Below are 56,764 nucleotides of genomic sequence, written 5' to 3'. Positions count from 1 at the left end.
CGCGTCCACGAAGTCGTCGGGCGCGCCGGTGAGGTACTCCGCCGACCAGTAGTTCCGCATCCCGGGCGGATCGTCGATCATGCACTGGACATCGGCGTACGGCATCGCCCCGACGATCTCCGTCACGTGCGGCAGCGCCAGCAGCGGCTCGGCCGTCTTGCGCAGATCCGCCTCGCCGCCCGCGTACGTCAGCAGGGCGCCGCACAGGAGTGTGCCGACCAGGTGCGGCGGTACGAACTCCTCGGGCGGGCCGGTGATGTAGAGCACGCCGCCGGACGCCTCGTCCGGTCCTGCCGCGATGACGTCGCGGAAGGTGCGCGTGACCTCGGGGCCGAACTCCGGGAGATACAGCAGCAGGGCGATCGAGAACTCGGGCAGTTCGTGCAGCTTCAGCGTCAGCGCGGTGGCGATGCCGAAGTTGCCGCCACCGCCGTGCAGGGCCCAGAACAGGTCCGGGTGGTCGTCGGCGCTCGCGTAGACGCGCTCGCCGTCCGCGGTGACCAGTTCCACACCGAGCAGATTGTCGACGGCGAGTCCGCACCACCGGTCGAGCCAGCCGCTGCCGCCGCCCAGGACGAAGCCGCCGACACCGGTGGTCGAGGCCCGGCCGCCGGTCGTGGCGAGGCCGTGCGGCTGGCAGGCGCGGTCCAGGTCGCTCATCGTGGCGCCGCCCGCGACGCGCACCGCCTCGGCCGCGGGATCGATGGTGACCGCCCGCATGTGGCGGAGGTCGACGACCAACCCGCCGTCGTTGAGCGCCATGCCCGCCACGCTGTGACCACCGCCGCGCACCGCGACCGGCAGGTCCAGCTCACGGGAGAGGCGGACGGCCCGTACGACGTCGTCCTCGTTCACGCACTGAGCGATCACCGCGGGCCGGCGGTCGATCATCGCGTTGAAGACGGTCCGGGCCTCGTCGTAGCCCGGATCGTCCGGGGCGAACACGTCGCCGGCCAGATCCTCGCGCAGCGCGGAGAGTGCCGCGCCCGCCTTCGACGGGGATGCCATGAGGCGCCCCCTTTCGTGCAGGGGCTGATGGATCCCAGCCTAGGCGGGCCCGGCGCTCAGGTCCTGTTCAGCCGCCGTACGCCCCCGACGCCGTCAGTCGCAGGGCGGTGTCGATGAGCGGGACGTGGCTGAAGGCCTGGGGGAAGTTGCCCACCTGGCGCTTCTGGCGCGGGTCCCACTCCTCGGCGAGCAGACCGAGGTCGTTGCGGAGCGAGAGGAGCTTTTCGAAGAGCTTCCTCGCCTCGTCCACGCGGCCGATCATCGCGAGGTCGTCCGCCATCCAGAACGAGCAGGCCAGGAAGGCCCCTTCGTCGCCGGGGAGGCCGTCGACGTTCTCGTCGCCGCTCGAGGTCGGGTAGCGCAGGATGAAGCCGTCCGGCGTGGACAGCTCGCGCTGGATCGCCTCGATGGTGCCGATCACGCGCTTGTCGTCCGGGGGCAGGAAGCCCATCTGCGGGATGAGGAGCAGGCTCGCGTCCAGCTCCTTCGAGCCATAGGACTGGGTGAAGGTGTTGCGCTCCTTGTCGTAGCCCTTCTCGCACACGTCCCGGTGGATGTCGTCGCGCAGTTCGCGCCACTTCTCCAGCGGGCCGTCCGCGTCACCGGACTCGATGAGCTTGATGGTGCGGTCCACGGCGACCCAGGCCATCACCTTGGAGTGCACGAAGTGCCGGCGCGGGCCGCGCACCTCCCAGATGCCCTCGTCCGGCTCGTCCCAGTGCTGCTCCAGGTAGCGGATCAGCTTGAGCTGGAGCAGGGAGGCGTAGTCGTTGCGGGCCAGGCCCGTCATGTGACCGAGGTGCAGGGCCTCGGTGACCTCGCCGTACACGTCGAGCTGGAGCTGGTGTGCGGCGCCGTTGCCGACCCGGACCGGGGCGGAGTTCTCGTAGCCGGGCAGCCAGTCGAGCTCGGCCTCGCCCAACTCCCGTTCGCCCGCGATGCCGTACATGATCTGCAGGTTCTCGGGGTCGCCGGCCACTGCCCTGAGGAGCCACTCGCGCCAGGCGCGGGCCTCCTCGCGGTAGCCGGTGCGCAGCAGCGAGGACAGGGTGATGGCCGCGTCGCGCAGCCAGGTGTAGCGGTAGTCCCAGTTGCGGACGCCGCCGACATCCTCGGGCAGAGAGGTCGTCGGCGCGGCCACGATGCCGCCGGTGGGGGCGTAGGTCAGCGCCTTGAGGGTGATCAGCGAGCGGATGACGGCCTCGCGGTAGGGGCCGTGGTACGTACAGTGCTCGACCCACTCACGCCAGAAGTCCTCGGTGGCCTCCAGCGACTGCTCCGGCTCCGGCAGTGGGGGCGGCTGCTTGTGCGAGGGCTCCCAGGAGATGGTGAACGCGATCCGGTCACCCGGGGCGACCGTGAAGTCCGAGTACGTCGTCAGGGACTTGCCGTAGGTCTCGCAGTCGGTGTCGAACCACACCGAGTCCGGGCCCGCCACGGCGACCGTGCGCCCCTCGTGCTTGTGGACCCACGGGACGACACGGCCGTAGGAGAACCGCATGCGCAGGGCCGAGCGCATCGGGACGCGGCCCGAGACGCCTTCCACGATCCGGATGAGCTGTGGGGCGCCGTCACGCGGGGGCATGAAATCGGTCACTCTGACCGTGCCGCGGGGGGTGTCCCACTCGGATTCGAGGATGAGGGAGTCTCCGCGGTAGCTGCGCCGGGCCGCCGTGGGGGGCGCGGCGTCGGCCGCGTGGGCGGGGCCGAGCCGCCAGAATCCGTGTTCCTCGGTGCCCAGCAGGCCGGCGAAGATGGCATGCGAGTCGAAGCGGGGCAGGCACAGCCAGTCCACCGTGCCGTCCCGGCAGACCAGGGCTGCGGTCTGCATGTCTCCGATGAGTGCGTAGTCTTCGATGCGCCCGGCCACGTGCAACTCCAGTCGAACGGCCACGTCACCCCCTCAGGGAAAAAGGGGGCTGTCGCTTGGTGCGGTCAAGGGGGTCGTTGTAATGCGTCGTTGAGCGGTGAAGCAAAACAGTCCTGCTGCTGTGAGGCAAAACGACAACTGTTGCTCAACGAACTGACGAGCTCTCGTTGTTCCGGGTCTTACGGGTGGGGGTGGTCCCGTGTTTCCGGCCGGGCTCGGCAGCGAGTGTCCGAGCAGGATACGACGCACGTAGATGATCTGTGTGCCGCTCCGGGCAACGCGGGTGGGCCGAACGGGTGAGCAACGGGTGAGAAACGGGTGTCCTCGTGTGCGTCCGTGTCGGCGTGTGTGCGGAGCGTGGCCGGAAGCCATCTCCCCGAGGCGCTGATACCCTGGTAGCCCGTGGACCGGTGGGCGTCTGACCCCCGAACCGCACCTCAAGATCGCGACCACGGGAGCCCCCTCTTGGCCATGACCGCTGCTTTTCGAAACAGCACAGCCACGACGACCAAGCACATCTTCGTCACTGGGGGTGTCGCCTCCTCGCTCGGCAAGGGTCTGACGGCCTCCAGCCTCGGCATGCTGCTCAAGGCGCGGGGCCTGCGCGTCGTGATGCAGAAGCTCGACCCGTACCTCAACGTCGACCCGGGCACGATGAACCCCTTCCAGCACGGTGAGGTGTTCGTCACCAACGACGGCGCCGAGACCGACCTGGACATCGGCCACTACGAGCGTTTCCTCGACCGTGACCTCGACGGTTCCGCCAACGTCACCACCGGCCAGGTGTACAACACGGTGATCGCCAAGGAGCGGCGCGGCGAGTATCTCGGTGACACGGTGCAGGTCATCCCGCACATCACCAACGAGATCAAGCATCGCATCCGCCGCATGGCGACGGACGAGGTCGACGTCGTGATCACGGAGGTCGGCGGCACGGTCGGCGACATCGAGTCGCTGCCGTTCCTGGAGACCGTCCGCCAGGTCAGGCACGAGGTCGGCCGTGACAACGTCTTCGTCGTCCACATTTCCCTCCTGCCGTACATCGGCCCGTCGGGGGAGCTGAAGACGAAGCCGACCCAGCACTCGGTTGCGGCCCTGCGGAACATCGGTATCCAGCCGGACGCCATCGTGCTGCGTTCCGACCGTGAGGTGCCGACCGCCATCAAGCGCAAGATCTCGCTGATGTGCGACGTCGACGAGGCCGCCGTGGTCGCCTGCCCGGACGCCCGTTCGATCTACGACATCCCGAAGACCGTGCACAGTGAGGGCCTGGACGCCTACGTCGTCCGCAAGCTGGACCTGCCGTTCCGGGACGTGGACTGGACGACCTGGGACGACCTGCTCGACCGCGTCCACAACCCCGACCACGAGATCACCCTCGCCCTGGTCGGCAAGTACATCGACCTGCCCGACGCCTACCTCTCGGTCACCGAGGCCCTGCGCGCCGGCGGCTTCGCCAACAAGGCCCGCGTGAAGATCAAGTGGGTCACCTCCGACGACTGCAAGACGCCGGCCGGCGCCGCGGCGCAGCTCGGTGACGTCGACGGCATCTGCATCCCGGGCGGCTTCGGCGACCGCGGTGTGCTCGGCAAGGTCGGCGCGATCCAGTACGCCCGCGAGCACCGGATCCCGCTGCTGGGTCTCTGCCTGGGCCTGCAGTGCATCGTGATCGAGGCCGCGCGCAACCTCGCCGACATCCCGGACGCCAACTCCACCGAGTTCGACTCGGCGACCGGCCACCCGGTCATCTCCACCATGGCCGAGCAGCTCGACATCGTCGCCGGTGAGGGCGACATGGGCGGCACCATGCGGCTCGGCATGTACCCGGCCAAGCTCGCCGAGGGCTCCATCGTCCGTGAGGTGTACGACGGCAAGGAGTACGTCGAGGAGCGGCACCGTCACCGTTACGAGGTGAACAACGCCTACCGGGCCGAGCTCGAGAAGAAGGCGGGCATCCTGTTCTCCGGCACCTCGCCGGACGGCAAGCTCGTCGAGTACGTCGAGTACCCGCGCGACGTCCACCCGTATCTGGTCGCCACGCAGGCCCACCCCGAGCTGCGCTCGCGTCCGACCAGGCCGCACCCGCTGTTCGCCGGCCTGGTGAAGGCCGCGGTCGAGCGGCAGAGTTCCAAGTAGCACGACAGTTGTACGGTGGCCGGGGCACACGCATTCAAAGGCGAGTGCCCCGGCTTCTTTTGCGCACGTGGGGAAGGACAGGGAATGACGATCAAGGATGCCCCGGAGGAGTGGGAGATCCGGGCGACGGAGACCCCCTTCGTGGGCAACAAGACCTCCGTCCGCACGGACGAGGTGGTCATGCCCGACGGGTCGGTGGTCCGCCGCGACTACCAGGTCCACCCGGGTTCCGTGGCCGTCCTCGCCCTCGACGACGAGGACCGGGTCCTGCTCATCCGGCAGTACCGGCATCCCGTACGGCAGAAGCTGTGGGAGATCCCCGCGGGGCTGCTGGACGTGCCCGGTGAGAATCCGCTGCACGCGGCCCAGCGGGAGCTGTACGAGGAGGCGCACGTCAAGGCGGAGGACTGGCGGGTGCTGACGGATGTCTACACCTCGCCCGGGGGGTGTGACGAGGCGATCCGGATCTTCCTGGCCCGAGGGCTTTCCGAGGCCGAGGAGGAGCGGTTCGCGGTCGAGGACGAGGAGATCGACCTGGAGTATGCGCGCGTGCCGGTGTCCGAGCTGGTGCGGGGGGCGCTTGCCGGAGAGCTCCACAACGCCTGCCTGGTGGTGGGGGTGCTTTCGCTCGTCGCCGCGCGGGCCTCCGGCGGGGTGGACGGGTTGCGGGGGGCTGAGGCGGAGTGGGCTGCGCGGCCGTTCGAGGCGTGACGGTTGTTTCGGGTCGCGCCGTTGTCGTAGCGGTCCGTCGCGGGGTGCGGGGTTCGTTGTGGCTGGTCGCGCAGTTCCCCGCGCCCCCGAGCGGTACTGCCGAACCCGACGATCTTATGAACCGTTGATCCGATTAGGGGACTCTCAGTCCTCCACCGCCGCGCTCTGCCAGGACCGTTGCACAGGGTGAACTAGGCTCTGGAAAGCCCGAACCGGGGTCACCGGCGGGCTTTGCGCGTGCGGTGGGACGGGAGTGTGGCCCGTGACGGATCAGGCGGTGGACGCAGGCGGTGTACGGCTGTCGGGCGAGGGCCGATTCCTGGGGCGGACGCGGGAGTTGAAGGAGCTGCTCGCCGACATCGAGCGGGCGGGACTCGACACGCTGTCCGGCAAGAAGGCACCCCGCGCGCGGGTGCTGCTCATCGCAGGGCGCCCCGGATCCGGCCGTACCGCACTCGCCGAGGAACTCGTCCGGGCGGTAGCTGACCGTTACGACGACGGATTGCTGCGCGCCCGGCTGAGCGAGCCCGACGGCACCCCCGTGCCGGTCGGGAACTCCGCCCGTGAACTGCTCACCGCGCTCGACGTGGCGGCGCCCGCCGGGGCCGCCGAGGACGACCTCACAGCGGTGCTGCGCGAGGCCCTCGCCGACCGCCGCTCGCTGCTCCTGCTCGACGACGCGGTGGCCGCGGAACAGGTGGACGCCCTGCTTCCGGATGCTCCGCAATGCCTGGTCGTGGCCGTTTCAGGAGGTCCGCTGACCGGGATCGCGGACGTCCGTCCGTGCACCCTCGGCGGCCTCGACACCAAAGCCGCACTGGAGTTGCTGTCCCGGCACACCGGGTCGGTCCGCATCACCGTCGACCCGCGCGCCGCCGAGGGTTTGGTCGAGGAGTGCCAGGGCCACCCCGCCGCGCTGATGCTGGCGGGAGGCTGGCTCGCCGCCCGCCCCAAGGCGGCCGTCGCCGATCTGGCCAAGCATCTGCACACGGAGAGTGACGAAGGGAGTCCCCTCAGCCGGGTCTTCAAGCTCGTCTACACGTCCCTGCCCGCCCCGGCCGCCCGGATACTGCGACTGCTCTCCCTGGCCCCGGCCGGCCTCGTCGATCCGCACACCGCCTCCGCGCTCGCCGGCTGCTCGGTGAGCGGCGCCCGCTCCACCCTCGACGACTTCGTCGCCCTCGGTCTGCTGCACGCCGTGGAGTCACCGCTGCCGCAGTACGAGGTCCCCGGCTGCCTGTATCCCCTGCTCAAGGCCCTCGCGGACACCCAGGACCGCCCGGCCGAGCTGCAACTGGCCCGGGCTCGCATGCTGGAACGGACCGTACGGCTGCTCCAGTCCTCCCGCGCGATCACCGAGACCGACAGCGCCGACGCCCGTGAGAAGCTCCAGGGCATGCCGCCCTCGGTGCGTTTCCCCAACCCCAGGGCGGCCGAGGACTGGTTGCGCGCCCGCAGGCCGGCGCTGCTCGCCGCGGCCCGCCACGCGGTCGCCGACGGGGAGCTGGACACCCTGGCCCGGCGCCTGATGTCGCAGTTCGTGCGCGCGATGGTGGCCCATTTCGGCATGAAGGCCGCCGCCCCCGACCTCTACGACATCCACGGCCTCGTCCTCGACGTGGCCGAGCGGCGTGCTCTGCCGCGCGAGAGGGCCGCCGCCCTGCTGAACCTCGCCGACCTGGACGCCCAGACCGGCCGGACCCGGGAGGCACTGACGCGCTACCGGGCGGCCCTGGACGCCGGACGGGAAGCGAACGACCCGTACGCGACCGGCCGCGCGATGGAATCCGTAGGCGGCGCGCACCTGGAGCTCGGGGACTACGACCGGGCCGCCGACTGGTTCGGCCGGGCGCTGGCCCAACGGCTGGCCCGGGACGAGCGCGCGGAGGCCGCCCGGCTGTACGGCCGTATCGCCGCCGCGCACACCTACGCGGGCCGCTACGGCGAGGCGGTCAGGAACTGGCGGGCCGCGCTCGCCGGACACCGGAAGAACGGCGATGTGGCCGCGCACGCACGGGCGTTGAGCGAACTCGCCCGCGTCCAGGAGTACGCCGGACACCCCGAGGAGTGCCTGCGCACCTGCCAGGAGGCCGTGGAGTGGGCGCGGCGCGCCGAGGACGTCCGACTGCAGGCCGCGCTCCAGCTGCGGCTCGCCGACACGCTGGACCGTCTCGGTGATCCCGCCGCCGCCCAGCTGCACCGCGGCGCCGCCGAGCGGCTGCTGGACGAGGAGGTTTCCGAGGAGGAACCCGGGTCTCAGCAGGTCGACGAGCCGAAACAAGACGCTGACGCCTGCGAAATCCGTAGTACATCCGCAGAGGATTGATGCAATGAAAGGCTAGACAGCGGGAACACCTTCATTAGACTGGCTCTGCCGCACCTTCTCCTGCGGTGTCTCCTGGTGTGCTCACGCATGCCCGGGTATGTGTTGTATTGCCCCACACACTCTGAGCCAAGGACCGTGATCCACGTGAAGGTCGGCATCCCCCGCGAGGTCAAGAACAACGAGTTCCGGGTGGCCATCACCCCCGCCGGTGTGCACGAGCTGGTGCGCCACGGCCACCAGGTCGTCATCGAGTGGGGCGCCGGCGTCGGCTCCTCCATCCCGGACGGGGAGTACGTCGCCGAGGGCGCCCAGATCCTGGACACCGCCGACGAGGTGTGGGCGAGCGCCGACCTGCTGCTGAAGGTCAAGGAGCCCGTCGCCGAGGAGTACCACCGCCTCCGCAAGGACCAGACGCTCTTCACCTACCTGCACCTGGCCGCCTCCAAGGAGTGCACCGACGCGCTGATCGAGTCCGGCACCACGGCCATCGCCTACGAGACCGTCGAGCTGCCCTCGCGTGCGCTCCCGCTGCTCGCCCCGATGTCCGAGGTCGCGGGCCGGCTCGCCCCGCAGGTCGGTGCCTACCACCTCATGCGCTCGGTCGGCGGCCGCGGTGTCCTGCCCGGCGGCGTCCCCGGCACCCAGCCCGCGCGGGCCGTCGTCATCGGCGGCGGGGTCTCCGGCTGGAACGCCACGCAGATCGCCGTCGGCATGGGCTTCCACGTCACGCTGCTCGACCGGGACATCAACAAGCTCCGCGAGGCCGACAAGGTGTTCGGCACCAAGGTCCGGGCGATCATGTCCAACGCCTTCGAGCTGGAGAAGGCCGTCCTGGACGCCGACCTCGTCATCGGCGCCGTCCTCATCCCGGGCGCCAAGGCCCCGAAGCTGGTCACCAACGAGCTCGTCGCGCGGATGAAGCCCGGAAGTGTCCTTGTCGACATCGCGATCGACCAGGGCGGCTGCTTCGAGGACTCGCGTCCGACCACCCACGCCGAGCCGACCTTCCAGGTCCACGACTCGGTCTTCTACTGCGTCGCCAACATGCCCGGCGCGGTGCCCAACACCTCCACCTACGCGCTCACCAACGCGACGCTGCCCTACATCGTCGAACTCGCCGACCGGGGCTGGGTGGAGGCCCTGCGCCGCGACCCGGCGTTGGCCAAGGGGCTCAACACCCATGACGGCAAGGTCGCTTACCGAGAGGTCGCGGAGGCGCACGGCCTGGAGCACGTGGAGCTCGAGACGCTGCTCGGCTGAAGCCGTGACCTGCTCGGATGGCTAAGTCACCTTTTCGTAAAGGCGATACGTCAACAAGGCGCGTCAACGAGGCACATGCGGCCGGACCTTGCCCCACAAGGTCCGGCCGCATGTGTGTATGGTCACTTTGCGACTCTCGGTCAACTCGCGTCGAACGTAACCCTTGAACCGATTCGTACACCGGCGAAACCTGCCGTGCGACGGCCGTACGCCCTTGACAGCGGGATGTTTCATTGCCGACACATCCTGCCGGGTCCGGCGGATTGTGTTGCTGTGAACACCCGACACGCCATAGAGTCGCCAACCGTCGGCATGGTGCCACGCTGACCTTGTCTAGAAGTTTCCTGGTCTCCAAGGAGGTAAGACGACTTGTGAATGAGTCGACATTTTCTCCCGGGGGTGGTCAACCAGGAATGCCTGCCGGGGCCCAGAGCCCCGCGGGGTTCGAGGCTGTCGGCTCCGTCGCGGTGCGCACCTTCGCAGCCCGTCAGAGTCCGCAGACCCTGCGGACAGCACACCAGAGCATGGATGGCCATCACGTGAACGCCATGGCCGGCGACGGAAGTGGCGCGCCCCACAACCACTTCGCCGACTACGACGAACTGCCCGAGGGGCACTTCTACGACCCCGACGCCGAGTACGAGCCCGATCCGGAGTACGCGGCCACGCTCGCGCCCGATGCGGCCCGCCAGCGCCGTGAGCGCGTCGGCCCGACCGGCCGCCCGCTGCCGTACTTCCCGATCCCGGGCCCGCTGACCGACCACGGCCCCGCGAAGATCATCGCGATGTGCAACCAGAAGGGCGGCGTGGGCAAGACGACGTCGACCATCAACCTGGGTGCCGCGCTCGCGGAGTACGGCCGGCGCGTGCTGCTCGTGGACTTCGACCCGCAGGGCGCGCTGTCGGTGGGTCTCGGTGTCAACCCGATGGAGCTCGACCTCACGGTCTACAACCTGCTCATGGAGCGGGGCATGGCGGCCGACGAGGTCCTGCTGAAGACCGCGGTCCCCAACATGGACCTGCTGCCGAGCAATATCGACTTGTCGGCGGCGGAGGTCCAGCTGGTCTCCGAGGTCGCCCGCGAGTCGACATTGCAGCGTGCCCTGAAGCCGCTCATGGCCGACTACGACTACATCGTGATCGACTGTCAGCCCTCGCTCGGCCTCCTCACGGTCAACGCCCTGACGGCCGCGCACAAGGTGATAGTCCCTCTGGAGTGCGAGTTCTTCGCCCTGCGTGGTGTCGCACTGCTGACGGAGACCATCGAGAAGGTCCAGGAGCGGCTCAACCCCGACCTGGAGCTCGACGGGATCCTCGCCACGATGTACGACTCGCGCACCGTGCACAGCCGTGAGGTGCTCGCACGCGTCGTCGAGGCGTTCGACGATCACGTCTACCACACGGTCATCGGGCGCACGGTCCGCTTCCCGGAGACCACGGTGGCCGGTGAGCCGATCACCACCTACGCCTCCAACTCCGTCGGTGCCGCCGCCTATCGCCAGCTCGCCAGGGAGGTGCTCGCCCGGTGTCACGCCGAGTGAGTCTGCCGGGGGCCGACGAACTGTTCCGTACGACAGGGGGGATGGCGCTCCAGGCGTCCACTCCCCGGCGGGGGACCAACGGCGAGGCCCGGGTGCCGGCTCCCGCGGGGGAGCCGGACGGGGCGGCCGAGGACGCGCCGCAGTCCGTGCCCGCGCAGGGCGGGGACGGCGACGGGGCCGAACATGTCGCGGCCGACGCGGAGTCGGGCGAGTCCCGCAGCCGGGCCGCCACCGCGGAGCGCTCCGGGCCACGTCAGGAGGCGCAGGAAGGTTCTGCCCAGGCCTCCGGTGGTCAGCAGCGCGGCAAGCGTGGGCGCTCTCCTTCCCGGCGGCCCAGCGGGCGGGAACGGCACGACGAGAAGATCACCGTGTACGTGTCCGCCGAGGAGCTCATGGATCTGGAGCACGCGCGTCTGGTGCTCCGGGGTGAGCACGGGCTCGCGGTGGACCGCGGCCGGATCGTCCGGGAGGCGGTCGCCGTGGTGCTGGCGGATCTGGAGTCCCGTGGGGACGCGAGCATCCTCGTCCGCCGGCTGCGTGGGCGGTAGCGGTAGCCTGCGGGGGCTATGACCTCGAACGACGTTCCCGTGCCCGGCGGCTCCGCCGGCCGTCGGCGCGCGCTCGGCCGGGGGCCGGGGGCCGAGCCGGTCGCCTCAACGGTCGAGGCGGAGAGCGAGCCGGTCGAGGCGCAGAGCGAGCCGGTCGCCGAGGCCGAGGCTCCGGCCGGTTCCGGCGAGCGGGAAGAAGCTTCCGACGGTGTCTTCAAAGTTCGGCTGGCCAACTTCGAGGGGCCCTTCGATCTCCTGCTCCAGCTGATCTCGAAGCACAAGCTCGACGTCACCGAGGTGGCGCTCTCCAAGGTCACCGACGAGTTCATGGCGTACATCCGCGCCATGGGACCGGACTGGGATCTCGACGAGACGACCGAGTTCCTCGTCGTCGCCGCCACTCTCCTCGACCTCAAGGCGGCGCGGCTGCTGCCGGCCGCACAGGTGGAGGACGAGGCCGACCTCGCACTCCTCGAAGCGAGGGACCTGCTCTTCGCGCGGCTGCTGCAGTACCGCGCGTACAAACAGATCGCCGACATCTTCAACCGGCGTCTCGACGAGGAGGCCCGGCGTTACCCCCGTACCGTCGGCCTCGAACCGCACCACGCCGAGCTGCTGCCCGAGGTCGTCATCAGCATCGGGGCGGAGGGATTCGCGAAGCTCGCCGTGAAGGCGATGCAGCCGAAGCCCAAGCCCCAGGTGTACGTCGATCACATCCACGCGCCGCTGGTGAGCGTCCAGGAGCAGGCGGGGATCGTGGTCGCGCGGCTCAGGGAGCTCGGCGAGGCCAGCTTCCGTCTGCTGGTGGAGGATGCCGACGGCACCCTGACCGTCGTGGCGCGCTTTCTGGCGCTGCTGGAGCTGTATCGGGAGAAGGCCGTGGCGCTGGACCAGGAGACCGCGCTCGGGGAGCTGATGGTGCGGTGGACCGGTGGCGCGGGGGAGGCCGAGCCGGTGGTGACCGACGAGTTCGACCGACCGCCGGAGCCGCTCAAGGAGGACAAGGCGTGAGCGAGGAGAGCACCGAGGTGCCGGCGGGGGCGCCAGGCGTCGCCGACCTGGATCTGAAGCCGGCGCTGGAAGCCGTCCTGATGGTCGTGGACGAGCCCGCGACCGAGGAGCACCTGTCGAAGATCCTGGAGCGGCCCAAGCGGCAGATCGCGAAGGCGCTCAGGGAGCTGGCCGACGACTACACCGTGCAGCGGCGCGGTTTCGAGTTGCGGTACGTCGCCGGCGGCTGGCGTTTCTACACCCGTGCCGAGTACGCCCCGGCCGTGGAGCGGTTCGTCCTGGACGGCCAGCAGGCCCGGCTCACCCAGGCGGCGCTGGAGACGCTGGCGGTGGTCGCGTACCGCCAGCCGGTCAGCCGCAGCCGGGTCTCCGCGGTGCGCGGAGTGAACTGCGACGGCGTGATGCGCACCCTTCTCCAACGGGGTCTGGTCGCGGAGGCGGGCACGGAACCCGAAACAGGTGCGATCCTGTACGTGACGACGAACTACTTTCTGGAGCGGATGGGCCTGCGCGGTCTGGACGAGCTCCCGGAGCTCGCGCCCTTCCTCCCGGAGGCGGAGGCGATCGAGGCCGAGACCCAGGAAGCCGTACCGTCGTTCGATCCGGACGCCCCGGATTCCGAGGACGCAGACGACAAGACGGAACTTTGATGCGAAGCAGCAGCGGCAGGAACAGCAGCGGAAACAACGGCGGGAGCCGTGGTGGCAACAGCGGCGGCCGCGGCGGGAGCAGCGGTGGCCGCGGTAACTACCGCGGCGCCGGGAACGACCGCGACGACAAGCAGGGGGGCCGGCCGAGCAAGCCCCGCCCCGAGGAGCGCCGCTACGACGTGGGCCCCGGCGCCACCCACGAGGGACCGAAGTCCGGTCGCGGTGCCTCCGCGCGCGGCGGTGCCAAGGGCGGCCCGAAGCAGGGCCAGAACACCGGGCGCGGCCGTTCGGTGCCGGCGACCTCCCGCGAGTACGAGGCGCGGGCCGAGGAGCGCAACCGTGAGCGGTACGCCGGCAAGAAGGACGTGAAGCCGCCGAAGACCTTCCCGGGCGCCGAGCAGGAGGGCGAGCGGCTGCAGAAGATCCTCGCGCGCGCGGGCTACGGCTCGCGCCGGGCCTGTGAGGAGCTCATCGAGCAGGCGCGGGTCGAGGTCAACGGCGAGATCGTCCTGGAGCAGGGCAAGCGGGTCGACCCGGAGAAGGACGAGGTCAGGGTCGACGGCCTGACCGTGGCGACGCAGTCGTACCAGTTCTTCTCGCTGAACAAGCCCGCCGGTGTCGTCTCGACGATGGAGGACAACGAGGGCCGGCAGTGCCTCGGGGACTACGTCACCAACCGTGAGACGCGGCTCTTCCACGTGGGGCGGCTCGACACCGAGACCGAGGGCGTCATCCTGCTCACCAACCACGGCGAGCTGGCCCACCGGCTGACCCACCCCAAGTACGGCGTGAAGAAGGTCTACCTCGCGCACATCGTCGGCCCGATCCCGCGCGACCTGGGCAAGCAGCTCAAGGACGGCATCCAGCTGGAGGACGGGTACGCGAAGGCGGACCACTTCCGGGTCGTCGAGCAGACCGGCAAGAACTACCTCGTCGAGGTCACCCTCCACGAGGGCCGCAAGCACATCGTCCGCCGCATGCTCGCCGAGGCGGGCTTCCCGGTCGACAAGCTGGTGCGGGTCGCCTTCGGCCCCATCACCCTGGGCGACCAGAAGTCGGGCTGGCTGCGGCGGCTGTCCAACACCGAGGTCGGCATGCTGATGAAGGAAGTCGACCTGTAGACCCCACGGACACACACGCGCGTGCGGCCGGTTCCGGAAGTATCCGGGGCCGGCCGATGCGTTTTCGCCCTCCCCGCGGTCTGTATCCGTGACGGAGGGAGCGGGGATGGACGGAGTGGGCATGGACGCGAGGACCGGGATCCGTGACGAGCCGTGTCAGGCAGTGCTGGAGGGCCCTGTGCGGCCTTCGCGGTCCGGCGGGCCCCAGCGGGCCCAGGAGACCCCTGTGGGGCCGCTGAGGAGCTGCTGTGGCGTCTGGGCGGAGGCGCTGTCATGAGCGCGGGAGAGCTGCTGGAGCGCTCGCTCGCCTATTCGCTGGGCAGTGTGGCGGGGACGAAGGCCGTGAGCCTCGGCAGGGCCACGCCGTGTGCCGGGTGGAATCTGGAGGAGTTGCTGTGCCATCTCGACGACTCCCTGGACGCGCTGTACGAGGGGCTGACGGGCGGGCGGATCGGGCTGCTCCCGCACGCCGACCGGGTCTGCGGCTTCCGCACGCGCGCGTGTGCCGTGCTCGGCGCCTGGGCCGCCGGTCCGCCGGAGGAGGTGCTGGTGGGTGAACGGCCGCTGGACGTACGGGTGATGGCCGCCGTCGGCGCCGTCGAGATCACCGTGCACGGGTGGGACGTGGCCCGGGCCTGCGGACGGCGGTGGCCCATTCCGGAGGGCCTCGCGGCGGAACTGCTGTCCGTCGCCCAGTGCGTGGTGGGGGAGGAGGACCGGGGCGTGCGGTTCGCCGAACCGGTCGCCGTGCCGTCCCGCGCGCGGCCCGAGACACGGCTTCTCGCCTTCCTCGGCCGGCACCTCTAGGGACTTGTGGAACAACCCTCGCACTCTTTATAGTCGTAAGGACTATTAGTCATCCTGACCATAAAGGGGGCGAGCGCGCGTGGACTACGACAAGTACGCCCACGAACCCTTCGCCGTCACCGTCGACCTCGCCGTCCTCACCGTCACGGAAGGCACCCTGCACGCGCTGCTCGTCGAGCGGGGGCAGGAGCCGTACGCCGGACACTGGGCTCTGCCCGGCGGGTTCGTGCACCCGGACGAGTCCGCGGAGACGGCGGCCCGGCGCGAACTCGCCGAGGAGACCGGGCTGTCGGACGTCTCCGGGCTGCATCTGGAGCAGCTGCGGACCTACAGCGAGCCCGACCGCGACCCCCGGATGCGGGTCGTCTCCGTCGCGTTCGCCGCGCTGCTCCCCGACCCGCCCGAGCCGCACGGCGGCAGCGACGCGGCCGAGGCCCGCTGGGTGCCGTACGACAAGGCGGGGCCGCTCGCCTTCGACCACGACCGCATCCTGGCCGACGCCCATGAACTCGTGGGGGCCAAGCTCGAGTACACCTGCCTCGCCACCGCTTTCTGCCCGCCCGAGTTCACTCTCGGCGAGCTCCAGCAGGTGTACGAGACCGTGTGGGGCACCACCCTCGACCGGCCCAACTTCCGCCGCAAGGTGCTCGCCACGCCCGGCTTCGTCGAGGCCGTCCCCGGCGCCGCACGTCTGACCGGCGGCCGCGGCAAACCGGCCGCGCTCTACCGCGCGGGACCGGCCACCGCCCTGCACCCCCCTCTCCTCCGACCGTCCCCGGAAGGACGCCCCGCATGACCACGATCCTGACCAAACGCGCCGCCACCGGAACACTCGTCGGCCTCGCCCTCGGGGACGCCCTCGGCTTCCCGACCGAGTTCAGCGACGTGCCGTCGATCCTCGCCAAGTGCGGACCCTGGCGGGAGATGGAGCTGCGGACCCCGGCGATCGTCAGCGACGACACGCAGATGACGCTGGCGCTGGGGAGGGGAATGCGGACGGCGATGGATCGAGGGGTGCTCGGGCCCAAGCGCCTGGAGCGGCCCGTGAGGGAGGAGTTCGTCGACTGGTATCAGTCACCGGAGAACAACAGGGCGCCGGGAAACACCTGTCTGCGGGCCTGCTCCCTGCTCAAGGACGAGCAACTGCCCTGGCAGGAAGCCAGCCAGATCAACTCCAAGGGCTGCGGCGCCAACATGCGCGTGGCACCCGTCGGACTCGTTCTCGGGCTCAGTGACGAACAGCGCGCGGGCGCCGCCCAGTTGCAGTCCGCGCTCACCCACGGCCACCCGACCGCGCTGGCAGCGTCGGACCTCACCGCGCGTGCCGTGCGGCTGCTCCTACAGGGAGCCGAGCCGGGCGAGCTGGTCGGGCTGCTGCGGTCGTACGCCCTGGTGAACCGGGGGCAGTACCACGAGCGTTGGCTCGGCGACCTGTGGACCCGCAGCCAGGACCGGACGCCCGGGCAGTTCATCGCGCGTGGCTGGGACGAGTGCCTGGCGGTCCTCGACCGGCTCGACGACGCCGTGCGCACCGCCTCGCCCGAGGAGGACCCGTGCCTGGCCACCGGGGCGGGCTGGATCGCCGAAGAAGCCCTGGCGACCGGACTGTTGTGCTTCCTGCAGTTCCCCGAGGAGCCGCTGACGGCCCTGCGGCGGGCCGCGTGCAGCTCCGGCGACTCCGACTCGATCGCCTGCCTGACGGGCGCCTTCGCAGGCGCCCACCTCGGGGCGGACGCCTGGCCGGTCGAGTGGGCCGACCGGATCGAATACGGCAGCGAACTGGTGACGCTCGGGGCGCTCTGGGACGCCTAGGCGAGCTGGATCGAGTCCCCGCTGACCTTGATCTGCTTCTCGGGCAGCGGCTTGTTGGCCGGCGGGTTGGCCACCGAGCCGTCCGTGATGTTGAACTTGCTGCCGTGGCAGGGGCAGTTGATGGTGCCGCCGGACACGCTGGTCACCTGGCAGCCCTGGTGGGTGCAGATGTCCGAGAAGGCCTTGAACTCACCCTCCTTCGGCTGGGTGACGACGACCTTCTCGTCCTTGAAGATCTTCCCGCCGCCGACCGGGATCTCACTGGTCTTCGCCAGTTCGGTGCCGGCCTGCGCCGAACTGGACCCGGAGTCGCCGTTCTCGTTGCCGTACTCGCCGCAGCCGACGGTCAGCGTCGCCGCGCCCGTCGTGAGAAGGATCGTGCGCCGCGTCGGGCTGTGCGTCATGTCGTGACTCCGAAGGTGCGGAAGAACCAGAGGGCCGAGGTCAGCCAGAGGATCGTGAGCGCGGTGAAGACGAGCCCGCCCACGATCGGCAGCAGCCAGCCGGGAAGTCGCTCCGAGCGGAGCAGCAGCATCTTGGCACTGAACACACCGAAGAAGAAGCAACCCAGGAGTGAGTGCCACAGAACGCGTGATTCGTACGACTGGAAGCCCAGCGCGTACAGACAGTGCACCGCGACCGGCACCGCGACCAGGAAGGCCACGCGGCCGGACCAGCGGTGCAGGGTGGCGGACCAGCTCGGGCCCGGCAGCTTGCCGTACACCATCAGGGCCGAGACGAGCTGCACGATCGCGAAGAAGAACGCGACCGTCGCGAGCCACGACTTCACCGCACCCGTGCTGCTGAAGCCGGCGAGGTTGAAGGCCGTCCCCGTCGGGTCGTGGACCTTGCCGTACGCGCCCAGGGCGACCGCCACCGCGGCGGCCACGAGGGCGGGGATCAGATAGCGGGCCGGGCCGGAGCGGCGCCCGGGTTCGGGCGAGGGCCAGCTCTGGGTGGCCGCGTTCGGGTCGACGGTCATGATCGGCTCCCTCGGGCGGAGGTCAGGGGGTTACCGGACGGGCCGTGAGCTGCTGTCCGTCGACCGTCACCGCACCGGTCTCCGGGTCGATCCTCGGCGCCGGGGAGGGCTTGCCGTCGCGCTTGAGAATGCCGACCTGCTCGCCGTCCGGAAGGACGATCCAGCCGCCTTCGATCTTCGCGCCGGCCACCGTGCTGTTCGCCCGGTAGAGCCCGGACGACTTCTTCGTCTTGTCGATGGTGAAGGCGTAGCTCCCGCTGCCGACGTTCGCCGTGCCGCGGATCTCCTTGGTCCCCTTCACCTTGCCGTCCAGGCTCGCGCCGCCCTTGCCGGTGAGCCGCAGGCTGCCGTCGTCCTTCACGTCACCCTGCAGCCACGACTCGATGTTGTGGCCGTCGCAGACGTACGCGATCGCCTTGTCGTCGCGCACGGTGATCGCGACCGCGGAGGAGTCGTCGTCGGTACGGCCCGTGTAGACGCCCTCGGGCACGGGGGTCCGTGACGGGGACGGGCTGGGCGGCGCGGACGTCCGTGCCGGTGCGGTGCCCGGTGACGCCTTGGTGCTGGGCGACGGCTTCACGTACGACGCCGTGGGCTTCTCTCCCGTCGTGGCGTTGAGTGAAAGCATGAACAGGCCGACCAGCAATCCCGCGAGCAGTGTCAGCAACGGTCCGGAACGCTTCATGTAAGGGGCCTCCCCCGAGGCGAGTTTCCTGCCATCAGAGCGGACCCGGGGCCCCGCGTCCAGAGGCGCACAGGTGTGTTTTCACCCCAAGTAGCGGAACTGGGACATTCGGGTGACATTGGCACGGTCCGGGAAGCCATCTCAGGGTGCGGGCGCCGCACACCCGCCCCGCACGGGCTGACTAGGCTGGACGGTCAAGAGCCGAACGAACGTCAGCAAGGAGCAACGCCGTGGCGGTACGAGCGGTCCGGGGCGCCGTCCAACTCGAACAGGACGAGGCCGGCCACATGGACGAGCAGGTCGGGGCGCTGCTCACCGCCATCATGGAGCGGAACGAGCTGACCGCGGACGACCTGATCAGCATCTGGTTCACGGCCACGCCCGACCTGCACAGCGACTTCCCCGCGGCCGCGGCACGCAAGCTCGGCACCGGCTTCGCCGACGTACCGCTGATCTGCGCTCAGGAACTCGACATCGAGGGCGCCATGCCCCGCGTCGTCCGTGTTCTCGCGCACATAGAGTCCGACCGGCCCCGCGCCGACATCGCGCACGTCTACCTCGGCGCCGCGGCCGCCCTGCGCAAGGACATCGCGCAGTGAGGACCGCACTCGTCGTCGGGACCGGGCTGATCGGGACGTCCGCCGCGCTGGCGCTGGCCGGGCGGGGTGTCACCGTCCACCTCGCCGACCACGATCCCGAGCAGGCCCGTACGGCCGCCGCGCTCGGCGCGGGCACGGACGAGGCGCCCGACGGGCCCGTCGACCTCGCGATCGTCGCCGCGCCGCCCGCGCATGTGGCCGGAGTGCTCGCCGACGCGATGCGGCGCGGGGTGGCTCGCGGGTACATCGACGTGGCCAGCGTGAAGGGCGGGCCGCGACGGGAGCTGGAGGGGCTGGGGCTCGACCTCTCCTCGTACATCGGTACGCATCCGATGTCCGGGCGGGAGAAGTCCGGACCGCTGGCCGCCTCCGGGGATCTCTTCGAGGGGCGGCCCTGGGTGCTGACCCCCACCCGCGACACCGACACCGAGGTGCTGAACCTCGCGCTGGAGCTGGTCTCGCACTGCCGAGCGGTGCCGGTGGTCATGGACGCCGACGCCCACGACCGTGCCGTGGCGCTTGTCTCGCACATGCCTCATCTGGTGTCCAGCATGGTCGCCGCGCGGCTCCAGCACGCCGAGGAGGCCGCCGTACGCCTGTGTGGGCAGGGGATTCGGGATGTGACCCGGATCGCCGCGTCGGATCCCGGGATGTGGATCGACATCCTCTCCGCGAATCCGGGGCCGGTGGCCGACCTGCTCACCGATGTCGCCGGGGACCTGGAGGAGACGGTGCGGGCGCTGCGGGCATTGCAGTCCGCGGACGAGGCGAAGCGGCTCGAGGGCACGTCCGGGATCGAGGACATGCTGCGGCGGGGAAATGCCGGGCAGGTCCGGGTGCCCGGCAAGCACGGGTCCGCTCCGCGGGTGTACGAGGTCGTGGCCGTGCTCATCGACGACCAGCCGGGGCAGCTGGCCCGGATCTTCGCGGACGCCGGGCGGGCGGGCGTCAATATCGAGGATGTGCGGATCGAACATGCGACGGGGCAGCAGGCGGGGCTGGTGCAGCTGATGGTCGAGCCGTCGGCGGCACCGGTACTGGCGGCGTCGTTGCGTGAGCGGGGCTGGGCCATTCGGCAGTAGGGCCGGCCTCGGGACGAGGGCGTCCGGACGAGTGACGCGCACCCAGTAACCTTGTGCGGGGCACCGTCGCGTCCCCACACCACTCGCCAGACCGCACCCGAAAGGTGTCCCCCCGTGGAAAACGGCGCCGCCCAGCCCGTGATTGTCGCCATAGACGGCCCCTCCGGCACGGGCAAGTCGAGCACCTCGAAGGCTGTCGCCGCGCAGCTGGGTCTGAGCTACCTGGACACCGGGGCCCAGTACCGGGCGATCACCTGGTGGATGGTGACCAACGGGATCGACATCGACGACCCGTCCGCGATCGCCGCCGCGGCGGGCAAGGCGGAGATCGTCTCCGGCACCGATCCGGAGAACCCGACGATCACGGTGGACGGGACCGATGTGGCCGGTCCGATCCGGACCCAGGAGGTCACCTCCAGGGTCAGCGCGGTGAGCGCGGTGCCCGAGGTGCGGGCCCGGATCACCGAGCTGCAGCGGTCGCTGGCGGCCTCGGCCGAGAAGGGCATCGTCGTCGAGGGGCGGGACATCGGTACGACCGTGCTGCCCGACGCCGACCTCAAGGTCTTCCTCACCGCTTCGCCCGAGGCCCGCGCCGCGCGCCGCAGCGGGGAACTCAAGGGCGCCGACGTCAACGCCACCCGCGAGGCGCTGATCAAGCGGGACGCGGCCGACGCCGGCCGGAAGACCTCGCCGCTCGCCAAGGCGGACGACGCGGTCGAGGTGGACACCACCGAACTCACCCTGGCGCAGGTCATCGAGTGTGTCGTCACCCTCGTCGAGGAGAAGCGGGCCGGGAAGTGAGTACGGACTCTTCCGGCACGGTCCCTTCGCTGAAGGGCGCCGAGGTCGGGCGGCGGATCGGCGTCGGGCTGATGTACGGCCTGTGGAAGCCGCGCGTGCTCGGCGCCTGGAGGATGCCCGCGACCGGGCCCGCCATCCTCGCGGTCAACCACTCCCACAACATCGACGGCCCGATGGTCATGGGCGTGTCACCCCGGCCGACGCACTTCCTGATCAAGAAGGAAGCGTTCATCGGCCCGCTGGATCCCTTCCTGACGGCCATCGGGCAGCTCAAGGTGGACCGCTCGGTGGCCGACCGCGGGGCGATCACGCAGGCGCTCGATGTCCTCAAGGCCGGCGGGGTGCTCGGTATCTTCCCGGAGGGCACCCGTGGCGAGGGCGACTTCGCCTCCCTGCGGGCCGGACTCGCGTACTTCGCGGTGCGCAGCGGGGCACCGGTCGTTCCGGTCGCCGTGCTGGGAAGCTCCGAGAAGCCGGGACGGTTGATAAAGGGGCTGCCTCCGCTGCGCAGCCGCGTTGACGTCGTCTTCGGCGACCCCTTCGAGGCGGGCGACGGCAGCGGACGGCGTACACGCAAGGCGCTCGACGAGGCGACCGAGCGCATCCAGAAGCAGCTCAGCACCCACCTGGAAAACGCCAGGCGCCTGACCGGGCGCTAGGCGACACTGAGTAGTGGATCAATCCGGCGGAACAGCCGGGGGTCCACCGATCACCACGATGAACGAGGTACGGACTTCATGAACGACCACATCCACTCCGAGGGCTCTTCCGAAGAGCACGACCACGGAGCGCTTGGCGATGCCGAGTACGCGGAGTTCATGGAGCTCGCCGCGGAAGAGGGCTTCGACATCGAGGACGTCGAGGGGGCCATCGAGGCGGCCGGGCACGGTCCGCTGCCCGTGCTCGCCGTCGTCGGCCGCCCCAACGTCGGCAAGTCGACTCTGGTGAACCGCATCATCGGGCGCCGCGAGGCCGTCGTGGAGGACAAGCCCGGCGTCACCCGCGACCGTGTCACCTACGAGGCCGAGTGGGCGGGGCGTCGCTTCAAGGTCGTCGACACCGGCGGCTGGGAGCAGGACGTCCTCGGCATCGACGCCTCCGTGGCCGCGCAGGCCGAGTACGCGATCGAGGCCGCCGACGCCGTCGTGTTCGTCGTGGACGCCAAGGTGGGCGCCACCGACACCGACGAGGCGGTCGTACGACTGCTGCGCAAGGCCGGCAAGCCCGTGGTGCTGGCCGCCAACAAGGTCGACGGCCTGAGCGGCGAGTCCGACGCGGCGTACCTGTGGTCCCTGGGCCTGGGCGAGCCGCACCCCGTCTCCGCGCTGCACGGCCGGGGCACCGGCGACATGCTGGACGCCGTCCTGGAGGCCCTGCCGGAGGCGCCCGAGCAGACCTTCGGCGGCGCCGGGATCGGCGGCCCTCGCCGCATCGCCCTGATCGGCCGCCCGAACGTCGGCAAGTCCTCGCTGCTGAACAAGGTGGCCGGCGAGGAGCGGGTCGTCGTCAACGAGATCGCCGGCACCACCCGTGACCCGGTCGACGAACTCATCGAGCTCGGCGGTGTCACCTGGAAGTTCGTCGACACCGCCGGTATCCGCAAGCGGGTCCACCTCCAGCAGGGCGCCGACTACTACGCCTCGCTGCGCACCGCCGCCGCCGTCGAGAAGGCCGAGGTGGCGGTCATCCTGATCGACGGCTCCGAGTCCATCTCGGTCCAGGACCAGCGGATCGTCACCATGGCCGTCGACGCGGGCCGCGCGATCGTCGTCGCCTACAACAAGTGGGACACCCTCGACGAGGAGCGCCGCTACTACCTGGAGCGGGAGATCGAGACCGAGCTCGGCCAGGTCGCCTGGGCGCCGCGCGTCAACGTCTCGGCGCGGACCGGCCGCCACATGGAGAAGCTGGTCCCCGCGATCGAGACGGCTCTGGCGGGCTGGGAGACGCGTGTCCCGACCGGCCGTCTCAACGCCTTCCTCGGCGAGCTGGTGGCCGCCCACCCGCACCCGATCCGGGGCGGCAAGCAGCCGCGCATCCTCTTCGGCACCCAGGCCGGTACCAAGCCGCCGCGGTTCGTGCTCTTCGCCTCCGGGTTCATCGAGGCGGGCTACCGGCGCTTCATCGAGCGCCGGCTGCGTGAGGAGTTCGGCTTCGAGGGCACCCCGATCCACATCTCGGTGCGGGTGCGCGAGAAGCGCGGCGCGAAGAAGAAGTGACGTACGCATGAGGAAGGGCGGCCCCCACCGGGGCCGCCCTTCCTCATGCGTCAGATCCCTCTGCGCGGAGGTGGCAGAGCCGCCGGGACGTGGCGCATCCCGGTGTGCTGCTGCCCGATGTGTCCCACCCGCTGCCACTGCGACTGCTGGCGGGCGCTGAACGCACCCGTGCTGTAGGCGCTGTACGAGCTGCTGAACGAGCCCGAGGCGTGCGGGGTGTTCCCGAACGCGGTGAAGCCCAGCTCCTCCTCGCCGCTGCGGTCACCCGGCAGCGTCCGGAAGGTTTTGACGTACTCAGAGTAGAGCGCGTCGTAGATCGGCGTGGCCGATGGTCCGCCGGGAAACCGGCGCGGAGCGTCGTATGGGTGCACGTATGTCCAAACGACACCGGGACCTCGGGGATGCGGCCCGGTGTGATCCTTCAGCCGGTTGTCAGGTCCCGGCGAGAGGCATCGCGGCCGCGACCAGCTTGCCGTTCGCGGCCGCCTTGTCGAGCGCGTCCCGCAGCAGATCCTCCCGGGGCTGGCGTCCGATGGAGCCCACCGGGGCCGCGAACATCAGCACCTGCTGGTGCTTGTTGGCGGCGGCCCGCCAGGTCTCGGTGACCTGGAGCGGCTGGTGCGCCTGCCACCAGGCCACCGGCTGCCCGCCGTTCGGCGACGGCTGGAGCACCGCGTGCAGTTGGCCCACCGCCAGCAGTACCGACCATCCGTGCAGAACGGGCGGCACCGCCTCGATCGCCGTCATCGGCATGAACCCCTGCTCGATCAGCAGCGGCAGGAAGTCGTCGCCGAGCCCCGTCGCGCCCGGCCGCACGATCGGCCCGGTCGGCTCCACGACCAGCGCCGGGTGCAGCTCCCCGGCGACCAGGATCAGCCCGCTGGTCACCCCGAGCACCGCCTGCTCGGGTACGACCTTGTCCGGGTCCAGGTCGACGGTGTCGCCGGTGATGGACTTCACCGCGCCCCGGAGCTGCTCCTCGGTGACCTGGACGACCTGTGAGGGCAGGCAGCCGGCGTGGGCGAAGGCCAGGACGGCGGTCTCGTCGCCGATGAACAGGACGGTGCTGGTGCGCTCCTGTGCGGAGTCGCCCTGGGTGCGGCAGGACGTGCAGTCGTAGCTGCCGGGGGCGTTCTCTCCGGCGAGCAGCCGGTCGGCTTCTTCGTCGCCGATCTCGGCGCGAACCTCGTCGCTGACGTCGAGCATGCGCGGCACGGGTGACTCCCTCGGGAAGCGGTGCCCGGGTGGGTCCCGGGCTCATGAAGAAGACAACGGGCGATCTGTGGCGGGAGTCACGCCCCAGGGCGAACGGAATCGAACCATCCACCGCGCAGGGTCACCTCGGGTACGGAATCGGGTACTCAGTGTCAAGTCGTTTGAAATCCAAGGAAGTTGGTTGCGTGAAGTGGGTCACAGATCGACTGGGCGACTGGTCGACAAATCAGGAAATCAGCGAATTAAGTGGGTGGCCGAAAATTGCTGATACCCGCGGTAACGGCCAACCGGCCTGGAACGACAAGGCGTTGGTTGCCGACGCCTCCACAGGCTCTCTACATTCCTCCGCCGTGTGCAACGAGCACCGCTCGGGACCCCGAGTCCTTCGAGAGGGAAATACATGTCCGAATGTGCTGATACCACGCGCGACAACGCTCGTAAGACCCGAACCACCGCGGCCCTCGCCGGGGCCGCCCTGCTCGCCCCGCTCGGACTGCTGGCCGCGGCCGGCAACTCCGCGGCGGCGGACGGCGGAGTATGGGACCGCATCGCCCAGTGCGAGAGCGGCGGGAACTGGCACATCAACACCGGAAACGGCTACTACGGAGGACTCCAGTTCTCCGCCGGGACCTGGCGCGCGTACGGCGGTACGGCCTACGCGCCCACCGCCGACCAGGCCACCGAGGCACAGCAGATCGCGGTGGCCACCAAGGTGCAGCGCGCCCAGGGGTGGGGCGCCTGGCCGACCTGTTCGGCACGCGCCGGGGCGTACGGCAGCGAGGCCGCAGCCTCCTCCGGCTCGGCAGGGTCCTCGTCCGAGACCAAGGCCGCTCCTTCCAAGCCGGCGAAGACGCCGACCCGTTCGGAGAGCCACACCAACCGCGGCGCGTCCCGTGGCGACTACACCGTCCGCTCGGGCGACACGCTCAGCAAGGTCGCCGCCCGGCACGGGACCACCTGGCAGAAGGTCTACGCCGCCAACAAGGACGTCATCGGCGCCGATCCCGACCTGATCGTGCCCGGGCAGCGCCTCGACATCTGAGAGCTCACCCGTGGGCGCGAACGGGCGGTCAGTCCCGTTCGCGCCGCAGTTCCGCCGCCTCTCCGCTGAACACGACCACACCGCGCCGCAGTTCGTACACGATCGCCGTCCGGCCGTGCAGTGCGGGTGGGAGCCGTTGCTCGGCCACCACCACGCACGCGTCCAGTGCGGCCAGGAGTTCGTACGTGCGGGACGCGACCGTGGGGGACATGCCTTGCGCGGGTTCGTCGACGAGGACCACGCGTGCGCGCGCCAGGAGTGCTCGGGAGATCGCGAGCATGCGTTGTTCGCCGCCGGAGAGGGTGCCGGCGCGGCGGGGCAGCAGGCGGGCGAGCTGGGGGTAGGCGTCCAGGGCCAGGTCGTGGACGGGGGAGGCCAGTTCGAGGTTCTCGCGGACCGTGAGGGAGCCGAACACCGACTGGCGTTCGGGGACCAGGCACAGACCGCGGCGGGCCCGCTCGTACGCCGGTACCCGGGTCACGTCGGTGCCGTCCCACACCACGCTGCCGTCGGTGAGCGGCACTGTTCCGGCCAGAGCGCGCAGAGTTGTCGTACGGCCGGAGCCGTTGCGGCCCAGCAGGACGGTCAGGCCGGGGCCCGGGGCGGTGAGGGTGATGCCGTGCAGGGCCTCCAGGGGGCCGTAGCGCACGCGCGCGTGGCGTAGGGAGATGGCCGTGGCGGCTGTCATCCGGCGGTCTCCCGGGCGTCGAGTGTCTCCAGCACGTCGGCCGGAGGCCCGGAGGCGATGATGCGGCCCGCCGTCATGACGTGCACGACGTCCGCGAGGCCGGCGACCAGGTCGAGGTCGTGTTCGACGACGAGCAGGGCGGTGCCGTCGGCTGCGAGGGCCCTGAGGATGCGGGCCAGGGCGGTCACCTCGGCGGTGTCGAGGCCGGCGGCGGGTTCGTCGAGGAGGAGGACGCTCGGGGTGCCGGCGAGGGCTCTGGCGAGTTCCACCCGACGGAGGGTGCCGGTGGGGAGGTCGGCCGCGGGGGCGTCGCGCAGGGGGCCGTCCAGGGCGAACAGTCTCAGGGCGCGGTCCACTGCGGCCGGATCTGTCGTGCGGCCCTGCTCGGCGCCGACTCGGACGTTCTCGGCCACGGTCAATGTGGGGAAGACAGCGAGTTGTTGGAAGGTGCGGGCGATGCCCAGACGGGTCCGGGCGTGGGCGGGGAGGCGCGTGATGTCGCGGTCGCCGTAGCGGACTCGGCCCCGGGAGGGGCGGACCGTTCCTGCCAGGCAGTGGAAGAGGGTGGTCTTCCCGGCGCCGTTGGGGCCGATGATCGCGGTGATTCCGCCCGGTGGGACGGTGAGGTCGACTCCGTCGACGGCGGTGAAGCCGTCGTAGCGGGCCTGGAGGTGGCGTGTGGTGAGGACCGCCCGGCCTGCGGCCGGTGGCCCCGGTGGGGGTGGAGCGCTGTCGGCGGCGTGCAATGCAGGGGGTTGGTTCTGGCGGGGTGTGCCGGATGCGGCGGCTCGACTGCCGGGATCCGTCGTCGGGGGCGCCGCGGTCCGCAGCGCCCGTTGGAGTCGTCTCCGTGCCCCCAGACCCGTCGCCGTCAGCCTTGCCGCCCGTCGTGGCCGCAGCCTGCGCACCGCCTCGTACGGCCCTCCGGGAAGGCGCCCCACCAGCACCGCCAGTACCCCGACCAGCGCCGCCGCGACCCCTCCCCGTGCCCCCGCGTCCAGGCCGACCAGGAGAGCCGCCGCGGTCAGGGCGCCCAGGGTGCTGTCGGCACCCAGCACGACCACCGCCGCGAACCAGAGCAGGCCGCGGACGGGGTCGTAGGCGGTGGGGTCGAAGGCGCGCAGGCCCATGCCGAGCATTCCGCCGCCCAGGGCGGCCAGGGCGGCGCCCGCCACGAAGGCCAGGAGCTTCAGGGCGGGGACCCGGACGCCCGCCGCCGAGGCTCCGGACTCGTGGTCGCGCAGGGCGGCCAGGGCCCTGCCCGTACGGCCTCTGCGCAACGCGTGGGTCGCCAGGAGGGCGAGCGTGAGCAGGGTCAACTCCAGGACGTAGTAGGCGCGGTCGCCCTCGAAGCCCGCCGGGCGGTCCAGGGACAGACCGGACGTGGCGTACGGCTGGGCGAAGACGAAGCGGCTCACGCCGACGCCCACCGCGAAGGTCGCCAGGGCCAGCGCCAGCCCCCGGCGGGTGATCGCCGGCCAGCCGGTCAGCAGGCCCAGGGGGGCCACCAGGACCACCGCCAGCGCCAGCGCCGCCAGTTCCGGCAGCCGGGGAAGACCCGGGAAGCGGCCCGCCGCCAGCAGGGCGGTGAACAGGGCGCCCAGGCCCGCGTAGGCCGCTTGCCCGAGGGAGATCTGGCCGCCCCGGCCCGTCACGACCACCAGGGAGAGCAGCACGACGCCCAGTGCCGGGACCTGGACCGACGTGTGCAGGTCCGAGCCCGCGAAACCCAGCGGGATCAGGAAGAGGATCACCGCGACGATCCATGCGCCCTGAGGCGTCGGCACGCGCGCGGTGGCCGTCCGGGGGAGCCCGTCGCGGGTGCCGATGCGGGGGAGTGCCAGGCACGCGACGAGGAGGGCCACGACGAACAGGTTCGCCCCCACCGCCTGGAGCAACGGTTCGCCCCGGCCCGAGGGGTGCAGCCGGGTCAGCTGGCTCTGGGCCACCCCGACGCCCAGCGCCACCACCACGGCCACCGGCAGGCTGCGCATCCGCGCGGCCACCGCCACCGCCACCACCTCCATGACGAGCAGGGGCAGCCCGTACGGGTCCAGGCGGACGAAGGGGGCCAGCAGAACGCCCGTCAGGCCCGCGGTGAACGCCCCGAACGCCCAGCCGGCCGCCGCCACCCGGTCGGCGTCGATCCCGCCGAGCACGGCCAGCCCGCGGTCGTCCACCACGGCCCGCAGCTCCCGTCCGAAGCGCGTCCAGCGGATCACCGCGCCCACGCCGGCCGCCAGGACCAGGACGACCGCCAGCTGCCCCCAGGGATCCTCCGCGGACACCAGCTCCGGAGCGTCGTCGCGGGCGCCCTGGCCCCACAGCAGCGCGGCCCCGCCCACCAGCAGCACGAAGACCCCGATGGAGGCGACCAGGGTCTGTGCCGGATCGCCGCCCAGGACGGACAGGGGCCGGAAGACGAAACGCTCCAGCACCACACCCATCACCGGCGCCAGGATCAGCAGGGTCACCACCGCGCCGGCCCACAGCGGCCAGCCCCACTCCACCACGCACTGCCGCAGCGCGTACGCGCACACCATCGCGATCGCCCCGTGCGCGAAGTTCAGCACCCCGGTCGCGCGGTACGTGACGATCAGGCCGACTCCGGTGAGCGCGGCCGCGCTGCCGACCGACAACCCGGCGAGGGTGAGGTCGTAGGTCAGCGACGACATCAGTCGGTTTCCTCGACGGGCTCGCAGATCGGACAGGGGCCCAGTTCTCCGCTCGCCAGGAGCTTCGCGTCCACCGGGACCGACTCGACCTTCCCGGCGACCAGCGGGCAGTCCGCGCGGTGCCGGAGCGTGCCGCCGGGCACCATCAGCAGGTCCCCGCTGACCGCCAGGGGCACGTCGGCCGCGGTGCCGGACTCCTCCGCCTCAGCGGGCTCCGCGGCGACCAGGAGGCCGTACAGCTCCTCCACACGCGCGGCGGCGAGCGCGCCCCGGCCGTGGGTGAGGAGCACCGCCCCGGCGACGATCAGCGCGGCGCCGGGCACCGTGCAGGAGGCGAGGTAGGGCAGCTGCCGCTCGGCGTAACGCTCGCCCGAGACGCCGTACCAGCCGAGGACGCACAGCACCGCGCCCGCGGCGAGCGCGGCCCAGCCGGCCCACAGAACGGGGTGCGCGGTCCGCAGTCGGGCTGTCCGCATCTCTGGCCTCCACACGTCGTGTGTCTGTCCATGTCAGCCGATGGCTTGCACTATGCCTTCTGCAAGCTGACCCTGAAAGCACCGGGCGCGCACGGCCCGGACCGACACCCGGTGGTGAGCCAGATGGTTCTCGGGAGCGACCGCACGTGGGGGAACGGCAGCCGGGGGCTGATGGCGGTGGGGTTCGTCCTCACCGTGGCCCTCACGGCGTGCAGCGACGACAGCGGCGGCGGCAGCGAGAGCCCGCCGCCGACGCCGTCCGTGGAGCGGACCACACCTTCGGCAGCCCCGTCGCCGAGCGGACCAGCCGACGCGGCCGCCGCCCAGCGGGAGATCAAGGCGAACTGGGAGAAGTTCTTCGACCCGAAGACCTCCGCCAAGGACAAACAGGCCGTCCTGGAGAACGGCGACGAGATGGGCCCGGTGCTCCAGGCCTTCAGCGGTGACCAGCGCGGCGGACAGGTGCAGGCGAAGGTCACGGAGATCGGGTTCACCAAGCCGACCGCGGCCGACGTGAAATACACCCTGCTGCTGAACGGCGCCACCGCCCTGCCGGACGCCTCCGGAACGGCGGTCGAACAGGACGGCACCTGGAAGGTGTCGGTCAACACCCTGTGCGCGCTGGTCCAGTTGAGCGGCAATGCCACGGCGTCGGCTCTTCCGGGCTGCTGAGGCCGCCCTCGCGGTCCTGCTGCTCACGGTGGGCACGGCGTGCGGCAGCCGGCTGCCGGAGAGCGACTTCGAGCACCGGGAGCGGGCGACCCCCGCCCAGGACGACACCCCGATCCGGGTCGGCATCGTCACCAGTGCCACCAGCCCGGTCGGTGGCAGCACCTTCACCGGCCCGCGCGACGGCGCCAAGGCGTACTTCGAGCGCCTCAACGCGCGCGGGGGCGTCGACGGCCACCGGATCGAGGTGCGCGAGTGCGACGACGGCGGCAGCGGGGTCGGCAACAACACCTGTGTGCACCGGCTGATCGACGAGGACAAGGTGGTCGCCCTGGTCGCGACCACCGCCCTCGACTACGCCGGCGCCTCCCGTGTCTCCCACGCGCGCGTGCCCGACATCGGAGGCCAGCCCATCGGCGCCGCGTACGACACCTGGCCGCACCTCTACGGCATCTACGGCAGCCTCGCGCCCCGGCGCGGCACGACCGGCTGGGGCGGAAAGCAGTACGGCGGCACCGAGGTCTACCGCTATTTCAAGCGCGAGCACGGGGCCCGTACGGCGGCTGTCGTGTCGTACAACCAGGCCGCGTCCGCCGCCTACGCCGGGCTCGTCGAGCAGGGTCTGAGGGCCGAGGGGTACAAGGTCGTCACCGAGCAGGTCGACTTCGCGCTGCCCAACTTCCGTGCCGTGGCCGCCGACCTGAAGGAGCAGGGCGCCGACCTGGTCTTCGACGCCGTCGACAGCCATGGCAACGCCCAGTTGTGCGAGGCGATGGACGCGGTCGGCGTCGAGGTCACCGCCAAGGTCACCAACGTCCAGAACTGGTCCTCCACCGTCCCGGACGACTACAAGAACGCCCCGCGCTGCCGCAACGCCCTGTGGGCGACCGGATCCAGCCGCAACTACGAGGACACGGACCATCAGGCCGTACAGGAGTTCAGGGAGGCCACGAAGAGCCTCAAGACGCACTCCCAGTGGCAGTTGGAGGGCTGGGCGGCCGCGAAGTGGTTCACGGACGCCGCGACATCATGCGCGGCGGCACAGGGCGTCACGCGCGCGTGTGTCGACGCCTACATGGACCGCAGCCGGGACTTCACGGCGGACGGCCTCCTCGTCCCCGTCACCTTCCAGCGTCTCGCCGAGCCGCCGAAGTCCCGCCGGACCTGCCTGTCGGTGGCCCGCTGGGAGGACGGCCGGGGCTGGGTTTCCCAGGGCGACATGGACCACACCTGCTTCGACGTTCCGCAACTGGCCTATCGACAATGAGTCACCGGCCGCACGCAACCAAAGGGCGCCCACGACGGTCTGACCGGACACCATGAATCACGGGAGCACCATGCCTGCCGGACGGGGCGCCACGCTGCGCGCGGACTGTGTCGCCGACTCCGCGGGCGGACTGACCTTCGACGTCACCGCCGGCGGGGCGAGCGGTACGGCCCATCTGGTGCTGCGCCGGCGCGACGGACAAGGGGAGGTCGGTCTGCCGCTGGCCCCGACCGGCGACGGAAAGCTGCGCGCCGCCCTGCCCAGCACCGTCGCCCTGCCCGAGGGCCGCTGGGACGCGTACGCGCGCGTGGCCGACGACGAGCCGCTGCGCCTCGCGCCCGGTGCCACCGACCTGCGCGCGCTCAGCGCCCGCACCCCGAGCGGCTCCCGCGGCCATGTCGCCGTCCGCATCCCCTACGCGACGCGGCAGGGCAACCTCACCGTCCGCAGCTGGCTGCGCGCCCCGCACGCCGAGGCGGGCGAGCTGCGCGTCGAGGGCGCCGGACTGACCGTACGGGGGCGGCTCTACGGCACCTGCTTCGCCCCCGACGCCTACGCCGAGGTGCGCCCCCGGCACTCCCCGGGTCCCGCCCGCCGCAGCGACGTCACCGCGGACGAGGCCCGGTTCGGCTTTGCGGTGACGTACGCGGCCCTCGGGCCCGGAGTCTGGGACCTGTGGCTCCGGCCGCACGGCGAGAGCGGGCCGCGGGTGCGGATCGCGCGGCTCCTCGACGACGTCGCCGACAAGAAGCCCGTGTTCACCTATCCACGCGCACGCGTACAGACGGCGTACGGCCCGGTGGAGGCCGGGCCGTACTACACGCGGGACAACGACCTGTCGGTGTCGGTCACCGCGTGCCGTTCACCGCAGTGAGCCGAAGAACTCCCTGACGTCACCGGCCAGCAGCTCGGGGACCTCCAGGGCCGCGAAGTGGCCGCCGCGGTCGAACTCCGTCCAGCGTACGAGGGAGTTGACCTGCTCGGCCCAGCGGCGGATCGCCACGTCCTCGCCGAAGTTGGCCACCGCGGTCGGCACTCCGGAGGCCGACGTCGGGAACCAGTCCGGGACATGGCTGTTCTCGTAGTACATGCGGGCCGCGGAACCGGCCGTGCCGGTCAGCCAGTACAGCATCACGTTGGTGAGCAGGGTGTCCCGGTCGATCGCGTCCTCCGGCAGCGTGGCCGACGAGTGCGTCCACGCCTGGAACTTCTCCATGATCCACGCCAGTTGGCCGACGGGTGAGTCGGTGAGGGCGTAGGAGAGGGTCTGCGGACGCGTCGACTGCAGGGCGTTGTAGCCGAAGCCGTCCGTGGTGAACTCGGCGATGCTCGCAAGGCTTTGCCGCTCCCGGTCGGTCAGCCCCTGCTGCGCCTCCTCGTCGACCGGGCCGAGCGGGATGAACCCGACCGAGGCGGCGTTCACATGGACACCGACCACGGACTCGGGAGCGACCCGGCCGAGCGCGGGGGAGATCAGCGCGCCCAGGTCGCCGCCCTGGGCGCCGAAGCGCTCGTAGCCGAGCCTGCGCATCAGCTCCGCCCACGCGCGGGCGACCCGGTTGACGTTCCAGCCCTTGTCGCGCGTCGGCCCGGAGAAGCCGAAGCCGGGGATGGACGGGATCACCAGATGGAAGTCCTCGCTCAGCGAGCCGATCACACCGAGGAACTCGACGATCGAACCCGGCCAGCCGTGCGTCAGGATCAGCGGGAGAGCGTCCGGCCGGGACGAGCGGACGTGCAGGAAGTGCACCTGGGCGCCGTCGATCCCGGTGACGAACTGCGGGAGCTCGTTGAGGGCGGCCTCGTGCTTGCGCCAGTCGTAGGCACCACGCCAGTACGCGGCGAGATCGCGGAGATACGGCAGGGAGGCGCCGTACTCCCAGCCCGCGTCCGGCAGCTCGTCCGGCCAGCGGGTGAGGTCCAGGCGGGTGTGCAGGTCGTCGAGCTGCGCCTGAGGGATGTCGATCCGGAAGGAGTGGATCTCACGGCTCTCTGTGGTCGCGCTGTTGTCTGCCATGACTCCAAGCTAGGAAGGCTTGCGGACAACAACTGTCCGCAATGGCTGGCAGACTCGATGTCATGTTGGAGACCTCGGCACGACTCCTGCGCCTGCTCTCGCTCCTGCAGGCCCACCGCGAATGGTCCGGCGCCGATCTGGCCGACCGCCTCGGCGTCACCTCGCGCACCGTGCGCCGGGACGTGGACCGGCTGCGGGAGCTGGGCTACCCCGTCAACGCCAGCCCGGGCACCGGTGGCGGCTACCAGCTGGGCGCGGGCGCCGAGCTGCCGCCGCTGCTCCTGGACGACGACGAGGCCGTCGCGGTCGCCGTCGGCCTGCGCACCGCCGCGGGGCAGGGCATCGAGGGGATCGGCGAGACCTCCGTACGGGCCCTCGCCAAGCTGGAGCAGGTCCTGCCGAGCCGGCTGCGCCGCCGGGTGGGCGCCCTGAACGCCTTCACCGTGCCCATGCTGCGCGGCCCCCAGCCCTCCGCCGTCGACCCTGGCGTCCTCACCGAGCTCGCCAACCTCTGCCGGGACGCCGAGCGGCTGCGCTTCGAGTACAGCGACCACGGCGGCGCCTCCAGCCGCCGTACCGTCGAACCGCACCGCCTGGTGTGCAGCGAGCGGCGCTGGTATCTGGTGGCCTGGGACGTCGACCGCGAGGACTGGCGGACCTTCCGGGCCGACCGGATCACCCCGAAGCCGCCGCACGGCCCCCGGTTCGCTCCGCGCACCCCGCCCGCCGAGGATCTCGCCGCGTACGTCTCGCGAGGCGTCTCCACGCGCGTGTACGCCTCACACGCGGTCGTGCGGCTGCTGGTGCCCAAGGAACAGGCCGCCGAGCGGATCTCGCCGAGTGCCGGGGTGCTGGAGGCGGAGGGGCCCGACAGCTGCCTCCTGCGCACCGGCGCCTCGAGTCTCGACGTGATGGTGATCCACGTGATGATGACGGGCTTCGAGTTCGAGGTGCTGGAGCCCGCCGAGCTGACCGAGGCGATCAGGACGGCTCACGACCGGCTTGCTCGCTCTTTGGCTCGGGCTGCGGAGCCAGGGCCGCGTACTCCGGATGGTGCAGGTCGAACGCCGGGGACTCGGAGCGGATCCGGGGCAGTGTCGTGAAGTTGTGCCGCGGCGGCGGGCAGGAGGTGGCCCACTCCAGGGAACGGCCGTAGCCCCAGGGGTCGTCGGTCTCCACCTTCACGCCGTACTTGGCGGTCTTCCAGACGTTGTAGAGGAACGGCAGCGTCGAGGCCCCCAGCAGGAACGCCCCGATCGTCGAGATCGTGTTGAGCGCGGTGAATCCGTCCGCGGCGAGATAGTCCGCGTACCGGCGGGGCATGCCCTCCGCGCCCAGCCAGTGCTGCACGAGGAACGTGGTGTGGAAGCCGACGAACAGCGTCCAGAACTGGATCTTGCCGAGCCGCTCGTCGAGCATCTTCCCGGTGAACTTCGGCCACCAGAAGTACAGCCCGCCGAAGATCGCGAAGACGACCGTGCCGAACACGACGTAATGGAAGTGCGCCACCACGAAGTAGCTGTCGGAGACGTGGAAGTCCAGCGGCGGCGACGCCAGGATCACCCCGGTCAGGCCGCCGAACAGGAACGTCACCAGGAAACCCGTCGCCCACAGCATCGGCGTCTCGAAGGACAGCGAGCCCTTGATCATGGTGCCGATCCAGTTGAAGAACTTCACGCCCGTCGGGACGGCGATGAGGAACGTCATGAACGAGAAGAACGGCAGCAGCACCGCGCCGGTGACGAACATGTGGTGCGCCCACACCACGATCGACAGACCGGTGATCGCCATCGTCGCGCCGATCAGCGTCAGATAGCCGAAGAGCGGCTTGCGGCTGAAGACCGGCAGGATCTCCGTGATGATGCCGAAGAACGGCAGCGCGATGATGTACACCTCGGGATGCCCGAAGAACCAGAACAGGTGCTGCCACAGCAACGCCCCGCCGTTGCCCGCCTCGAAGACCTGCGAGCCGAAGCGCCGGTCCGCCTCCAGGACCAGCAGCGCCGCCGCCAGCACCGGGAACGCCAGCAGGATCAGGATCGACGTGAACAGCGTGTTCCAGGTGAAGATCGGCATCCGGAACATGGTCATGCCGGGCGCGCGCATCCCGATGATCGTGGTGATGAAGTTGACCGCGCCCAGGATCGTGCCGAAGCCGGCCAGCGCGAGGCCCATGATCCACAGGTCGGGGCCGACGCCCGGGGAGTGCGCGTAGTTGTTCAGCGGCGCGTAGGCGAACCAGCCGAACGCGGCCGGACCCGACGGCACGAGCAGCGAACCCAGCACGATCAGGCCGCCGAACAGGAAGAACCAGTACGACAGCATGTTCAGCCGCGGGAAGGCCACGTCCGGGGCGCCGATCTGCAGCGGCATCAGCTCGTTGGCGAAGCCGGCGAAGCTCGGGGTCGCGAACAGCAGCAGCATGATCGTGCCGTGCATCGTGAACAACTGGTTGTACTGCTGGTTGTCCATGATCTGCAGTCCCGGCCGGGCGAGTTCGGCCCGCATCAGCAGCGCCATGACGCCGCCGACCAGGAAGAACACGAACGACGTGATCAGATAGAGGTGACCGATCTTCTTGTGGTCGGTGGTGGTCAACCAGTCGACGACCACGCGCCCGTGCCCCTTGGTCCGCACGGGTCCTGCCGTCGCGTGCACGGTCTGCGTCCCCATCGCTCGCCCCTTCGCTCGGCTCACGCCATGATGCTCGCGCGGTCGTGCGCGGCGACAGAGGGCGTAAGGGGGTTCTGTGCTGGAACCGTGTATTTCCTATGCGGTGTCAGCTTCCGCGGCCCTGTCCGGAATCGGTGGGCAAAGGGGCCCGGGCCGGTTCTCGGACAAGCCTTCTCACGGCTCATTCGGAAAAGTTGTACGACGCGCGGGAATTGCGTTCGAATACCTGCGAAAGAGTGAGGTGAACGCCCGTCCGTGTGACGCAGTGCGAGGGAAACGCGTGTCGTGATCCTGTGACAGAAGCGTGACAGGAGGCGTGCGGGAGCCGGACTTCCGCGGCCGCCGGGCAGGGCCTAGCGTGGCGGTATGGCACCCATTCCGACACCGCCCGCCGAACCCCAGGACAGCCCGGACACCTACGTCGGCCTCGACTCCGCCTCCGCCGAGCGGATCGCGCGTGAGCGGGGCTGGTCGACGGTCAGGTCACTGCCGCCGGGGGCGATCATCACGATGGAGTACCGCGCGGGCCGGCTGAACTTCGAGGTGAAGGACGGCCGCGTGGCGCGGGCCTGGAAGGGCTGAACCGCATGACGCAGGCCCCGGTTCCCTTGTGGAACCGGGGCCTGCGCCATGCGCGGGGTGGTGGTGCGTACCGGCCCCCGCCGTGTCCGGGGTGGGATCAGCCGCCGGTCACCGGCCGGGTGGCCGGTGTGGGCGTGCCGCGCACGATCCGGTCCGACTGCGGCGGGCGGCGGCTGCCGGTCGGGGTGACCGGGGTGCGCTCCGAGCGGGTGGTGTGCGGGCCCGGGGCCAGGTAGACGGGAGACCTGGGGGCGCGCGCCGGGGTGGTGGCCTCGCGGGCCGCCGTCTCGTTCTGTGGGGCCGTGAGCGGCTTGAGGCGGGCGGGCGCGGGCGCTGTGACGGGGGTGACCGGGGCCGGGGTCCGCGCGCCGCCGCGGGCCCGCCAGCGGTCGCGCAGGTCGAAGACGTAGGTCTCGGCGCGGGCGATCAGCGGCTCGAACCAGGGCAGCGCGAGCAGGATCAGCAGGCCGGCGACCCAGCCCAGCAGGACGTCGCTCAGCCAGTGCGTACCGAGGTAGACGGTGGCCATGCCGACGCCCAGGGAGGTCACCGCGGAGACGGCGGAGAGCCAGCGGCGGGCTCTCGGGGTGGAGGCCAGATACGCCAGGATCCCCCAGGTCACCACGGCGTTGGCGGTGTGGCCGCTGGGAAATATATCGCCGCCCAGGCCCATCTCGTTCGAGCCGATGACGGTCGCGTAGTGCGGTCCGAGTCTTCCCATGCCGTACTTGGCGGCGCCGACCGTGATGTTCAGCAGCAGCAGCGAGGCACCCAGGGTCAGCAGCGGGCGCACGGTGTGCTGCCGCCAGGAACGCCAGCCCAGCCAGGCCGCGACCATCACCGCGGTCGGGCCGCGCTGGCCCAGCACCACGTAGTAGTCGACGAACCAGTGGATGGACGCCCACTGCTGGTAGGGCCGGAAGAACATGACCTGCCAGTCGAGGCGGACCAGCCACGAGGTGGTCACCACGAGCCACACGATCGCCAGGTAGAAGGCCAGGGCGGCGATCACCAGGACGGTCCGGTGCCGGCTCGCGCTGGGCACGCTGAGGTGGGCCGGTCGTTCCGGCTCACGGTCCAGCCTGGTGAACACCCGGTCCAGACGGGTGAGGTTTCGTTCGGTACGCACCCAATCGACGTTACAGCGAGTGAGCTCTGTTCCCTGTCGAATCAGCGGCTTTGTGATGACGATGTGATGTGGGATTCCTCTCAGACGAGGGTTTATTTCCAGGGATTCCGCAATAGCGGCCGACCGCGTCCTTCAATTCCTTTGATCATTCCGGGTCGGGTTTATTGACCCTTATGAATTAGTTCACCGAATCATGGGGCGGAATTCTCCGGGCGCTCATCGACCCTCCGGAGCCGATCATGGCGGACCGGAGCCGTTCAGCCAGAAGGCGCCGTACAGGGCGGACGCGGTGGCGATCACCGCGATGACCCCGGCTGACCTGCGGGTCCTTGCGCGCGCGAGGGCCAGGGCGAGGGGGAGCAGCAGGGGGAAGGCGGGCATCAGCAGGCGCGGTTTCGAGCCGAAGTAGCTCGACGCGCACAGGGCGAGCGCCGTGACGGCCCCGGCGTACACCAGCAGGGGCAGCGGCTGGCCCTGCCGCACACAGGTGACGTACAGCCACACGACCAGCCCCACCCCGACGATCAGCCCCACGCCGGCGAGGGCCGACGGGAGCGACGTGAACTTGTCGGCGACAAAGCGGGCGAAGGCGTATCCGCCGTCGAATCCGTTGCGCCACCCCGCCTGCACGTCGAGATAGCCGAGCGGCCCTCTGCCGGTGCGGTGACCGACCCACAGGACGTAGGCGGCGGCACCGAGGGGGGCGAGGGCCATACCCGCGGCCCGCGCGGCTGTGGTCGCCCCGCGTGGTGCGATCCGCTCCGACCCGGACGGGGCGCGGTCCCGTCGGTCCCGCAGGAGGGCGGCGATTCCCGCCGCCCACACCGCCGCGACCACGGCGAGGCCCACCGGACGCGTCAGGCCGGCCAGGGAGGCCAGCAGGCCCGCCGTCAGCCAGCGGCCGGTCAGGAGGGCGTAGAGCGACCAGGCGGCCAGCGCGGTGAACAGGGACTCGCTGTACGCCATCGACTGGACGATTCCGACGGGCAGGACGGCCCACAGCAGGACCGCGCAGACGCCGGCCCGGCGGCCGTACACGTGATCCGTCACCGCGAAGACGCCCCAGGCCGCGAGCAAGGAGGCGAGCAGGGACACCACGAAGCCCGCGTCGGCGTACGACAGCGGCGTCACCCAGGACAGCAGCCGCTCCAGCCAGGGCAGGAGCGGGAAGAAGGCCAGGTTCGAGTGCACGTCGCCGTTCGGCAGCCGCACCTCGTAGCCGTAACCGAGTTCGGCGACCCTCGTGTACCAGAGGGCGTCCCAGCGGGCCGTCAGCAGCGTGTACGCGCTCTTGTCGCGCGCCGCGCTCCACAGGACCAGGGTGATGAGGCCCAGGGCGCGTACGGCCGCATAGCCGAGCAGCGCCGGGGCGGCTCGGCGCAGGGCCGGTTCGGCGCGCGTTCCAAGATCGGTCACGGGCCCGATTATCGACCGCGCGCCGGACCGGCAGGCCCGCCCGGGGTGGGGAACCGGAGAAGAACGTGGTGTACGCCACACATGTTCCGCGTGAAGTCTGAGAGGTCCGCCACTGGGCCGACGCGCGAACTCGCGTACGCTGACGTGGCACCCGCCGTTCGCTGCGCGGGCCGGAGACACACCGCTCCTCTCCGGCCGAGATCATGGGTCCCCACCCCATGTGCCCGCCGAACGCCAGGGAACATCTGGGAGGTACGTGCATGTCCGGGACGACCACGGCCGCCGCAGCGCTGCGCCGTCGGGCGGCCGGGGCCGGTGCAAACCGCTGGGTCGTCCTCGTCGTCCTCTGCGTGAGCCTGCTCCTGGTCGCCCTCGACGCGACCGTGCTGCACGTGGCGGTGCCCGCTGTCACCGAGGACCTCAAGCCCGGCGCGATAGAGCTGCTCTGGATCGTCGACGTCTATCCCCTCGTCTGCGCCTCGCTGCTGATCCTCTTCGGCACGCTCGGCGACCGCGTGGGCCGCAGAAGAGTCCTCCTCCTCGGCTACGGCCTGTTCGGCGTCGCCTCCGGTGTCGCCGCCCTCGCGGACACCGCACAGGTGCTGATCCTCGCGCGGGCGCTGCTCGGCGTCGGCGGCGCGATGATCATGCCCGCCACCCTCTCGATCCTTCGCCAGGTCTTCCCCGACCGGCGCGAGCGGGCGCTCGCGATCGGCATCTGGAGCGCGGTCGCCGCCGTCGGCGCGGCCGTCGGACCACTGCTCGGCGGCTTCCTCCTGGAGCACTTCTGGTGGGGGTCGGTCTTCCTCATCAACATCCCGCTGATGCTGGTCAGCCTGCCGGTGGGCCGCCTGCTGCTGCCCGAGTCGAAGGGCGCCACCAACGGCCCCTGGGACGTCGTCGGCGCACTGATGGCCGCCGCCGGGCTGTTCGGTCTCGTCCTCGGCGTGAAGCAGCTCGGCGCCGGGGAGCTCGACGCGTTCACCGCGGTACCGCTGGTCGTGGGCGCGGTCCTGCTCGTCCTGTTCGTACGGCGGCAGCGGCGGCTCACGCATCCCCTGGTGGACCTGCGGATGTTCGCCCGCCCGGCGTTCAGCACCTCGGTCGGCTGCATCGTCCTGGCGATGCTCGCCCTCGTCGGGCTCGAACTGATCGCGGCGCAGTACCTCCAACTGGTCCTCGACCTGTCCCCGCTGGAGACCGGTCTGCGGCTGCTGCCACTGACGATCGCCGCGATGGCGGCGGGGCTGGCCGGAGCGCGTCTGCTGCGGAGATTCGGGCCGCGCCGGATGGTCAGTGCCGGGTTCTGCCTGACGGCCGTGGCCGTACTGCTGCTGACCGCGATGGGCGACACGGACAACACGGGCCTGCTGCTGTTCGGGTTCGTCCTGCTCGGGTTCGGTCTGGAGACGACCCTTTTCGGGGCGTACGAGTCGATGCTCAGCGAGGCACCCCCGGAGCAGGCGGGCGGGGCGGCCGCGATCGGGGAGACCTCGTACCAACTCGGTGCGGGCATCGGCATAGCGCTGCTCGGCAGTGTGATGAACGCCGCGTACACGCCCGGCCTCTCCGGCGTGCCGGGCGTCCCGGAGGCGGCGTCCAAGTCGGCCGGGCACTCCCTGGGCGAGGCCTACGAGGTCGCCGGACACCTCGGTGGCCCCGCGGGCGTGGCCCTGCGCCGGGCCGCCCAGGACTCCTTCGTGCACGGGCTGCACGTGACCTTGCTGGTGAGTGCGGGGTTGTTGGTGCTGGGCGCGGTGATGGCGCTGCGGTTGCCGCGTGCGATGCAGTGCGGCGAGTCCCCGGCGGCGGTGGAGCTTCCGTCGCCGCGGGAGGTCGCGGAGACGCGCGTCTCTGCCTGACCGCCAGGCATCTGGACGTGCGGGACACCGCGTCGTAACGTCAGCCGCGAAGCGTAACTAGCGCTGCTAGTTTTGAGCTGGCTCCCGGAGGATGTGCTCATGGCCCCGTTCGACCCCGCCGACCCCCTCGGTATCGACGACCTGCTGGAGCCGGAGGACCTGGCGATCCGCGAGACCGTGCGGACCTGGGCCGCCGACCGTGTCCTGCCGTATGTCGCGGACTGGTACGAGAAGGGCGAGTTGCCGCAGATCAGGGAACTCGCCCGTGAGCTCGGGGAGATCGGCGCCCTCGGGATGTCCCTGAGCGGCTACGGGTGCGCGGGCGCCTCCGCCGTGCAGTACGGGCTCGCCTGTCTGGAGCTGGAGGCCGCCGACTCCGGGATCCGGTCCCTCGTCTCGGTGCAGGGTTCTCTCGCCATGTACGCCATCCACCGGTTCGGCAGCGAGGAGCAGAAGCAGACCTGGCTGCCGCGCATGGCCGCCGGTGAGGTCATCGGCTGCTTCGGGCTCACCGAACCCGATCACGGCTCCGACCCCGGATCCATGCGGACGTACGCCAAGAAGGACGGCACGGACTGGGTGCTGAACGGGCGCAAGATGTGGATCACCAACGGGTCGGTCGCCGGGGTCGCCGTCGTATGGGCGCAGACCGACGACGCGATCCGCGGCTTTGTGGTGCCGACCGACGCACCGGGCTTCTCGGCGCCCGAGATCAAGCACAAGTGGTCGCTGCGGGCCAGCGTCACCAGTGAGCTCGTCCTCGACGACGTACGGCTGCCCGCCGACGCGGTGCTGCCCGAGGTCGCCGGGCTCAAGGGGCCGCTCAGCTGTCTGTCGCACGCCCGGTACGGGATCGTGTGGGGGGCCATGGGGGCGGCGCGGTCGTGTTTCGAGACCGCCGTCGACTACGCGAAGACACGGGAGCAGTTCGGGCGGCCGATCGGGGGCTTCCAGCTCACGCAGGCCAAACTCGCCGACATGGCGGTGGAACTGCACAAGGGGATTCTGCTCGCCCACCATCTGGGGCGGCGCATGGACGCCGGCCGCCTGCGTCCCGAGCAGGTCAGCTTCGGCAAGCTCAACAACGTCCGCGAGGCGATCGAGATCTGCCGTACGGCGCGGACGATCCTCGGGGCCAACGGGATCTCCCTCGAATACCCCGTCATGCGGCACGCGACGAACCTCGAGTCGGTGCTGACGTACGAGGGCACCGTGGAGATGCATCAGCTGGTGCTGGGCAAGGCGCTCACCGGACTGGATGCCTTCCGGTAGACCCTGCGCGGGGCAGGGCCGGCGAGCGGCCCTGCCTCAGCTCTGGTTGAAGAAGCCGTCCGTGCGGTGCGCGGCCGGGTCGCCGTTCACGATCTCCGTGTTGGCGGGGGACAGCAGGAACACCCGGGTGGACACGCGCTCGATGGAACCGCGCAGTCCGAAGATCAGCCCGGCCGCGAAGTCGACGACGCGCTTGGCGTCGGAGGCCTCCATCGCGGTGAGGTTCATGATGACGGGCACGCCTTCACGGAAGAGTTCGCCGATGGCGCGGGCGTCCCGGAAGCTGTCCGGGGTCACCGTGCCGATCCGGCGGCCTTTCTCCTCGGCGACGTCCGAAGCCACCTTGACCCGCGGGTCGGTGACCCAGGCATCCCCGGGCTCGGTCCCTTCGGAGTATCCGTCGTCGTCGTAGTAACGCTCGTCATCGTTGTCGTCAACGAGGCCCAGCCAGGCACTCGCTTTGCGCACCGATCCCATGGACGCCTCCTCTCACAGCGGTCTCTCTTGCTTCTGTATCCCTATGGTCATCCATGATGCGGATCGCGCGCCAAGTGGATAGCCGCCGCGCGGGGGGTTTGTGACGGTACTGGTGCACAGCGAATACGTCGAGAGGCCGGGTGCCCCAAGGGTCGCATCCCATACGGCTGCTGACTGTGAGTGAAATATGATTCTTCACGGCGTACGGGTGAGGGCTGGGACGTACGGGTGAACGGGGTCGGCGACCCTCGGCTTTGACGAAGCCTCAGGTCAGAGCGCTACTTCAGCTCGGGTGGGGAGATGCGGGAGACGGTCGTCGCCGAGCCTTCGGTGCCCCATTTCTTGAGGATCCTGGAGTAGGTGCCGTTTTTGATGAGGTCATTCACCGCCGCCTGGAACGCCTTGGCCAGGGGCGTGCCCTTCTTGAAGGCGAAACCGACGTCCAGGCGGTGGTACTCGTTGAGGAACTTCACGCCCTGCTGGTGGGCCACCGCGTAACGCAGGCCGTTGATCGTGGACATCACGACGTCGCTGCGGCCCTGTTGGAGTGAGGACCAGATCGCGCCCTGCTCGTTGTAGGTCTGCACCTTGTAGGGCTTTTTGCAGAGGTGCCTGTTGTCCTCCAGCGTGGCTTCGAACGTCGTGCCCGCGCCGGTCGCCACGTTCAGGCCGCACAGCTGGGTCAGGTCGGTGACCTTGGTGAGCTTGCTGTCGCTGCGGGTGGCGAAGCCCTGGCCGTCGTTGATGTAGGTGACGAAGTCGATCGTCCTGCGGCGCTCGTCGGTCACGCCGAAGTTGCCGACGCCGAGGTCGTACTTGCCGCTGTCGAGGGCCGGCAGGATCGCCTCGAAGCTCGCCTGCTCGGTCTTCAGCCTGATGCCGAGGACCTTGGCGACCGCGTTCGCGAAGTCGATGTCCTGGCCGGCCAGGGTCTTGCCGTCGTCCAGGATCGAGGTGCCCGGCGGCTGACCGGAGACGCTGACGGCGAGGGTCAGGCTCGTGGTGCCGGACGGCAGCAGCCTGGCCGCCGCGTCGTTCTTCTTGACCGCGGAGACGACGTCGGTGGTGGGGATCGCGTCGGCCCGGGCCGACGCCGTGGCGGTGTCCTCCGCGCCCGAGCCGCACGCGGTCAGGAGCAGGGTGCCCGCGGTGATGAGGGCGAAGGGGATGAGCAGTCCGTTTCGGGCATGCGTGAGTGAGCGCACGGTGGGGCGGTCTCCTGGAAGCGAGGAACGCTGAGTGAGGGGAGGGCGCGTGTGAAGGCGGGAAGGATGCGCGAAGGCGAGGAAGGAGAACGCGAAAGGCGCCCTGAAAATCAGGGCGCGCAGTGGGTCAGCTCAACAGGAAGAGGACCACACGCGACCGAAGTCGATGTGGGAGCGCTTGACCAGCCACTGCTGTGGATGCATGGGGTAAGTGGAACAGGCATCCGGTTTGCCGTCAACCGACTTGAGACGTACGGCTCACAGTGTGGACAGCCTTGACAACGAGGGGAAACGCACCCGTAGTCTCGAAGGGCGGCCCTGCTGAGGGGCTAGGCCGCATCCGTGTGAAGGCAACCGTCCGAGTTCTACCGTCCCCCACTCTCGACTTCGTTCGAGCGGGTGGGGCCCCACTCGCCACGGAGCCCTCGCATGTCCTCCGACACCCTCGCCAAAGCCTCCTCCGCACCCGGCATACCGGAGTACGCGGATTCCCTGCCGATCGTCCCGCGTCGCCGTCTCGGCCAGTGGACGGCCGCCGTCGCCGTTCTCGTACTGCTCGGGCTCGCCGTCAACTCCGTGCTGCGCAACGACGCCTTCCAGTGGGACGTCGTCGCGGACTACTTCACCACCGACGCGGTGCTGCGCGGGCTGTGGCTCACGCTCTGGCTGACCGCGGTCGTGATGACGCTCGGCTTCGTGCTGGGCGCGCTGCTCGCGGCGGCCCGGCTGTCCGCCAACCCGGTGCTCAGAAGCGTCAGTTGGGGATACGTCTGGCTCTTCCGGTCGATCCCGATCCTGGTGCAGCTGCTGCTCTGGTTCAACATCGGGGCGCTGTACCCGCACATCCTCGGGGTGCGGACGGTCGACCTGCTCGGCCCGGTCACCGTCGCGGTCATCGGCCTGACCCTGCACGAGGCCGCCTACGCCGCCGAGGTCGTGCGCGGCGGGATCCTCTCCGTCGACCGCGGACAGATCGAGGCCGCCCAGGCGCTCGGGCTCAGCCGGTGGCGGCGCTGGTGGCGGATCGTGCTGCCGCAGGCGATGCGCTCCATCGTGCCCCCGGCCGGGAACATGCTGATCGGCACCCTCAAGGGCACCTCCATCGTCAGCGTGATCGCCGTGCAGGACCTGCTCTACTCCGTGCAGCTCGTCTACCACCGCACCTACCAGGTCATACCCCTGCTGATGGTCGCCACCGTCTGGTACACCGTCGTCACCTCGGTGCTCGGCGTCGGCCAGCACTACCTGGAGAAGCACTACGCCCGAGGCTCGGAGCGCACCCGATGAGGCACTCGCTGGTGATCGTCGGAGCCGGGCCGCGGGGGACCGGTCTGATCGAGCGGATCGCCGCCAACGCGCCCGAACTCTACGACGGAAGCGGCCTCGACCTGCACCTGGTGGATCCGCACCCGCCCGGCGCCGGACGCATCTGGCGCGAGGCGCAGTCGCCCCTGCTGTGGATGAACTCGCACGCCGAGGACGTCACCATGTTCACCGACGAGACCGTGGACATGGCCGGACCCGTGCGCCCCGGCCCCACGCTGCACGAGTGGGCCGGCATCGACGGCCGTACCTTCGCGGACCGGCAACTCCAGGGCGCGTATCTGCGCTGGGTGCACGAGCAGGCGGTGGCCGCGCTGCCGGAGGGCGTCGTCGTCCACCACCACCCGAGGCGTGCCGTACGGGTCAGTGGCCCGCGCGAGGGCCGGCAGCAGGTCTGGCTGGAGGGCCGGCCGCGTCCGCTCCTCGCCGACCTCGTCGTCCTGGCCCTCGGCCATCTGGACGCCGAACTGGACGACGAGCAGAGCGCGTTGGCCGCGTACGCCGAGGAGCACGGTCTCGTCCACCTGCCACCGGACTTCACCGCCGACAGCGACCTGTCCGCACTCGCGCCCGGCGAACCGGTCCTGGTCCGCGGATTCGGGCTCGCCTTCGTCGACCTGATGGCGCTGCTGACCGAGGGCCGGGGCGGGCGCTACGACGGGGACACCTACGTTCCGTCCGGGCGCGAGCCGGTCCTCTACGTCGGATCGCGGCGAGGAGTGCCGTACCACTCGAAGATCGGCTACGACTGGACCGGTGAGCGGCCGCCGCTGCCCCGCTTCCTGGGGCCCGCCGAGATCGACGGGCTGCTCGCCCGGCCGGAGGGCTTCGACTTCGGGCGGGACGTGTGGCCGCTGGTGGTGAAGGAGCTCGGATTCGCGCACTACCACCGGCTGTTCACCGTGCATCCGGAGCGGACCGCGATGTCCTGGACCGACTTCGAGGAGAAGTACGCGGCCGGGAGCGAGACGGACGTCCAGGCTCTCGTCGCCTCCGCCGTGCCCGACCCCCGTGACCGGCTCGACCTCGCGGCCCTCGACCGGCCGCTGGAGGGGGTGCGGTACGCGACACACGAGGAGTTCCAGGAAGGGCTGCGGGAGTATGTCGAGGCCGACCTGAACCGCCGTCATGACCCCGCACACAGCCCGGACCTGGCAGTCTTCCTCGGGCTGCTCTCCGTCTACGGGCAGCTGGTCCGGCTCGGGGACATCGGCGGACGGTGGCACGGGTTCTTCAGCTATCTGGCCTCCGGGCCGCCCGGACCCCGGCTGCGGCAACTGCTCGCGCTGTCCCGGGCCGGAGTGCTCAGGTTCGTCGGGGCGGACATGGAAGTCCGCGCCGAGGACGGGGTGTTCCGGGCGTCGAGCCCCACCGTGCCGGACCACTCGGTCCGGGCACGGGCGCTGGTCGAGGCGCGGCTGCCCGAGCCGACGGTCCGGCGGGCCCTCGATCCGCTGCTGCGCGAGCTGCACGCCGAGGGGCTCGCCGAGACCCCGGACGGGCTGCTGCGTGTGGACCGTGCCGACGGGCGGGTCCTGGACCGGTCCGGACGGCCCCACCCACGACGCTTCGCGCTCGGGCCGCACACCGACGGCCGTACTCCCGGCGCCTTCACCCGGCCGCGCACCGGCGGGCCCGCGTTCCGGCAGAACGACGCGACCGCGCGGGCCGCGCTGCTGTTCCTTTGCGCGCTCGCCGGTCGTACGGCCGCCTAAGTCACCTGGAAAGCAGGGAAGTTCAGCGATGAGTGTCATGGTCGACATCAGGTCCGTCCACAAGAGCTTCGGGTCACTGGAGGTGCTCAAGGGCATCGACCTCGCCGTGCACACCGGCGAGGTCACCGTGATCCTCGGCCCGTCCGGCTCCGGCAAGTCGACGCTGCTGCGCACCGTCAACCACCTGGAGAAGGTGGACCGGGGCACGATCAGCGTGGACGGGGCGCTGGTCGGATACCGGCGCTCCGGCGACAAGCTGTACGAGCTGCCCGAGCGCGAGGTGCTCAGACAGCGCACGCGGATCGGCTTCGTCTTCCAGAACTTCAACCTGTTCCCGCATCTGACCGTGCTGGACAACGTCGTCGAGGCCCCGGTCTCCGCGCTGAAGCGGCCGCGCAGGGAGGCCGTCGAGGCGGCACGGCGGCTCCTCGACCGGGTGGGGCTCGCCGACAAGGCGGACGCACATCCCCGGCAGCTCTCCGGCGGGCAGCAGCAACGGGTCGCGATCGCACGGGCGTTGGCGCTGGAACCCCGGCTTCTGCTGTTCGACGAACCGACCTCCGCGCTCGACCCCGAACTGGTCGGCGAAGTCCTCGACGTCATCAAGGACCTGGCCCGCCAGGGCACCACGATGATCGTCGTCACCCACGAGATCGGCTTCGCCCGTGAGGTCGCCGACACCGTCGTGTTCATGGACGACGGACGCATCGTCGAACAGGGTCCGCCGGCCGACGTGCTGGACGCCCCGCAGCACGAACGCACGCGGTCCTTCCTCTCGAAGGTGCTGTGATGCTGCATCTGTCCGCCGCTGTCGACCAGCCGTCCGCCTATGACGCCGCCTCCTACCTCACCCTCGTCCGGCTCGCCGAGCGCGGCGGGCTCGACTTCGTGACGCTCGAGGACAGCTTCGCCCGGCCAGGTCCCGACGCGCTCGCCGTGCTGGCCCGCCTCGCGCCCGCCACCAGCCGGATCGGCCTGGTGCCCACCGTCACGACCACGCACACCGAGCCCTTCCACGTCCAGGCCGCCGTCGCCACCCTCGACTGGGTCAGCCGGGGCCGGGCCGGCTGGCGGATCGACGTGTCGAGCACCGAGGGCGAGGCCCGTCTCTTCGGCCGCCGACAGGCGGCTCCGCCCGACGCCCTGTGGCAGGAGGCGGGTGAAGCCGCGGACGTGGCCGCGATGTTGTGGGACAGCTGGGAGGACGACGCCGAGATCCGGGACGTGCCGACCGGCCGCTTCATCGACCGGGACAAGCTGCACCACGTCGACTTCCGCGGCACGTCCTTCTCCGTCAAGGGCCCTTCGATCGTGCCGCGGCCCCCACAGGGCCACCCGGTCCGCGTGGTCGACGCCACCGACGGTGCCGCCCGCGGGACCGCCGCCCGGTACGCCGACGTGGCTCTCGTCCGCGCCGCGAGTGCCCCGCAGGCCGCCGCCGTACGGGAGCAACTCCGTTCCATGGCAGCGGATTTCGGGCGTCACCCCGACCAGCTGCGGGTCCTCGCCGGTCTCCTCGTCGACCTCGGTGACGGCGAGCACGCGGCCGAGCCGGGGCACGGTGGGGGCGGTCCCCGGCAGACCCCGCAGGGGCCGCTCTACCGCGGCGGCCCCGTCGACCTAGCCGAACTGATCGCCACCTGGCACGGCGAGGGCATCGTCGACGGTTTCCACCTCACGCCCGTCGAACCACTGCGCGACCTGGAACGGCTCGTCAACGGCACGGTGGCACTGCTCCAGCACCGCGGACTGTTCCGCACCTTCTACCCAGGCAGTTCGCTCAGGGAGCACCTGGGCCTCGCCAGGCCCGCCAACCAGTACGCCACCACGGGAGTGCGTCATGAGCCGTAGGCGGATGCATCTGGCCGCGCACTTCCCGGGCGTCAACAACACCACCGTCTGGGCCGATCCGGAGTCGAGATCCCAGATCGAGTTCTCCTCCTTCGAGCACCTGGCCCGCACCGCCGAACGCGGACTGTTCGACTTCTTCTTCCTCGCCGAGGGGCTGCGGCTGCGCGAACACAAGGGCCGGATCCATGACCTGGACGTCGTCGGACGCCCCGAGTCGATCACCGTGCTCAGCGCGCTGGCCGGCGTCACCGAACACCTCGGGCTCGCGGCCACGGTCAACACGACCTTCAACGAGCCGTTCGAACTCGCCCGCAGGTTCGCGACCCTGGACCACTTGAGCGGGGGCCGGGCCGCCTGGAACGTGGTGACCTCCTCCGACGCCTTCACGGGAGAGAACTTCCGGCGCGGCGGCTTCCTCGACCGAGCCGACCGCTATACACGCGCTGCCGAATTCCTGGAGGCGGCCAGGGAGTTGTGGGGCTCCTGGACACCGGACGGGGTCACGCGGCCGTTCGCGCACCGCGGGCGGCACTTCGACATCGCGGGCGAGTTCACCGTGCCCCGCCCGCCGCAGGGGAACCCGGTCGTCATCCAGGCCGGGGACTCCGACGAGGGACGGGAGTTCGCCGCCTCCGCCGCCGACGTGGTCTTCGCACGGCACAGTTCGCTGGAGGAGGGCCGGGCCTTCTACGCCGATGTGAAGCGCCGCCTCGCCAAGTACGGCCGTATGCCCGGCGACCTGAAGATCATGCCCGGGATCGGCGTCGTGCTCGGCGACACCGCCGCCGAGGCCCAGGAGAAGGCCGCCGAGATCCGACGGCAGCAGACCTCCCCGCAGACGGCGCTCCTCACCCTGGAGCAGATCTGGGGCGTCGACCTGTCCTCCTACGACCCGGACGGGCCGCTGCCCGACATCGATCCGGTGGTCGATCCGGCCCTCACCCAGGGGCGCACCCGGCGCGGTGACACGGTCGCGATCGCCGAGAAGTGGGCTGCTCTGTCCCGCGAGAAGGGCCTGTCGATCCGGCAGACCGTGATCGAGGCGGGCGGCCGGCAGCTCCTCATCGGCACCCCGGACGCGGTGGCCACCGAGCTCGACGAGTTCGTGCAGCGCGAGGCCGCCGACGGCTTCGTCCTCGTACCCCATCTCACCCCGGGCGGCCTCGACGAGTTCGTCGACGACGTGGTCCCGCGGCTCCAGGAGCGCGGCGCGTTCCGCACCGCATACCGGGGCACCACCCTGCGCTCACACCTAGGGCTCCCCGACCCCGTACGGAAAGGCTGATCACATGACCACCGACGCGTCCGACGCCTGGAAGCTGTGGCACGAGCACCGCGTCGAAGCGGTGTCCGAGCCCTATGGCCCACTCGCGCTCATCGGCACCTACTGGCTGGAGGACCATCCGGACGGCCGGCTCCCGGGCCTCCCCGGCACCTGGGCTCTCGCGGACAACGGCGTGACGCTGACCGCGACCGGGGCGGACGGCCTGACCGTCGACGGGCGGCCCTTCGACGGCGAGGTACGGCTGAGCGCCGACCTCGGTCCGACCGAGGCCGCACGGGTGGCGTACGGCGAGCGCAGGCTGGTCGTGCTGGTGCGCGAAGGCGTATGGGGCGTAAGGGACTTCGACCCCGCCGCCCCGTCCCGGCGGGTGTTCCGCGGCATCGGGGCCACACCGTACGATCCGCGCTGGTCGGTGCCGGGGCGCTTCACGCCGTACGACGCGCGGCGGACCGTGCGCGTGCCGAACGCGGACGGGGCCGAGCGCGGGCTCGGGCTCGGCGGCGAAGTGACGTTCGTGCTCGACGGACAGGAGCTGACGCTGAAGGCCGCGGTCCGGGACGACGGCTCGCTGTGGGTGGTTTTCGGCGATACGACGAGCGGGGACGGCAGCTACCGGTTCCGGTTCCTGTACCCCTCCGCGCCGGACGCCGAAGGCCGTACGACGGTCGACTTCAACCGGGCGCTGCTGCCGCCCTGCGCCTTCGCCGACCACTTCATCTGCCCGTTCCCGCCGCCGGGGAACACCCTGGGCGTCGCCGTCGCCGCGGGGGAGCGCAACCCGGCCCGGTGAGCGGCCGGTTCACCCGGACCGCAAAGGTACTTCAAAGCTTGACGGCCGAAAGGCGCCCTTGCGCCTACCGTCCGTTCGGCCGAATACTCCCCCTCAGCGCTTGTCAGGGGCACGGCGTGTTCGAAATCCGGACGGCCGGGCTGCTGACTGCGCCTCACGGGCCCCGACCCCACGCGGGCCCCCGACTTCCCCTGGGAGGGAACGAAACGTGAGGATCAAGCGCACCACCCCCCGCAGTGGCATTGCGAGACGGACCCGGCTGATCGCCGGTACCACCGGCCTCGTGGCCGCGGCCGCCATCGCGGTCCCCAGCGCGAACGCGACCGCTGCGACCCCGTTCAGCACCGCCGAACTCAAGAGCGCCAGCAGCTCGGTACTCAAGGCCGACATCCCGGGCACCGCCTGGGCCGTCGACAGCAAGACCAACCGTGTGGTCGTCACCGTCGACAGCACGGTCTCGCAGGCGGAGATCTCCAAGATCAAGGAGCAGGCGGGCAGCAACGCCGACGCGCTCACGATCAAGCGGACTCCGGGCAAGTTCAACAAGCTGATCTCCGGCGGCGACGCCATCTATGCGAGTAGCTGGCGCTGCTCCCTCGGCTTCAACGTCCGCAGCGGCAGCACCTACTACTTCCTGACCGCCGGTCACTGCACCGACGGCGCGGGCACCTGGTGGTCGAACTCCGGGCACACGACCACGCTCGGTTCGACGGCCGGGTCCAGCTTCCCGACCAACGACTACGGCATCGTCCGCTACTCGTCCAGCTACCCGACGTCGTCGATCTCCGGCACCGTCGGCAGCGTCGACATCACCAGCGCGGCCACCCCGAGCGTGGGCACCACGGTCAACCGCCGCGGCTCCACCACCGGCATCCACAGCGGGCGGGTCACCGCGCTCAACGCGACCGTCAACTACGGCGGCGGTGACGTCGTCTACGGCATGATCCAGACCACGGTCTGCGCCGAGCCCGGCGACTCCGGCGGCCCGCTGTACGGCAGCAACGGCGTCGCCTACGGTCTGACCTCCGGCGGCAGCGGCAACTGCTCCTCCGGCGGCACGACCTTCTTCCAGCCGGTCACCGAGGCCCTGAGCGCTTACGGCGTCAGCGTCTTCTAGGCCCGCAACGGCACGCATCGCAGCCGGCACCCGGTGGACCCCCGTACGCATCTGCCGTACGGGGGTTCGCCGTGATCATGACGTGGTCTGGTGCGGTGGTGGGGTGGTGCGCAGAGCCAGTCCGGTCAGGGGTGCGGGGCACCGCTGGAGTGGCCGAGCACCGAGAAGCGGCCGAGTCCGAGGGCGCCGGCCGGCTCCGCCACGTCCCGGGCGGCGTCGGCCCCACGGCGGCCTGGCAGACGGTCCGAATCGCCGTAGCCGGGGCGGTCGTAGGCGATGAACCGGATGTGCGGGTGCGCGGCGACGGCTTCCCGGGGGCGACGCCGTGGGGTCCGGGTGGCCGTACTTCGTCAGCCGGCGGCCGTCCTGTGTCCTGATGCCGTGGACCACCTGTGTCCTCCGTCTCCCCTTCGTGTACACAGCGGAGTTACCGTCGAAGGGCACACCTTGAGCGCCTGGTTCGGACCCTGGGGGTCGCGATGGTCGAGGAGCTGGTGGCGGCGGGCGTGACGCTCGTGTCCGCCGGAGCGGTGTACGTGATGGCGGCCGCGCGGGTCGTCAAGCAGTACGAACGGGGCGTGGTCTTCCGCCTCGGAAAGCTCCGGCCGGAAGTGCGCGGGCCGGGGTTCACGATGATCGTTCCGGGCGTGGACAAGCTCCGGAAGGTCAACATGCAGATCGTGACCATGCCGGTGCCCGGGCAGGAGGGCATCACCCGGGACAACGTCACGGTGCGGGTGGACGCCGTCGTCTACTTCAAGGTGACCTCGCCGGCCGAGGCGGTCGTGCGGGTCGAGGACTACCGGTTCGCGGTCGCGCAGATGGCGCAGACCTCGCTGCGGTCGATCATCGGCAAGAGCGAGCTGGACGATCTGCTGTCCAACCGCGAAAAGCTCAACCAGGGGCTGGAGTTGATGATCGACAGCCCGGCGGTGGAGTGGGGGGTCACGATCGACCGGGTCGAGATCAAGGACGTCTCGCTGCCCGAGACCATGAAGCGGTCCATGGCCCGGCAGGCGGAGGCCGACCGGGAGCGGCGGGCACGGGTCATCAACGCGGACGCGGAGCTCCAGGCGTCGAAGAAGCTGGCCGAGGCGGCCAAGGAGATGTCCGAGCAGCCTGCCGCGCTGCAACTGCGGTTGCTGCAGACGGTGGTGGCGGTGGCGGCGGAGAAGAACTCGACGCTGGTGCTGCCGTTTCCCGTCGAGCTGCTGCGGTTCCTGGAGAGGGCGGCGCCAACACCACAGCAACCGCTGCAGGAGCAACGTCCGTCACTGGAGCCCCGGCTGGATCCGGATCCTGGAGGGGCGAATTCAGGACAGGACTAGACCTCACGGGCTGATGGGGTGTTACTCGCTCGTAGTGTTTGCAGCGTGAATGGCCTGGGGTGACCGTGGACTGTCAAAAAATGCGGGGGCGCGCAACCGCGTTCTACGCGCGTCCGGAAGTCACCCTTGTGCGCTCCCTGCGGGGTTCGGAAGAGTAAGGGCTCGTCAACCCAGCCTTCCGGCCCGTGAGATCCCCACATTCTCCCGGGCCGACCCCCCACAGGAGGACGCGAGTTGAAGCATCGACGCATACCCAGGCGCCGGATCGCCGTGGCAGGTGCGGGCATCACCGCGCTGGTCGCGGCGGGAGTCACCTTGCAGACTGCGAACGCCAGCGAGACGCCGGCCACGCCCGAAGTCAAGACCCTCTCGGCCCTCGCGGCCGGAAAGCTCGCCTCGACGCTCGGGGCGGATCTCGGCGCGGATGCGGCCGGGACGTTCTACGACGCGAAGACCAAGAGTCTCGTGGTGAACGTGCTCGACGAGGACGCGGCAAGGACCGTGTCGGCGGCCGGAGCCTCGGCGAGAATCGTCTCGAACTCCCTCGCCGAGCTGAAGAGCGCGCGTACGACGCTGGCCGGCGACGCGGCCGTCCCGGGAACGTCCTGGGTGACCGACCCCACGACCAACAAGGTCGTCGTCACCGCCGACCGTACGGTCTCCGCCGCCGAGTGGGCCAAGCTCACGAAGGTGGTCGACGGACTGGGCTCGGTGGCCGAACTCCAGCGCACAAAGGGGGAGTTCAAGCCCTTCATCGCGGGTGGTGACGCGATCAGCGGTTCCGGTGGGCGGTGCTCGCTGGGGTTCAACGTGGTCAAGGGCGGGGAGCCGTTCTTCCTCACCGCCGGGCACTGCACCGAGGCGATTTCGACATGGTCGGACTCGAGCGGCAACGAGATCGGCGCCAACTCGCTGTCCAGCTTCCCGGACAACGACTACGGGCTGGTGAAGTACACGGCTGAGGTCGATCACCCCAGTGAGGTGAACCTCTACAACGGGTCCGCGCAGGCGATCACGGGTGCGGCGGCCGCGACCGTCGGTCAGTCGGTGACGCGCAGCGGCTCCACGACCCAGGTGCACTCCGGCAAGGTCACCGGGCTGGACGCGACGGTGAACTACGGCAACGGCGACATCGTGAACGGGTTGATCCAGACCGATGTGTGCGCGGAGCCCGGGGACAGTGGAGGGTCGCTGTTCTCGGGGAACAGCGCGATCGGGCTGACGTCCGGTGGCAGTGGTGACTGCACCTCCGGCGGGGAGACGTTCTTCCAGCCGGTGACGGAGGCGTTGTCGGCGACCGGGACGTCGATCGGCTGACGGTCGGTTCGGTGGTGCGTGGAGTCCCGTCCCCTCTGTGGGGGCGGGACTTTCGCGTTTCGCGGTGGCCGCGACATCAAACGCCACAATCGGGTCCGAACAGCCGTTTCCGCAGGTGAGAGGCGACTCGATCGGCGTCGTACATACGTTCGGTTTTTGGTCTATGGTGGAGGTGAGGCGATAGGGAACTGATGTTCGACAGCGGGAGGTGTGGATGCCTGGCTTCACTCATCTGCACACCGTCTCCGGGTTCTCCCTGCGCTACGGCGCCTCGCACCCGGAGCGCCTCGCCGAGCGCGCCTCCGAGCGGGGGATGGACGCCCTCGCCCTCACCGACCGCGACACCCTCGCGGGTACGGTCCGGTTCGCCAAGGCCTGCGCGAAGGCGGGGGTGCGGCCGTTGTTCGGGGTGGGGCTGGCCGTGGAGGAGGCCGAGCCCGTAGGGCAGGAGCGGCGCCGTGCTCCCGTGCGCGGAGGTGCCTTCGTCGACGAGTCGGCCCCCCGTGTCACCTTTCTCGCCCGGGACGGCGCCCGCGGCTGGGCCGACCTGTGCCGGCTCGTCACGGTGGCGCACTCCGACAAGGGTGAGCGGGGCACGCCGCTGCTGACCCGGGCCGAGAACCGGGGGGACGGGCTGACCGTGCTGCTCGGGCCCGCCTCCGATGTCGGCCGGGCCCTCGCCGCCGGCCGTCCCGACCGGGCCGCCCGGCTGCTTGTTCCCTGGCGGGAGACCTATGGCGACGCCCTGCGGCTCGAAGCCGTCTGGCACGGGCGGAAGGGCACCGGACCGGGCTCCCTGCGGCTGGCCGCCCGTACGGTCGGCTTCGCCGCCGAGCAGCGGATCCGCCCCGTCCTCAGCAATGCCGTACGGTACGCCGACGCCGGCCTCGGCCCGGTCGCCGACGTCCTGGACTCCGCCCGCCGCCTTGTCCCCGTCGGCGCCGTCAAGGAACTGGACTCCGGCGAGGCCTGGCTCAAGGACGCGGGGTCCATGCTGGCGGCCGCCGAACGGATCGTCGAGGCCGCGGGTTTCCGGCGCGACACCGCCCACCGGCTGCTGGAGCAGACACAGGCCACGGCCGCCGAGTGCCTGGTCGATCCCGAGGACGACCTCGGGATCGGCACCGTCCACTTCCCCGAGCCGCACCTCGTCGGCGCGGGCCGCCGCACCGCCCAGCGGGCACTGGCCTCGAGGGCGGCGGCCGGGATGGTGCTGAAGGGGTACGCGGGCAGGCCCGCGTACTGGGAGCGGATGCACGAGGAACTGGACATCATCGCCCACCACGGATTCGCCTCCTACTTCCTGACGGTCGCTCAAGTGGTCGATGACGTACGGGACATGGGTATCCGGGTCGCCGCACGTGGCTCCGGCGCCGGTTCCCTGGTCAATCACCTTCTAGGGATCGCCCACGCCGATCCCGTCGAGCACGGGCTGCTGATGGAGCGGTTCCTGTCCACGCGGCGGCTCGTTCTGCCCGACATCGACATCGATGTGGAGTCCGCGCGCCGCCTCGAGGTCTACCGGGCGATCATCGGGCGGTTCGGGACCGAGCGGGTCGCCACCGTCGCGATGCCGGAGACGTACCGGGTGCGGCACGCGATCCGGGACGTGGGGGCGGCCCTGTCCATGGACCCCGCCGACATCGACCGCATCGCCAAGTCCTTCCCGCACATCCGGGCGCGTGACGCCCGCGCGGCCCTGGAAGAACTGCCCGAACTCAAGGCGCTGGCCGGGGAGTTCCGGCGGGAAGGGGCGCGGTACGGGCGGCTGTGGGAGCTGGTCGAGGCCCTCGACGCTCTTCCCCGGGGGATCGCCATGCATCCGTGCGGGGTGCTGCTCTCCGACGCGACCCTGCTCCGCCGTACACCGGTCATGCCGACCAGCGGCGAGGGGTTTCCCATGTCGCAGTTCGACAAGGAGGACGTCGAGGATCTCGGGCTGCTCAAGCTCGATGTGCTGGGCGTGCGGATGCAGTCGGCGATGGCGCACGCTGTCGCGGAGGTGGAGCGGGCCACGGGGGAGCGGATCGACCTGGACGCCGTACCGCCGGGTGACCCGGCGACGTACCAACTCATCCGGTCCACCGAGACGTTGGGCTGCTTCCAGATCGAGTCGCCGGGGCAGCGGGACCTGGTCGGGCGGTTGCAGCCGGCCACCTTCCACGATCTCGTCGTCGACATCTCGCTCTTCCGGCCCGGTCCTA

51 protein-coding genes and 1 pseudogene (1 of these 52 cut by a window edge) are annotated in these 56,764 nt (G+C 70.6%); 35 read left to right on the top strand and 17 right to left on the bottom strand.

From position 1 onward, the window contains the following. Together AQJ46_RS48775 and AQJ46_RS48770 are read right to left on the bottom strand one after the other, a co-directional pair. On the bottom strand, window positions 1-1,008 hold the 5' portion of the coding sequence (locus tag AQJ46_RS48775) for an FAD-binding oxidoreductase (RefSeq protein WP_059211810.1). 375 nt of this gene lie to the left of the window's left edge; 1,008 of the gene's 1,383 nt are visible here — the first part of the coding sequence; its start codon is at window positions 1,006-1,008; its stop codon lies beyond the left edge, outside the window. Between the two features lie 67 nt (window positions 1,009-1,075). Continuing rightward, window positions 1,076-2,878, bottom strand: coding sequence for a glycoside hydrolase family 15 protein (locus tag AQJ46_RS48770; protein ID WP_059211809.1), 1,803 nt, complete (start codon window positions 2,876-2,878; stop codon window positions 1,076-1,078). Between the two features lie 471 nt (window positions 2,879-3,349). Here AQJ46_RS48770 and AQJ46_RS48765 point away from each other — a divergent pair, with 471 nt between their 5' ends. From AQJ46_RS48765 to AQJ46_RS48710, 12 genes are all read left to right on the top strand, one after another. Further along, window positions 3,350-5,014 carry a CTP synthase gene (locus AQJ46_RS48765; protein ID WP_059211808.1) on the top strand — a complete coding sequence of 555 codons (1,665 nt, stop codon included), beginning with the start codon at window positions 3,350-3,352 and terminating at the stop codon, window positions 5,012-5,014. Window positions 5,015-5,098: 84 nt separating this feature from the next. After that, window positions 5,099-5,725 (top strand): NUDIX domain-containing protein, encoded by a 627-nt coding sequence (locus AQJ46_RS48760; RefSeq protein ID WP_059211807.1) that lies wholly within the window; start codon window positions 5,099-5,101, stop codon window positions 5,723-5,725. A 262-nt stretch (window positions 5,726-5,987) separates the two neighbouring features. After that, entirely contained in the window at window positions 5,988-8,051 is a 2,064-nt protein-coding gene (locus AQJ46_RS48755) for a tetratricopeptide repeat protein (protein WP_059211806.1), read from the top strand. Between the two features lie 144 nt (window positions 8,052-8,195). Beyond that, complete coding sequence (ald, locus tag AQJ46_RS48750; RefSeq protein ID WP_159064229.1) at window positions 8,196-9,311, top strand: alanine dehydrogenase; 1,116 nt, start codon at window positions 8,196-8,198, stop codon at window positions 9,309-9,311. A gap of 413 nt (window positions 9,312-9,724) precedes the next feature. Next, a complete protein-coding gene (locus AQJ46_RS48745; protein WP_057614506.1) occupies window positions 9,725-10,852 on the top strand; it encodes a ParA family protein in 1,128 nt (375 codons plus the stop codon). After that, window positions 10,837-11,400 carry a hypothetical protein gene (locus AQJ46_RS48740; RefSeq protein WP_079072813.1) on the top strand — a complete coding sequence of 188 codons (564 nt, stop codon included), beginning with the start codon at window positions 10,837-10,839 and terminating at the stop codon, window positions 11,398-11,400. The genes AQJ46_RS48745 and AQJ46_RS48740 overlap by 16 nt, the downstream gene beginning before the upstream one ends. Before the next feature lie 18 nt (window positions 11,401-11,418). Then, window positions 11,419-12,411, top strand: a complete 993-nt coding sequence (locus tag AQJ46_RS48735; RefSeq protein WP_059211804.1) for a segregation and condensation protein A — start codon at window positions 11,419-11,421, stop codon at window positions 12,409-12,411. Continuing rightward, a complete protein-coding gene (gene scpB, locus AQJ46_RS48730) occupies window positions 12,408-13,061 on the top strand; it encodes an SMC-Scp complex subunit ScpB (RefSeq protein ID WP_059211803.1) in 654 nt (217 codons plus the stop codon). Before AQJ46_RS48735 ends, scpB begins: the two co-directional genes overlap by 4 nt. Beyond that, complete coding sequence (locus tag AQJ46_RS48725; protein ID WP_059211802.1) at window positions 13,061-14,182, top strand: pseudouridine synthase; 1,122 nt, start codon at window positions 13,061-13,063, stop codon at window positions 14,180-14,182. Before scpB ends, AQJ46_RS48725 begins: the two co-directional genes overlap by 1 nt. 273 nt (window positions 14,183-14,455) lie before the next feature. Continuing rightward, on the top strand, window positions 14,456-14,989 hold the full coding sequence (locus AQJ46_RS48720; RefSeq protein WP_059211801.1) for a TIGR03086 family metal-binding protein: 534 nt from the start codon (window positions 14,456-14,458) through the stop codon (window positions 14,987-14,989). Window positions 14,990-15,068: 79 nt separating this feature from the next. Further along, window positions 15,069-15,785, top strand: coding sequence for an NUDIX hydrolase (locus tag AQJ46_RS48715; protein WP_059211800.1), 717 nt, complete (start codon window positions 15,069-15,071; stop codon window positions 15,783-15,785). After that, entirely contained in the window at window positions 15,782-16,801 is a 1,020-nt protein-coding gene (locus AQJ46_RS48710; RefSeq protein WP_059211799.1) for an ADP-ribosylglycohydrolase family protein, read from the top strand. Before AQJ46_RS48715 ends, AQJ46_RS48710 begins: the two co-directional genes overlap by 4 nt. Here the strand turns inward: AQJ46_RS48710 and AQJ46_RS48705 are convergent. From AQJ46_RS48705 to AQJ46_RS48695, 3 genes are read right to left on the bottom strand one after another with little or no spacing between them, the layout of a single operon-like run. Beyond that, window positions 16,798-17,205, bottom strand: a complete 408-nt coding sequence (locus AQJ46_RS48705) for a Rieske (2Fe-2S) protein (protein ID WP_059211798.1) — start codon at window positions 17,203-17,205, stop codon at window positions 16,798-16,800. The genes AQJ46_RS48710 and AQJ46_RS48705 overlap by 4 nt on opposite strands. Beyond that, a complete protein-coding gene (locus AQJ46_RS48700; protein ID WP_059211797.1) occupies window positions 17,202-17,783 on the bottom strand; it encodes a DUF6529 family protein in 582 nt (193 codons plus the stop codon). The genes AQJ46_RS48705 and AQJ46_RS48700 overlap by 4 nt, the downstream gene beginning before the upstream one ends. 22 nt (window positions 17,784-17,805) lie before the next feature. Continuing rightward, window positions 17,806-18,468 (bottom strand): hypothetical protein, encoded by a 663-nt coding sequence (locus AQJ46_RS48695; RefSeq protein ID WP_059211796.1) that lies wholly within the window; start codon window positions 18,466-18,468, stop codon window positions 17,806-17,808. Between the two features lie 230 nt (window positions 18,469-18,698). On the opposite strand from AQJ46_RS48695, the gene aroH reads away from it, so the two are divergent. The 5 genes from aroH to der all read left to right on the top strand — a co-directional run bounded on the left by aroH (window position 18,699) and on the right by der (window position 23,169). After that, a complete protein-coding gene (aroH, locus tag AQJ46_RS48690) occupies window positions 18,699-19,067 on the top strand; it encodes a chorismate mutase (RefSeq protein WP_059211795.1) in 369 nt (122 codons plus the stop codon). Beyond that, window positions 19,064-20,149, top strand: coding sequence for a prephenate dehydrogenase (locus tag AQJ46_RS48685; protein WP_059211794.1), 1,086 nt, complete (start codon window positions 19,064-19,066; stop codon window positions 20,147-20,149). Before aroH ends, AQJ46_RS48685 begins: the two co-directional genes overlap by 4 nt. Before the next feature lie 114 nt (window positions 20,150-20,263). Next, complete coding sequence (gene cmk, locus AQJ46_RS48680) at window positions 20,264-20,950, top strand: (d)CMP kinase (RefSeq protein ID WP_059211793.1); 687 nt, start codon at window positions 20,264-20,266, stop codon at window positions 20,948-20,950. Then, window positions 20,908-21,609 (top strand): lysophospholipid acyltransferase family protein, encoded by a 702-nt coding sequence (locus AQJ46_RS48675; protein ID WP_404828536.1) that lies wholly within the window; start codon window positions 20,908-20,910, stop codon window positions 21,607-21,609. The genes cmk and AQJ46_RS48675 overlap by 43 nt, the downstream gene beginning before the upstream one ends. 78 nt (window positions 21,610-21,687) lie before the next feature. Next, window positions 21,688-23,169, top strand: coding sequence for a ribosome biogenesis GTPase Der (der, locus tag AQJ46_RS48670; protein WP_059211792.1), 1,482 nt, complete (start codon window positions 21,688-21,690; stop codon window positions 23,167-23,169). 50 nt (window positions 23,170-23,219) lie between these two features. Here the strand turns inward: der and AQJ46_RS48665 are convergent, their stop codons facing one another. Next, window positions 23,220-23,540: a hypothetical protein gene (locus AQJ46_RS48665; RefSeq protein ID WP_057614490.1), complete on the bottom strand. Its 321-nt coding sequence runs from the start codon at window positions 23,538-23,540 to the stop codon at window positions 23,220-23,222. A 61-nt stretch (window positions 23,541-23,601) separates the two neighbouring features. Further along, window positions 23,602-24,384 (bottom strand): hypothetical protein, encoded by a 783-nt coding sequence (locus AQJ46_RS48660; RefSeq protein ID WP_059211791.1) that lies wholly within the window; start codon window positions 24,382-24,384, stop codon window positions 23,602-23,604. 400 nt (window positions 24,385-24,784) lie between these two features. Here AQJ46_RS48660 and AQJ46_RS48655 point away from each other — a divergent pair, with 400 nt between their 5' ends. Then, entirely contained in the window at window positions 24,785-25,426 is a 642-nt protein-coding gene (locus tag AQJ46_RS48655) for a LysM peptidoglycan-binding domain-containing protein (protein ID WP_059211790.1), read from the top strand. 28 nt (window positions 25,427-25,454) lie between these two features. On the opposite strand, the gene AQJ46_RS48650 is transcribed toward AQJ46_RS48655, so the two are convergent. The 3 genes from AQJ46_RS48650 to AQJ46_RS48640 are packed head-to-tail and all read right to left on the bottom strand — an operon-like array spanning window position 25,455 to window position 29,265. Beyond that, entirely contained in the window at window positions 25,455-26,114 is a 660-nt protein-coding gene (locus AQJ46_RS48650) for an ABC transporter ATP-binding protein (RefSeq protein WP_059211789.1), read from the bottom strand. After that, complete coding sequence (locus tag AQJ46_RS48645) at window positions 26,111-28,789, bottom strand: ABC transporter permease subunit (protein WP_059211788.1); 2,679 nt, start codon at window positions 28,787-28,789, stop codon at window positions 26,111-26,113. The genes AQJ46_RS48650 and AQJ46_RS48645 overlap by 4 nt, the downstream gene beginning before the upstream one ends. Next, window positions 28,789-29,265 carry a hypothetical protein gene (locus AQJ46_RS48640; protein WP_059211787.1) on the bottom strand — a complete coding sequence of 159 codons (477 nt, stop codon included), beginning with the start codon at window positions 29,263-29,265 and terminating at the stop codon, window positions 28,789-28,791. Before AQJ46_RS48640 ends, AQJ46_RS48645 begins: the two co-directional genes overlap by 1 nt. 111 nt (window positions 29,266-29,376) lie before the next feature. Here AQJ46_RS48640 and AQJ46_RS48635 point away from each other — a divergent pair, with 111 nt between their 5' ends. The 3 genes from AQJ46_RS48635 to AQJ46_RS48625 all read left to right on the top strand — a co-directional run bounded on the left by AQJ46_RS48635 (window position 29,377) and on the right by AQJ46_RS48625 (window position 32,075). Then, window positions 29,377-29,937, top strand: coding sequence for a hypothetical protein (locus AQJ46_RS48635; protein WP_079072817.1), 561 nt, complete (start codon window positions 29,377-29,379; stop codon window positions 29,935-29,937). After that, the gene (locus tag AQJ46_RS48630; protein ID WP_059211786.1) at window positions 29,906-31,201 is read left to right on the top strand and encodes an ABC transporter substrate-binding protein; all 1,296 of its coding nucleotides are present in this window, start codon (window positions 29,906-29,908) and stop codon (window positions 31,199-31,201) included. The genes AQJ46_RS48635 and AQJ46_RS48630 overlap by 32 nt, the downstream gene beginning before the upstream one ends. Window positions 31,202-31,271: 70 nt before the next feature. Further along, entirely contained in the window at window positions 31,272-32,075 is an 804-nt protein-coding gene (locus AQJ46_RS48625) for a hypothetical protein (protein WP_059211785.1), read from the top strand. Here the strand turns inward: AQJ46_RS48625 and AQJ46_RS48620 are convergent. Next, complete coding sequence (locus tag AQJ46_RS48620) at window positions 32,064-33,218, bottom strand: epoxide hydrolase family protein (protein WP_059211784.1); 1,155 nt, start codon at window positions 33,216-33,218, stop codon at window positions 32,064-32,066. The genes AQJ46_RS48625 and AQJ46_RS48620 overlap by 12 nt on opposite strands. A 62-nt stretch (window positions 33,219-33,280) precedes the next feature. Between AQJ46_RS48620 and AQJ46_RS53555 the strand changes: the two genes are divergently transcribed. Continuing rightward, a complete protein-coding gene (locus AQJ46_RS53555) occupies window positions 33,281-34,321 on the top strand; it encodes a helix-turn-helix transcriptional regulator (protein WP_079072816.1) in 1,041 nt (346 codons plus the stop codon). Here AQJ46_RS53555 and ctaD read toward each other — a convergent pair. Beyond that, window positions 34,320-35,891, bottom strand: a pseudogene (ctaD, locus tag AQJ46_RS48610) (aa3-type cytochrome oxidase subunit I); the annotation flags it as partial. The gene AQJ46_RS53555 and the pseudogene ctaD sit on opposite strands and share 2 nt — an antisense overlap. Before the next feature lie 366 nt (window positions 35,892-36,257). Here ctaD and AQJ46_RS48605 point away from each other — a divergent pair. After that, window positions 36,258-36,473: an I78 family peptidase inhibitor gene (locus tag AQJ46_RS48605; protein WP_057614479.1), complete on the top strand. Its 216-nt coding sequence runs from the start codon at window positions 36,258-36,260 to the stop codon at window positions 36,471-36,473. 97 nt (window positions 36,474-36,570) lie between these two features. On the opposite strand, the gene AQJ46_RS48600 is transcribed toward AQJ46_RS48605, so the two are convergent. Together AQJ46_RS48600 and AQJ46_RS48595 are read right to left on the bottom strand one after the other, a co-directional pair. Next, a complete protein-coding gene (locus tag AQJ46_RS48600; protein ID WP_057614478.1) occupies window positions 36,571-37,602 on the bottom strand; it encodes a phosphatase PAP2 family protein in 1,032 nt (343 codons plus the stop codon). A 237-nt stretch (window positions 37,603-37,839) separates the two neighbouring features. Next, complete coding sequence (locus tag AQJ46_RS48595; protein ID WP_059211781.1) at window positions 37,840-39,018, bottom strand: mannosyltransferase family protein; 1,179 nt, start codon at window positions 39,016-39,018, stop codon at window positions 37,840-37,842. Between the two features lie 260 nt (window positions 39,019-39,278). Between AQJ46_RS48595 and AQJ46_RS48590 the strand changes: the two genes are divergently transcribed. Together AQJ46_RS48590 and AQJ46_RS48585 are read left to right on the top strand one after the other, a co-directional pair. Next, a complete protein-coding gene (locus AQJ46_RS48590) occupies window positions 39,279-40,880 on the top strand; it encodes an MFS transporter (protein WP_059211780.1) in 1,602 nt (533 codons plus the stop codon). Window positions 40,881-40,979: 99 nt separating this feature from the next. Continuing rightward, complete coding sequence (locus tag AQJ46_RS48585) at window positions 40,980-42,152, top strand: acyl-CoA dehydrogenase family protein (RefSeq protein ID WP_059211779.1); 1,173 nt, start codon at window positions 40,980-40,982, stop codon at window positions 42,150-42,152. Window positions 42,153-42,188: 36 nt separating this feature from the next. On the opposite strand, the gene AQJ46_RS48580 is transcribed toward AQJ46_RS48585, so the two are convergent. Together AQJ46_RS48580 and AQJ46_RS48575 are read right to left on the bottom strand one after the other, a co-directional pair. Next, on the bottom strand, window positions 42,189-42,629 hold the full coding sequence (locus tag AQJ46_RS48580) for a cell division protein SepF (RefSeq protein WP_057614474.1): 441 nt from the start codon (window positions 42,627-42,629) through the stop codon (window positions 42,189-42,191). Window positions 42,630-42,907: 278 nt separating this feature from the next. Further along, entirely contained in the window at window positions 42,908-43,834 is a 927-nt protein-coding gene (locus AQJ46_RS48575) for an ABC transporter substrate-binding protein (protein ID WP_059211778.1), read from the bottom strand. 429 nt (window positions 43,835-44,263) lie between these two features. Between AQJ46_RS48575 and AQJ46_RS48570 the strand changes: the two genes are divergently transcribed. From AQJ46_RS48570 to AQJ46_RS48540, 7 genes are all read left to right on the top strand, one after another. Beyond that, a complete protein-coding gene (locus AQJ46_RS48570) occupies window positions 44,264-45,121 on the top strand; it encodes an amino acid ABC transporter permease (protein ID WP_059211777.1) in 858 nt (285 codons plus the stop codon). Further along, window positions 45,118-46,872 (top strand): FAD/NAD(P)-binding protein, encoded by a 1,755-nt coding sequence (locus tag AQJ46_RS48565; RefSeq protein ID WP_059211776.1) that lies wholly within the window; start codon window positions 45,118-45,120, stop codon window positions 46,870-46,872. Before AQJ46_RS48570 ends, AQJ46_RS48565 begins: the two co-directional genes overlap by 4 nt. Window positions 46,873-46,900: 28 nt before the next feature. Continuing rightward, the gene (locus AQJ46_RS48560; RefSeq protein ID WP_059211775.1) at window positions 46,901-47,662 is read left to right on the top strand and encodes an amino acid ABC transporter ATP-binding protein; all 762 of its coding nucleotides are present in this window, start codon (window positions 46,901-46,903) and stop codon (window positions 47,660-47,662) included. Next, window positions 47,662-48,723 (top strand): LLM class flavin-dependent oxidoreductase, encoded by a 1,062-nt coding sequence (locus tag AQJ46_RS48555; RefSeq protein WP_059211774.1) that lies wholly within the window; start codon window positions 47,662-47,664, stop codon window positions 48,721-48,723. Before AQJ46_RS48560 ends, AQJ46_RS48555 begins: the two co-directional genes overlap by 1 nt. Beyond that, window positions 48,713-50,008 (top strand): NtaA/DmoA family FMN-dependent monooxygenase, encoded by a 1,296-nt coding sequence (locus AQJ46_RS48550; RefSeq protein WP_079072812.1) that lies wholly within the window; start codon window positions 48,713-48,715, stop codon window positions 50,006-50,008. Before AQJ46_RS48555 ends, AQJ46_RS48550 begins: the two co-directional genes overlap by 11 nt. A 4-nt stretch (window positions 50,009-50,012) precedes the next feature. Next, on the top strand, window positions 50,013-50,798 hold the full coding sequence (locus AQJ46_RS48545; RefSeq protein WP_059211772.1) for a DUF1684 domain-containing protein: 786 nt from the start codon (window positions 50,013-50,015) through the stop codon (window positions 50,796-50,798). Window positions 50,799-51,006: 208 nt separating this feature from the next. After that, entirely contained in the window at window positions 51,007-51,915 is a 909-nt protein-coding gene (locus AQJ46_RS48540) for a S1 family peptidase (protein ID WP_059211771.1), read from the top strand. Between the two features lie 125 nt (window positions 51,916-52,040). Here the strand turns inward: AQJ46_RS48540 and AQJ46_RS58105 are convergent, their stop codons facing one another. Then, a complete protein-coding gene (locus AQJ46_RS58105) occupies window positions 52,041-52,193 on the bottom strand; it encodes an alpha/beta fold hydrolase (RefSeq protein WP_404828537.1) in 153 nt (50 codons plus the stop codon). 201 nt (window positions 52,194-52,394) lie between these two features. Here AQJ46_RS58105 and AQJ46_RS48535 point away from each other — a divergent pair, with 201 nt between their 5' ends. From AQJ46_RS48535 to AQJ46_RS48525, 3 genes are all read left to right on the top strand, one after another. Continuing rightward, window positions 52,395-53,243 carry a slipin family protein gene (locus tag AQJ46_RS48535; RefSeq protein ID WP_059211770.1) on the top strand — a complete coding sequence of 283 codons (849 nt, stop codon included), beginning with the start codon at window positions 52,395-52,397 and terminating at the stop codon, window positions 53,241-53,243. A gap of 234 nt (window positions 53,244-53,477) precedes the next feature. Beyond that, window positions 53,478-54,560 carry a S1 family peptidase gene (locus AQJ46_RS48530; protein ID WP_079072811.1) on the top strand — a complete coding sequence of 361 codons (1,083 nt, stop codon included), beginning with the start codon at window positions 53,478-53,480 and terminating at the stop codon, window positions 54,558-54,560. A 214-nt stretch (window positions 54,561-54,774) separates the two neighbouring features. Further along, a partial coding sequence (locus tag AQJ46_RS48525; protein WP_159064228.1) for a PHP domain-containing protein occupies window positions 54,775-56,764 on the top strand: 1,990 nt, incomplete at its 3' end.

This window comes from Streptomyces canus (assembly GCF_001514145.1).
Lineage (GTDB): Bacteria > Actinomycetota > Actinomycetes > Streptomycetales > Streptomycetaceae > Streptomyces > Streptomyces canus.
This window is presented reverse-complemented; position numbering and strand designations above follow the sequence as displayed.

What these genes read in the sequence shown, in the direction of transcription:
- AQJ46_RS48765 (WP_059211808.1), top strand. Translation starts at nt 3,350, where the DNA reads ATGACCGCTGCTTTTCGAAACAGCACAGCCACGACGACCAAGCACATC.
- AQJ46_RS48760 (WP_059211807.1), top strand. Translation starts at nt 5,099, where the DNA reads ATGACGATCAAGGATGCCCCGGAGGAGTGGGAGATCCGGGCGACGGAG.
- AQJ46_RS48745 (WP_057614506.1), top strand. Translation starts at nt 9,725, where the DNA reads ATGCCTGCCGGGGCCCAGAGCCCCGCGGGGTTCGAGGCTGTCGGCTCC.
- AQJ46_RS48735 (WP_059211804.1), top strand. Translation starts at nt 11,419, where the DNA reads ATGACCTCGAACGACGTTCCCGTGCCCGGCGGCTCCGCCGGCCGTCGG.
- AQJ46_RS48725 (WP_059211802.1), top strand. Translation starts at nt 13,061, where the DNA reads ATGCGAAGCAGCAGCGGCAGGAACAGCAGCGGAAACAACGGCGGGAGC.
- AQJ46_RS48720 (WP_059211801.1), top strand. Translation starts at nt 14,456, where the DNA reads ATGAGCGCGGGAGAGCTGCTGGAGCGCTCGCTCGCCTATTCGCTGGGC.
- AQJ46_RS48710 (WP_059211799.1), top strand. Translation starts at nt 15,782, where the DNA reads ATGACCACGATCCTGACCAAACGCGCCGCCACCGGAACACTCGTCGGC.
- AQJ46_RS48705 (WP_059211798.1), bottom strand. Translation starts at nt 17,205, where the DNA reads ATGACGCACAGCCCGACGCGGCGCACGATCCTTCTCACGACGGGCGCG.
- AQJ46_RS48700 (WP_059211797.1), bottom strand. Translation starts at nt 17,783, where the DNA reads ATGACCGTCGACCCGAACGCGGCCACCCAGAGCTGGCCCTCGCCCGAA.
- AQJ46_RS48695 (WP_059211796.1), bottom strand. Translation starts at nt 18,468, where the DNA reads ATGAAGCGTTCCGGACCGTTGCTGACACTGCTCGCGGGATTGCTGGTC.
- der (WP_059211792.1), top strand. Translation starts at nt 21,688, where the DNA reads ATGAACGACCACATCCACTCCGAGGGCTCTTCCGAAGAGCACGACCAC.
- AQJ46_RS48655 (WP_059211790.1), top strand. Translation starts at nt 24,785, where the DNA reads ATGTCCGAATGTGCTGATACCACGCGCGACAACGCTCGTAAGACCCGA.
- AQJ46_RS48650 (WP_059211789.1), bottom strand. Translation starts at nt 26,114, where the DNA reads ATGACAGCCGCCACGGCCATCTCCCTACGCCACGCGCGCGTGCGCTAC.
- AQJ46_RS48645 (WP_059211788.1), bottom strand. Translation starts at nt 28,789, where the DNA reads ATGTCGTCGCTGACCTACGACCTCACCCTCGCCGGGTTGTCGGTCGGC.
- AQJ46_RS48640 (WP_059211787.1), bottom strand. Translation starts at nt 29,265, where the DNA reads ATGCGGACAGCCCGACTGCGGACCGCGCACCCCGTTCTGTGGGCCGGC.
- AQJ46_RS48630 (WP_059211786.1), top strand. Translation starts at nt 29,906, where the DNA reads ATGCCACGGCGTCGGCTCTTCCGGGCTGCTGAGGCCGCCCTCGCGGTC.
- AQJ46_RS48625 (WP_059211785.1), top strand. Translation starts at nt 31,272, where the DNA reads ATGCCTGCCGGACGGGGCGCCACGCTGCGCGCGGACTGTGTCGCCGAC.
- AQJ46_RS48620 (WP_059211784.1), bottom strand. Translation starts at nt 33,218, where the DNA reads ATGGCAGACAACAGCGCGACCACAGAGAGCCGTGAGATCCACTCCTTC.
- AQJ46_RS53555 (WP_079072816.1), top strand. Translation starts at nt 33,281, where the DNA reads ATGTTGGAGACCTCGGCACGACTCCTGCGCCTGCTCTCGCTCCTGCAG.
- AQJ46_RS48605 (WP_057614479.1), top strand. Translation starts at nt 36,258, where the DNA reads ATGGCACCCATTCCGACACCGCCCGCCGAACCCCAGGACAGCCCGGAC.
- AQJ46_RS48590 (WP_059211780.1), top strand. Translation starts at nt 39,279, where the DNA reads ATGTCCGGGACGACCACGGCCGCCGCAGCGCTGCGCCGTCGGGCGGCC.
- AQJ46_RS48585 (WP_059211779.1), top strand. Translation starts at nt 40,980, where the DNA reads ATGGCCCCGTTCGACCCCGCCGACCCCCTCGGTATCGACGACCTGCTG.
- AQJ46_RS48580 (WP_057614474.1), bottom strand. Translation starts at nt 42,629, where the DNA reads ATGGGATCGGTGCGCAAAGCGAGTGCCTGGCTGGGCCTCGTTGACGAC.
- AQJ46_RS48570 (WP_059211777.1), top strand. Translation starts at nt 44,264, where the DNA reads ATGTCCTCCGACACCCTCGCCAAAGCCTCCTCCGCACCCGGCATACCG.
- AQJ46_RS48565 (WP_059211776.1), top strand. Translation starts at nt 45,118, where the DNA reads ATGAGGCACTCGCTGGTGATCGTCGGAGCCGGGCCGCGGGGGACCGGT.
- AQJ46_RS48560 (WP_059211775.1), top strand. Translation starts at nt 46,901, where the DNA reads ATGAGTGTCATGGTCGACATCAGGTCCGTCCACAAGAGCTTCGGGTCA.
- AQJ46_RS48555 (WP_059211774.1), top strand. Translation starts at nt 47,662, where the DNA reads ATGCTGCATCTGTCCGCCGCTGTCGACCAGCCGTCCGCCTATGACGCC.
- AQJ46_RS48550 (WP_079072812.1), top strand. Translation starts at nt 48,713, where the DNA reads ATGAGCCGTAGGCGGATGCATCTGGCCGCGCACTTCCCGGGCGTCAAC.
- AQJ46_RS48545 (WP_059211772.1), top strand. Translation starts at nt 50,013, where the DNA reads ATGACCACCGACGCGTCCGACGCCTGGAAGCTGTGGCACGAGCACCGC.
- AQJ46_RS48535 (WP_059211770.1), top strand. Translation starts at nt 52,395, where the DNA reads ATGGTCGAGGAGCTGGTGGCGGCGGGCGTGACGCTCGTGTCCGCCGGA.